Here is a 57,671-nt window from a genome sequence, read left to right as displayed (position 1 = left end):
CGTAGGGGGCGGCCCGGTCCGGTTCGAACCGTTCGGCGGAAAGGAGCGGGGAGAAGCGGAGTGGTCCGCGCCGCGTCGACGGTGGGGCCGGGCAGGGCTCGCACTTCGCCCATTTGAAGCCGTTAGATCCCGGTTGGTCCTGCGCGGGTGCGTGCCGGAGGAGTGCCGAAGGGGGCTGACTGGACCCGTTCCGGGGGCAGGACGGAACGACGGAGTCGCAGGCCACGGCAGGGGCGGGGGGAGGCAGAAGGGGGTGTCTGCCTTGTAGCCGAACCGTTGCGGATCCGTCGGTCGGCCCCGACGGCACCGGCATAGTGTGGGGTGCCGTTCGGGGAGGGGCTCAAGGCACCCGTCCCCCGCACGAGTACGGCAGTGCAACGATGACGAAGCCCAGGGGGATTCACGACATGCGACCCACACGCCCGCTGTTCGCCGCTCGCCGCGCAGGGAGCGCGCGCGGGAGAACGACCCCCGTGGTGGCGGCTGTTGCGCTCGGCGCCGTCCTCACGCTGACCGCCACCGCGTGCGGCCCGACCGAGGACGACGCAAACAGCAAGCCGACGGCCGCCTCGCCCGCGGAGGGTGACGGCATCCAGGTTCCGGACGACATCAAGAACCGGCTCAAGGAGCACGGGATCGACCTGGACAAGTGGAAGGGCAGCGAGTGGAAGAACTGGAACAAGGACAAGTGGCTTCGTGAGGCGAAGGACTTCGTCAATCCCATCATCGACGGCCTGTGGGACTCGGACCGCATGCGGGACGCCGACAAGAACCCGGATCACGAGGTCGACGACAACGACATCTCGGGCGACCAGGGCGTGACCGACCCGACGCCGAAGCCGGTGCAGGCCGTTGCTGCCGCGACGCCGTACCACGACAGCGCTCCGTACGCGGGCAAGCTGTTCTTCGACGGGCCCGAGGGTTCCATGGTGTGCTCGGCCACGGTCGTCACCGACCCGGCGCACCCCGGTAAGTCGAACATGATCTGGACGGCCGGCCACTGCGTCCACGCGGGCAAGGACGGCGGCTGGTACCGGAACATCGCGTTCGTGCCGTCGTACAACAACGGTGGCAAGTCCGCGGACCAGTTGCAGGGTGCCGCCAAGAGCGAGGTGGCTCCGTACGGCGTGTGGTGGGGTTCCTGGGCGCAGACCTCAGACCAGTGGATCGAGCAGGGCGGTCCGACCGGCGGCCAGGGTGCTCCGTACGACTTCGCCGCGATCCACGTGACGCCGGAGAAGGGCAGCACGGGCAAGTCGCTGGAGGAGACGGTGGGTTCGGCGCTTCCGGTGAACTTCAACGCCCCGGCGGTGCCAGACATCTCGCAGCTGACGGCGAAGGGCTACCCGGCGGCGCCGCCGTACGACGGCCAGAAGCTGTACCAGTGCGCCGACAAGCCGGGCCGGCTGTCGCTGAACGACACGGACCCGACGATGTACCGCATCGGCTGCACCATGACCGGTGGTTCGTCCGGCGGTGGCTGGGTCGGCCAGGGTTCCGACGGCAAGCCGGCGCTGGTGTCCAACACCTCGATCGGCCCGGTGACTTCGGGCTGGCTCGCCGGTCCGCGCCTGGGCAAGGAGGCCAAGGGGATCTACGACGCGGTGAGCAAGAAGTACGCCGGGCAGTAGGCCGTTCCGGTTCGTGGTGGGCTCCGGGCAGCGGAGAAAGCGCTGCCGGGCCCGCCCCGGCCGGTCCGTCCGACGGTTCGTCCGGATCTCCGGCGGGAGTGCGGAAACCTTCACCACCCCGCCGCAGTTCGTCCTCGACCTCACAGGCATAGTGGGGTGCTGTGTCACAGCGGACCCACAGGGACATGCGCTCCGCCCATGACACGCTCATGACAGTTCCGCGTCGACGGCGGTGTCGCGCCGCCGGGTCCGGCGCGCGTTTTCCACTCGGGGGTACTCGCACCATGCGTTCCATACGTCCGTCCGCCACGCGCGCGCGGGGGCGTCGCGGCGCTCTCGCCGTGACCGGACTCGCCGTGGTCCTGGCGCTGACCGCCACGGCCTGCAACGACAGCAAGGACGACGCCGCGGGCGGCAAGCCCGCCGCCGGCGCGTCGCAGGGTTCCGACGGCGCCAAGCTGCCCGGGGACATCGCCGACCGGCTCAAGGAGCACGGCATCGACCCCGACAAGTGGAAGGACGGTGCCTGGAAGAACTGGAGCAAGGACGACTGGCTGCGCGAAGCCAAGGACTTCGTGAACCCGGTCATCGACGGGCTGTGGAAGCCGGAGCGGATGAAGTCCGCGAAGGATCCGAACAAGACGATCGCGGCGAAGGACTACGCGGACGACCAGGGTGTCTCCGACCCCGACCCGTCCCCGGTGCAGGCCCGTCCGGAGAAGACGCCGTACCACGAGAACGCCGCGCCGGTCGGCAAGGTCTTCTTCGACTCCCCCGAAGGCTCCATGGTCTGCTCGGGCACCGTCGTCAAGGACCCGCGCAACCCGGGCCGTTCGAACCTGGTGTGGACCGCGGGCCACTGCGTGCACGCCGGTTCGGCGGGCGGCTGGTACCGCAACATCATGTTCGTGCCGTCCTACAACGACATGGGCAAGTCCGCGGACGACCTGCGCAACGCGACGCAGCAGGAGATCGCCCCGTACGGCTCGTACTGGGCGGACTGGGCGTCGACCTCGAACGAGTGGATCAACGGCGGCGGTCCGACCGGCGGCGAGGGCGCGCCGTACGACTTCGCGGTGCTGCACGTGAAGCCCGAGCAGGGCACCAAGTCCCTGGAGGAGACGGTCGGGAACGCGCTCGACGTCGACTTCACCAAGCCGTCCGTGCAGTCGGTCGGTTCGATGGGCGCCTGGGGCTACCCGGCCGCGCCGCCGTACGACGGTCTGCTGATGCACAAGTGCCTCGACCGTCCGGGCCGGCTGTCGCTCGAGCCGACGCTGCCGACGATGTACCGCATCGGCTGCACGATGACGGGTGGCTCGTCCGGTGGTGGCTGGTTCCGCGTCCGCGGTGACAAGACGGTCCTCGTGTCGAACACATCGATCGGCCCGGCGGACAACACGTGGCTGGCCGGACCGCAGCTCGGCGACGAGGCCAAGCAGGTCTTCGACACCATGAGCGAGAAGTACGGCAGCAAGTAGCGAGCGGTGCGGCAGCGGGCCGGCGACGACCGACCGGCTGCCGTACGACGTCCGACACGGACAGGAGGGCCCGCCCCGAGCGAATCGGGGCGGGCCCTCCTGTCTGTCGTGCTGCCGTGCGGGACGGCGTCGCGTCAGCTCGCGATCGCCGCCGGAGCGTACGGCGCGAGCTCGGCCGCCAGCTCCTCGTGGACGCGCGCCTTCAGGAGCGTGCCGTCCGGGGTGTGCTCCTCGGAGATCACCTCACCGTCCGAGTGCGCCCGCGCCACCAGCTGGCCGTGGGTGTACGGCACGAGTGCCTCGACCTCGACCTCGGGGCGCGGCAGCTCGGCGTCGATGAGCGCGAGCAGCTCCGCCATGCCGGCGCCCGTACGGGCGGAGACGGCGATCGAGTGCTTCTCGACGCGCATCAGACGCTGGAGCACCAGCGGGTCCGCGGCGTCCGCCTTGTTGATCACCACGATCTCGGGGACCTCGGTGGCCCCGACGTCCCGGATGACCTCGCGCACGGCGGCGAGCTGCTCCTCCGGCGCCGGGTGCGAACCGTCGACCACGTGGAGGATCAGGTCGGAGTCGCCGACCTCCTCCATCGTGGAGCGGAACGCCTCGACGAGGTGGTGCGGCAGATGCCGGACGAAACCGACCGTGTCGGCCAGCGTGTAGAGCCGGCCGCTCGGGGTCTCGGCCCTGCGGACGGTCGGGTCCAGGGTGGCGAACAGCGCGTTCTCCACCAGGACGCCCGCGCCCGTCAGGCGGTTGAGCAGGGACGACTTGCCCGCGTTCGTGTAACCGGCGATGGCGACCGAAGGCACCTTGTTGCGCTTGCGCTCCTGGCGCTTGATGTCGCGGCCCGTCTTCATCTCCGCGATCTCACGGCGCATCTTCGCCATCTTCTCGCGGATCCGTCGGCGGTCCGTCTCGATCTTGGTCTCACCGGGACCACGGGTGGCCATGCCGCCACCGCCGCCGCCACCCATCTGCCGGGAGAGCGACTGACCCCAGCCGCGCAGGCGCGGCAGCATGTACTGCATCTGCGCCAGAGCGACCTGCGCCTTGCCCTCTCGGGACTTGGCGTGCTGGGCGAAGATGTCGAGGATCAGGGCGGTCCGGTCGACCACCTTGACCTTGACGACGTCCTCGAGGTGGATGAGCTGGCCGGGGCTGAGCTCACCGTCGCACACGACGGTGTCGGCTCCGGTCTCGAGCACGATGTCGCGCAGTTCGAGGGCCTTGCCCGAGCCGATGTACGTCGCCGCGTCGGGCTTGTCCCGGCGCTGCACGACACCGTCGAGCACGAGCGCGCCCGCGGTCTCGGCGAGGGCAGCCAGCTCCGCGAGGGAGTTCTCCGCGTCATGAACCGTTCCCGAGGTCCACACACCGACGAGCACCACCCGCTCCAGGCGGAGCTGTCGGTACTCGACCTCGGTGACGTCCTCGAGCTCGGTGGAGAGACCCACCACGCGGCGCAGGGCCGCGCGCTCGGAGCGGTCGAACTGCTCGCCGTCCCGGTCTCCGTCGATCTCGTGGCTCCAGGCGACGTCCTCTTCCATCAGGGCATCGGCCCGAAGACCTTCGGGGTAGTTCTGCGCGAGGCTCTGCGCTTCCTGGGAAGGGGAAGAAGAGGAGGTCATTGGATCCTTACGTCTGTGGTTACGTCTGTGGTGATGTCCGTGGGATTTCGGAACATCGCGACGGAGACCAGGCTCCGTCACCTGTGACAACGCTCGGCCCGGCCCCAGGATTCCCGGTGGCCCGCCGGCCGCTCCGCGCCGTCGACCTGAAGATGTTCGCACGGAACGGGGCGTCTCGTCATCAGGGTTTTTCCCCGGCGTGCCGGGCCCGAAGCCTACTTCTCCGCCGTCTTCACCGGCTCGACCTTCCAGTCCGGGTGTCCGGGCATCGGCGGCGTCTTCTTCCCGTACAGCCAGGCGTCGAAGAAGCCGGTCAGGTCCCGTCCGGCGATCTGTGAGGCGAGCGCGACGAAGTCGGCGGTCGTGGCCGTGCCGTCGCGGTGCGTGCTCACCCACTGCCGCTCCAGGCTCTCGAAGGCCTCCGTGCCGATCTCCTGGCGCAGCGCGTACAGGACGAGGGCGGCGCCGTCGTAGACGACCGGCCGGAAGATGCTGATCTTCTCCCCCGGCGCGGGGCTCTTCGGGGCGGCCGGCGGACCTCCGTCGGCGCGCATGGCGTCCGACGCCCCGTAGGCGGCGCGCATCCGCTTCTCCATGGGGCGGTCGCCCTTCTCCTGCGCGTACAGCTCCTCGTACCAGGTGGCGTGTCCCTCGTTGAGCCACACGTCGGACCAGGTGCGCGGGCTGACGCTGTCGCCGAACCACTGGTGGGCGAGTTCGTGGACCATGACCGACTCGACGTACCACTTCGGGTACTCGGAGCGGGTGAAGAGGTCGCGCTCGAAGAGGGAGAGTGTCTGCGTCTCGAGTTCGAAGCCGGTGGTGGCGTCCGCGATGACCAGCCCGTAGTTCTCGAACGGGTAGGCGCCGACCTTGCTCTCCATCCAGGCGATCTGCGCGGGGGTCTTGGCGAGCCACGGGTCGAGCGTCTTGACGTCCTTGGTGCGCACCACGTCCCGTACTTCCAGTCCGTGCGGGCCCTCCCGGCGCAGGACGGACGAGCTGCCGATGGAGACCTGGGCCAGCTCGGTGGCCATGGGGTGTTCCGTGCGGTAGGTCCAGTCGGTGGTGTCCCCCGCGCGCGTGGTGCTCACGGACCTCCCGTTGGCGACGGCGGTCAGGCCCTTCGGCGTGCGGACATGGAACGTGAAGTACGCCTTGTCCGACGGGTGGTCGTTGCACGGGAAGACGCGGTGTGCGGCGTCCGCCTGGTTGGCCATCGCGAGGCCGTCCTTGGTGCGCACCCAGCCGATCTCCTCCTTGCCGGGCACGGGGTCGCTCGTGTGCTCCACGGTGATGTGCAACGGCTGCCCCGGCACGACCGACCGCGCCGGCTCGACGACCAGGTCCTCGCCCTTCGTCGTGAAGTCCGCCCGCAGGCCGTTGACCTTCACGGAGCGCACCGTGCCGTGCGAGAAGTCGAGGTTGATCCGGTCGAGCAGGTCCGTCGCCTGCGCGTCGATCTTGGTGACGGCGTCGAGCGGCTTGCTGTTGTCGCCCCGGTAGGTGAAGGCGATGTCGTACGAGCGCACGTCGTAGCCGGGGTTGCCGAGGTGCGGGAAGAGGCGGTCGCCCACGCCGAGCGGGGTCGCGGACTGCGGCGCGGCGGCGGCGAGCACGGCGAGGGAGACACCGGCGGCGAGCAGTGCGGCGGTGCGGGGCGTTCGGGAGCTGAGCAGCATCCCCTACGGCTATCAGCGCGCGCCCCGAAGGCCGGGACGGCACGCGCCGGACCCACCCGAACGAGACCCCGGGTTCGCTCAGTGCGCCCCGGCGGCGGCGTGCCGGGCGCGGTCCACGTCGTACACGCCCGGCACGTTGCGCATCGCTCGCATCAGGTTCTGGAGGCGGTCCGCGTCCGGGAGTTGGAGGGTATACGTGTGGCGGACGCGACCCTGGTCGGGCGGGTCGACCGTCGCCGAGATGATGGCGACGCCCTCGAGCGCTATGGCTTCGGTGAGGTCCGCGAGGAGGTGCGGGCGGCTGAAGGACTCGGCGATCAGGGTGACGCGGTACTCGGCGGTCTCGGCGTCGGCCCAGCGCACGCCGATCTCCGGGCGTCCGGCCGCCTTCATGCGCGTCACGCCGGAGCACTCGACGCGGTGCACGGTGACGACGCCGCCGCGGACCGCGAAGGCGGTGATCTCGTCGGGCGGTACGGGCGTGCAGCAGCCCGCGAGGCGCACGGTGGCGCCGGGCTGGTCCACGACCGCGTTCGCCGCGGCGGGGCGGGCCGAGGGGCCGCTGTAGGCGGCGCGCGGCTCCGGTTCCGGCTCGGGGGCGCGGGGGCCCTCGGGGTGCGCGGTGAGCCAGCGGCGGATGGCGATGCGGGCGGCCGGGGTCTTGGCGTGGTCCAGCCAGTCGCGGGAGGGCTCGGAGGCCGCGTCCTGGTCCATCAGGAGCTGCACGGTGTCGCCGTCGGCGAGGACGGTGCCGAGTGCGGCCAGGCGCCCGTTGACCCGCGCGCCGATGCACGCGTGGGCGTCCTCCCCGTACTGGGCGTAGGCGGCGTCGATACAGCTGGCGCCGGCGGGCAGGCCGATGGTGCCGCCGTCGGGCCGGAACACGGTGATCTCGCGGTCCTGCGCCAGGTCCTCGCGCAGCGTCGACCAGAACGTGTCGGTGTCGGGTGCCGACTGCTGCCAGTCGAGGAGGCGGGAGAGCCAGCCGGGGCGGGTGGGGTCGGAGCGCTCGCCGACGGTGTCCAGGTGCTCCTCGCCGGAGGGCGTGTAGGGATTGCCGAGGGCGACGACGCCGGCCTCGGCGACCTTGTGCATCTGGTGCGTGCGGATGAGGACTTCGGCGACCTCGCCGTCGGCGCGGGCCACGGCGGTGTGCAGCGACTGGTACAGGTTGAACTTCGGGACGGCGATGAAGTCCTTGAACTCCGAGACGACCGGCGTGAAGCAGGTGTGCAGTTCGCCCAGGACGCCGTAGCAGTCCGCGTCCTCGGAGACGAGGACGAGCAGGCGCCCGAGGTCGGCGCCGCGCAGCTCGCCGCGCTTGCGCCGCACGCGGTGCACGGAGACGAAGTGCCGGGGCCTGATGAGGACTTCGGCGGTGATGCCCGCCTCGCGCAGCACGCCGCGCACCTCTTCGGCGATCTCGTCGAGGGGATGCTCCGCGCGGGCCGCGTTCGCCGCGATGAGCTCCCTGGTCTCCTTGTACTCCTCGGGGTGCAGGATCGCGAAGACGAGGTCTTCCAGCTCGGTCTTGAGCGCCTGGACACCGAGGCGCTCGGCGAGCGGGATCAGGACGTCCCGCGTGACCTTGGCGATCCGTTCCTGCTTCTCCTGGCGCATGACGCCGAGGGTGCGCATGTTGTGCAGGCGGTCGGCGAGCTTGATCGACATGACGCGTACGTCGTTGCCGGTGGCGACCAGCATCTTGCGGAAGGTCTCGGGCTCGGCCGCGGCCCCGTAGTCGACCTTCTCCAGTTTGGTGACGCCGTCGACCAGATAGGCGACCTCTTCGCCGAACTCGGTGCGCACCTGGTCGAGGGTCACCTCGGTGTCCTCGACCGTGTCGTGGAGCAGGGAGGCGGTCAGGGTGGTGGCCTCCGCGCCGAGCTCGGCCAGGATCAGTGTCACGGCGAGCGGGTGCGTGATGTAGGGCTCGCCGCTCTTGCGCATCTGACCGCGGTGCGAGGACTCGGCGAGCACGTAGGCGCGGCGCAGGGGCTCCAGGTCGGAGTCCGGATAGTGCGCGCGGTGGGCCTCGACCACATGGCTGATCGCGTCCGGGAGCCGGTCGCGGGTCGCGGAGCCGAGCAGCGCGGCCCGGCCGAGGCGGCGCAGGTCGATCCGTGGGCGGGCACGCCTGCGGGGTGCTTCGGGCGTGATCGGCCCGGGCGTCGCGGGGTTGGTCGCCTCCGCACTCATGAGCACCTCCGGCTTGATCGACCGGCGGCGGGCTGGCGGGGGCACCCGTCCGGACCGGTGCTTGATGCTACCGAGCCCATCACGTGGCGCAGTCCCCCTCTCGCCCAGCGTGAAACGGATCACCCATTCGAGCGAAGGCTTACGGGTTTACGGTTTCGATCGCCGCGAACCAGTCCGCGTCGATCTCACCTTCGGCCACGATGACCGCGGGCCCGGTCATCTCGATCTCCCCGTCCGCCCGCTCGGTGATGCTGAGCCGGCCGCCGGGCAGGTCGATCTCGTACGTCACCGGGGTGCCGTCAGCCACGGGGTCGTGTCCGTCGCGGCGGGCCGTGGCGACGGCCACCGCGCAGGCTCCGGTGCCGCAGGACCGCGTCTCGCCGACGCCACGCTCGTGCACGCGCATGGCGACGTGGCGCGGGCCGCGGTCCACGACGAATTCCACGTTCACCCCCTGCGGGTAGGCGCTCGCCGGGGTGAACGGGGGCGCCTCGTAGAGGGTGCCCGCCTGGGCGAGGTCCTCGACGAAGGCGACCGCGTGCGGGTTGCCCATGTTCACGTTCCGGGCGGGCCAGGAGTGGTCGTCCACGGACACGGTGACGTCGCCCTCGGGGAGCGTCGCGCGGCCCATGCCGACCGTGACGAGGCCTTCCTTGTCGATGTGGACCGCCTTCACGCCGCCGCGGGTGGCCACCGCCACATCGCCCTCGGCGACGAGACCGGCGTGCTGGAGGTAACGGGCGAAGACCCGTACGCCGTTGCCGCACATCTCGGCGACGGAGCCGTCCGCGTTGCGATAGTCCATGAACCACTCGGCCTCTTCGGCCATGTGCCGCGCGTCGGGGTGCGCGGCGGAGCGCACGACGTGCAGGAGACCGTCGCCGCCGATGCCCGCCCTGCGGTCGCAGAGCGCGGCCACGGTGGACGGCGGGAGCGCCACCGCGTTCTCCGCGTCCGGGATGATCACGAAGTCGTTCTCGGTTCCGTGACCCTTGAGGAAAGTGGTCATCTCTCGATCGTACGGGGTCGGCGCGTGAGGGGTGAGCGGGGGCCGTGTGCGGCCGGTCACCGCAGGCGCGCGACGCGCCAGACGGCCAGCACGGCGACGGACGCCACGACGACCACGTAGGCGCCCACGACGCGCCAGTCCGGTCTGCGGCCCGAGCCGCGCGGCGGGAGGCCCGGCATGGTGTAGCCGACGCGGCGGGCGGCCATCATGCCCCAGCCGGCGGCGCAGGAGCTGATCAGCAGCCCGAGCATCGCGACCACGGCGCCACCGTCGCCGAACTCGAAGAAGAGCGGGAAGGCGAACATGAGGGAGCCGAGCGTCGCCAGCATGACGATGGGCGCGAGCTGCCAGATGCGGAGCCTGCGCTGCGGACGGAGCTCGACCTCGACCTCCGCCGCCTCGTCCTGCGCGGCGATCTCCTCGACGGTCGGCCCGTCGGCGATCACGCCGTCCGGGGTCGCCTCAGGACCGTCAGGGCTCAACTGATCCCCGCCTGGTGCGGTGTCACGAGGGCCGGCCTCCATCGCCACGCGCCCTCCCACTCCGGACTCCACTGGTCGATCGATGGTCGATGATGGCACGCCCGGAGTGGCCGGGATGACCGCCCGGGCGTCCCGATGCCATCACGTGATCAGGCTGTAACCGGTCGTTCGATCAACGTCATTGCCCGGGCCGGGAGTTCCCCGCGGTCCGCGACGGCTCCGCTGAGCCAGTGCACGCGGGGATCGCGGCGGAACCAGGAGTCCTGGCGGCGCGCGAAGCGCTTGGTGGCGCGCACGGTCTCGGCGCGCGCCTCGTCCTCGGTGCACTCTCCGGAGAGCGCCGTCAGTACCTGCTGGTAGCCGAGCGCCCGGGAGGCGGTGACGCCCTCGCGCAGTCCCTGGTCGGCGAGGGTGCGGACCTCGTCGACGAGTCCGGCCTCCCACATGCGGTCCACGCGGGTGGCGATGCGTGCGTCGAGCTCGGGGCGGGCGACGTCCACGCCGATCTGGACGGTGTCGTACACGGAGTCGTGACCCGGCAGGTTGGCCGTGAAGGGCTTGCCGGTGATCTCGATGACCTCCAGGGCGCGCACGATGCGCCGTCCGTTGCTCGGCAGGATGGCGGCACCGGCCTCCGGGTCGGCGGCGGCGAGCCGCGCGTGCAGGGCGCCGGGGCCGCGCAGCGCGAGCTCCTCCTCCAGGCGGGCGCGCAGCTCGGGGTCCGTACCGGGGAACTCCATCTTGTCGATCGCGCCGCGTACGTAGAGGCCCGAGCCGCCCACCAGGACGGGCCAGCGCCCTTCGGCGAGGAGGCGGTCGATCTGCGCGCGGGCGAGCTTCTGGTACTCGGCGACGCTGGCCGTCACGGTGACGTCCCAGATGTCGAGAAGGTGGTGCGGGACTCCTTCGCGCTCCTCGGGCGTCAGCTTGGCGGTACCGATGTCCATCCCCCGGTACAACTGCATGGAGTCGGCGTTGACGACCTCGCCGCCGAGTTCCTTGGCGAAGAAGACACCTAGATCTGACTTTCCGGCGGCGGTCGGCCCGACGACGGCGATGACCCGCGGGGCGGGAGCTGCGCTACTCACCGTCCCAGTCTCGCAAACCTCCTTGCCACTTCTCGAACGAGCTACGTGACGACCCCGGTGCGGGGTCGTTGCCTGTTGCGAGGTTCCAGCCGCCGGTTTCGAGGACCGGCGACCCGGGCGGCGCAATGGGACGCACCGGGCAGGGCGGGATTTCGCCCACACGAGTACCGTATGGAGTTGAAATGGGCGTTTTTGCCATGTTCCGCCGGAAGGCCAAGGACACCGAGGAGGCGTCGTCGGCCGAGACCAAGGCCGCCGTCGTGACGGCCGACGCCGAGCCCGAGGCTGCGGAGACCGAGGGCGACCCGGCGCCGGCCTCCGCGGAGGCGGAGCAGGTCGCGGCGGACCCGGAGACGGACGAGCCGGCGGCTCCCACCGCGACGGACGCGGTGGAGATCCCGAAGCAGCAGTCCGCGGAGCAGGCGGCCGACAGCGAGGCCGGCGAGGGCGCCCGTCAGTAGTACCTGCCGGCGCACGCCCGTCCGGGCGTGGGACATCCGCGAGGAAAGTGAGATCCATGGGCTTCCTGGACCAACTCAAAGCCAAGCTCGGCCCCGCCAAGGACAAGGCCTCCGGCCTCGCGCAGCAGCACGGGGACAAGATCGACCAGGGCCTCGACAAGGCCGCCGACATGGTCGACAAGAGGACCAAGGGCAAGTACAGCGACAAGATCCAGCAGGGCACGGCGAAGGCCAAGGACGCCGTGGACCGGATGTCCGAGTCCCCCGACCGGGGGGCCCAGGGCAAGGGGGGCGACGACACCCCGCCGACCCCGCCTCCGGCCTCCTGACGCCACGCGCGTCACATCGTGCGGACGGCCGCGAAGCCATCGGGCTTCGCGGCCGTCGCCGTGTGCGCGCCTTCCTGGACGTGGCGCGCCCTTGTTGCACGTCGCGCGTCCTCATGGGCAGGCGCACGCCCTTGTAGACGTGCGCGCGCCCTGTAGAGGTGCCGCTACGTCCAGGAGGCCACGAAGTAGCCGACCCCGTAGGGCGCGTCCTCGTAGAGGAGGCGGGCCGAGGCGGGTTCCTTGTCCCAGGCCCCGACGAGGATCTGCCACGGGCCCCGGCCGGAGATCTTCAGGGCGCGGGCGAGATCCTCGTCCAGGTTCGCGAAGCGGCCTTCGTCGTCCAGGTCGCGCAGCGCGGCGGCGATCTCCGCGTCGACGCCCTCGGCGCGCTCGTCCAGGTAGCCGGGCGCCTTGACGGTGCGGCAGGCACTGCCGTCGCCCATCACGAGGAGGCCGACGCGGTCCGCGTACCCGGCGATGTGGACGCCGTCCTCGCCGTTGACCGGCCAGGAGCGGTCGTCCCTCACCTCGTAGCCACGCACCGGGCCGTCCCAGCCCGCGCGGGCGAGCAGCCACGCGCCGACGGCCAGGGAGGGCGGCAGCGGGGCCTGCGTCCCGGCCGCTCGCTCCTGCGAGGGAGCGGCGCCGAGCGTCACGTCGAGGTCGACGCCGAAGGGACGGAAGGATCCTCGGGCGCCGGCCGCGTGGTGCGCGTTCCGCGTCCCCTGGCCGACGACCACGATCAGCTCGGGGCGGGCCGCGATCACCGCCCCGATCGCCTCGTCGCACGCCGCGCGGGCGGCGTCCAGCTCGGGGGCGGCACCCGCGGCCACCTCGGGCACGAGCAGTGGGGGGCAGGGGCACACGGCGGCAGCGACAAGCATGATCGGCAGCCTACTGCGCGAGCGGTCGCCCGTGGCCGGGGGCCGGTCGCGCACGGGGCGGCGGAGCGGGCCCCGGCGGGCGACCGCGTCAGTCGACGGCGCAGCCTCCGGTGGCCGCCGGCAGCGGCTCGGGGACGCCGACCTTCGGCAGGCCCAGCAGGACGCCCTGCGCCTTGTCCTGCGTCTCCTGGGTGCGCTTCTCCCAGGCGTCGCCCGCGCGGGTGCGGCGCACGCTCAGGACGGCGCCCTCGGCGAGCAGGTGGTGCGGGGCGGCGTAGGTGATCTCCACGGTCACCACGTCACCGGGGCGGACCTCCTCGTCCGGCTTCGTGAAGTGCACCAGGCGGTTGTCGGGGGCGCGGCCGGACAGGCGGTGGGTGGCGCCGTCCTTGCGGCCCTCGCCCTCGGCGACCATGAGCTCCAGGGTGCGGCCGACCTGCTTCTTGTTCTCCTCCCAGGAGATCTCCTCCTGGAGGGCGACCAGACGCTCGTAACGCGCCTGCACGACCTCCTTGGGGACCTGGTTCTCCATGGTGGCGGCCGGGGTCCCGGGGCGCTTGGAGTACTGGAAGGTGAAGGCCTGGGAGAAGCGGGCCTCGCGCACGGCGTGCATCGTCTGCTCGAAGTCCTCCTCGGTCTCGCCGGGGAAGCCCACGATGATGTCGGTGGTGATGGCCGCGTGCGGGATGGCGGCGCGGACCTTGTCGATGATGCCGAGGAAGCGCTCCTGGCGGTACGAGCGGCGCATCGCCTTGAGGACCGTGTCCGAGCCCGACTGCATGGGCATGTGGAGCTGCGGCATCACGTTGGGCGTCTCGGCCATGGCGGCGATGACGTCGTCGGTGAAGTCCCGCGGGTGCGGGGACGTGAAGCGGACCCGCTCCAGGCCCTCGATCTGACCACAGGCGCGCAGCAGCTTGCTGAAGGCCTCGCGGTCGCCGATGTCGCTCCCGTAGGCGTTCACGTTCTGGCCGAGCAGCGTGATCTCGGAGACGCCCTCGCCGACGAGGGCCTCGATCTCGGCGAGGATGTCGCCGGTCCTGCGGTCCTTCTCCTTGCCGCGCAGCGCCGGGACGATGCAGAAGGTGCAGGTGTTGTTGCAGCCGACGGAGATCGACACCCAGGCCGCGTACGCGCTCTCGCGGCGGGTCGGCAGCGTCGACGGGAAGGCCTCGAGCGACTCGGCGATCTCGACCTGCGCCTCTTCCTGGACGCGGGCGCGCTCCAGGAGGACGGGCAGCTTGCCGATGTTGTGCGTGCCGAAGACGACGTCCACCCAGGGCGCCTTCTTGACGATGGTGTCGCGGTCCTTCTGAGCGAGGCAGCCGCCCACGGCGATCTGCATCCCGGGGCGCGAGGCCTTGCGGGGGGCGAGCCGGCCGAGGTTGCCGTAGAGCCGGTTGTCCGCGTTCTCCCGCACCGCGCAGGTGTTGAACACCACGACGTCGGCGTCGCCGTCGGAGCCTTCGGGGGCGCGGACGTATCCGGCGCCCTCCAGGAGGCCCGAGAGGCGCTCGGAGTCGTGGACGTTCATCTGGCACCCGTAGGTGCGTACTTCGTACGTCTTGGGGGGATTGGGAGAACGATCGTCCACGGCGGACGGACGCGGGTCGCTGCTGCTCATACGGACAAGGGTATGGGGTTCGCGGGGGCGCCCCGTGCCGCCTCCTCCCGTCACGCCCGGCACCCGGCGGCGGCCGGGCCGTGACGTGCGCCGTCAACCCTGGTCAGCCGCCGCCCCCACCTGGCAGGATCGCGCCCATGCCGCTCACCGCCCTCCGTCGCCTGCGCCCGGCCCGCCGCCACGTCCTGCGGGGGTCCGTGGCCGGGCTCGTGGTGGTCGGGCTGCTGCTGTGGTGGCTGCTGCCGCTGGAGGACGAGGCGCCGAGCGGACAGGTGACGTTCAGCACCGGCGCCCCGACGGGCGTCTACGAGAAGTACGGGAACCTGCTGAAGGCCGCCATGGCGCGTGATCTGCCCGGCGTCGACGTGCGGCTCGACGGCAGCGAGGGCTCGTGGGACAACGTGCGGCGGGTGGCGACCGGCAAGGCCGACTTCACGATCGCCGCCGCCGACGCGGTCGCCAAGTACCAGCTCGAGGGCCGGCCCGGCGCCGAGCGGCTGCGCGCCTGCGCCCGCCTCTACGACGACTACATGCAGCTCGTCGTGCCCCGCTCGTCCAAGATCAGGTCGGTGGCCGATCTGCGCGGCAAGCGGGTGGCCGTGGGCGGGAGCGCGTCCGGCGTGCGGCTGATCGCGAACCGGATCCTGCTGGCGGCGGACCTGGATCCGGAAAAGGACATCGTCCCTGTCGGCCTCGGGATAGACACCATGCCGACCGCTCTGCAGGCCGGTCAGATCGACGCCTTCTTCTGGTCGGGCGGCCTGACGACGGAGCATGTGCGCAAGCTGTCGGAGCGGTTCCCGATCCGACTCGTCGAGCTCGGCAGCCTGATCGACGAGCTGCACGCCCAGGGCGGCTCCTCGCGCTACTACAGGGCGGCGACGATGCCGGCCGACGCCTATCCGCACGCCCAGCACGGCAAGGCGGTCAATACGCTGGCCGTGGCGAACCTGCTGGTCACGACAGAGCGGATCGATCCGGCGATGGCTGAGGAGGTGACCCGCACGGTCATCGACAGCCGGGACCACATCGGCGCGCGGGTGCACGCGGCGCAGCTCGTCGACCTGCGCACCGCGATCTACACGGATCCGCTCACCCTGGACGAGGGCGCGCGTCGGTACTACCGCTCGGTGAAGCCCTGAGCCCTGCGCCGCCCCGACGTCCTGTGCCGTGACGTGCCGCGGCTACCGCTCGGCCAGGTCCTGCCCGGCGTCCGCCCCGGCGCCCTGGCGCGGCAGCGGAGCGGTCCTCGGGACCCGGAGCGTCACGCGCAGCCCGTGCGGTTCGTGATGGGCGTACGCGATCGAGCCGCCGCCCGCGGTGAGCAGGGCGCGGGAGATCGACAGGCCGAGGCCGGAGCCCTTCACGTTCTGGTGCCGGCCGCTGCGCCAGAAGCGGTCGCCGATGCGGGCGAGCTCCTCGTCGCGCAGGCCGGGGCCGCCGTCGGTGACCTCGACGGCGGTGCTCTCGCCGCCCGCGAGGACCGTGACCGTGACCTGCTCGCCCTCGGGCGTGAACTTGAGCGCGTTGTCGACCACGGCGTCCAGGGCGCTGGACAGGGCGATCGGGTCGGCCCAGCCGGTGACGGCGGGGCAGTGCGCGACCAGTCGTACGCCCTTGTCGTCGGCCGTGAGCCGCCAGGCCTCGACGCGCTCGGCGGCGAGTTCCCCGATGTCGGTCAGCTGGAGGTCGGCGCCGGCGTGCTCGGCCAGGGCGAGGTCGAGCAGGTCGTCGAGGACGCGAGCCAGGCGCTTGCCCTCGGTCTGAACGGATGCGATCTCCTCGTTACCCTCCGGTAGTTCGTAGGACAGGACCTCGATGCGCAGCAGCAGGGCGGCGAGCGGGTTGCGCAGTTGGTGCGAGGCGTCGGCGACGAAGGCGCGCTGCTGCTCCAGCACGTCCTCGACGTTGTCGGCCATCTCGTTGAACGACCGGGCCAGGCGCCTGAGTTCCGGCGGACCGCCGGCCGCCGCGACCCGTGATTTCAGCCGGCCCGTGGCGATGTCGTGGGTGGTGGCGTCCAGGACGCGTACGGGCCGCAGCACCCAGCCGGTCAGGCGCAGCGCGGCGCCCACCGCCAGCAGCATCGCGGCGACCTCGCCCGCCGCGATGATCAGCCAGCCGCGCAGCGTCTTGGCGCGCATCGCACCGGTGGGCGAGTCGGTGACGACGACGGCGACCACGTCACCGTCCCGGATGACCGGGGAGGCCACCACGAGCCGTCCGTGGCGCCAGGGCCAGACCTGGGACGGGTCGTGGCTGCGGCGCGAGTACAGGGCCTCGTCGAACGCCTCGCGCAGGGCGCCTCTGGCGGGCACCCCGAAGGCGCGCGGCGAGCGGGCCATCGGCACCTGGTCGCGGAAGAAGACGCCCGCCCTGATCCCGTAGACGGCGTAGTAGCGGTCGAGTTCCTTCTGGAGGGTCTGCCGGCGCTCGTCGGGGGCCTGTGCGCCGTTCTCGCCGGGCCGTGTGGTGACGAACTGGGCGAGGGAGGCGAAGCGGGCGGTGTCGTCGATGCGGTCGACGACGACCTTCTGCTGCTCGGCGGAGGCCACGCTCACGGCGAGCGGGAAGCCGAGAGCGAGCAGGACGCCCGCCATGAGGACGATGAGCAGCGGAAGCAGACGGGCGCGCACCCGAGGGACTCTACGGCTTCCGCTAGGCGGCCGGGGCCACGAGCCGGTAGCCGACGCCGCGCACGGTCTCGATCAGGGCGGGCATGCGCAGCTTGGCGCGCAGGGAGGCGACGTGCACCTCCAGGGTGCGCCCCGTGCCTTCCCAACTGGTGCGCCACACCTCGCTGATGATCTGCTCCCGGCGGAAGACGACCCCGGGCCGCTGCGCGAGCAGGGCCAGCAGGTCGAACTCCTTGCGCGTGAGCGGCACGGCGGCGCCCTCCACGGTGACCTGCCGCGTGGGCAGGTCGATGACCACGTCGCCGAGCAGCACCTCGTGGTCGGAAGCGGGGGCGGCCTCCTCCTGGACGCTGCGCCGGCTGACCGCGTGGATACGGGCGAGCAACTCCCCCGTGTCGTACGGCTTCACCACGTAGTCGTCGGCGCCGAGATTCAGCCCGTGGATGCGGGAGCGGACGTCCGCGCGCGCGGTGACCATGATGACGGGCGTCGTGGTGCGCTTGCGGATCTTGCCGCAGACCTCGTAGCCGTCCTGGTCGGGCAGGCCCAGGTCGAGCAGGACGACGCCGAAGCCGGCCGGGTCCGGGACGAGGGCCTGGAGGGCCTCCTCCCCGTTGCGCGCGTGCCGCACCTCGAAGCCGTGCCGGGAGAGCACGGCGGACAGGGCCGCGGCGACGTGATCGTCGTCCTCGACGAGCAGCAGTCTCATTCCGGCCCCCTCACCTGTGTCGGTCCCATGCGTTCACCAAGGCATCCACGCCGATCCATGAGGAAGTCGTCAAGAGGCTGCGGGCCCCGTCCGCGTTCCGTTATGCAGCCGGTACGCACGGGCCGCACCCCTTCACGCATCGTGTCCGGTTGCGACCGGATCGTTATGCTCAATTTCCCCTCAGATGTAATGACGCTGGTCGTACCGGGTTACTACTGTCCTCCCAACCGAGGAGGATGGAGCAAGACCCCGATGACCGAAGTTTCGGTGACCAAGGACGCCACTCCCCCCGCGGGCGACACACTGGTCGCGCTGAGCGCAGTCAACAAGCACTTCGGCGCTCTGCACGTGCTCCAGGACATCGACCTGACCATCGCGCGAGGCGAGGTCGTGGTCGTCATCGGCCCGTCGGGCTCCGGCAAGTCGACGCTGTGCCGCACGATCAACCGCCTGGAGACCGTGGACTCCGGGTCGATCACGATCGACGGCAAGCCGCTGCCCCAGGAGGGCAAGGAGCTGGCCAGGCTGCGTGCCGACGTGGGCATGGTCTTCCAGTCCTTCAACCTCTTCGCGCACAAGACGGTGCTCGAGAACGTGACGCTGGGCCAGGTCAAGGTCCGCAAGGCGGACAAGAAGAAGGCCGAGGAGAAGGCGCGCGCGCTTCTGGACCGGGTGGGCGTCGGCGCCCAGGCGGACAAGTACCCCGCGCAGCTGTCCGGCGGACAGCAGCAACGTGTCGCCATCGCACGGGCGTTGGCGATGGACCCGAAGGTGATGCTCTTCGACGAGCCCACGTCGGCGCTCGACCCGGAGATGATCAACGAGGTCCTCGAGGTGATGCAGCAGCTCGCCCGGGACGGCATGACGATGGTCGTGGTCACGCACGAGATGGGCTTCGCCCGCTCCGCCGCCAACCGTGTCGTCTTCATGGCGGACGGCCGCATCGTCGAAGAGGCCACCCCCGACCAGTTCTTCAGCAATCCGCGCAGCGACCGGGCCAAGGACTTCCTGTCGAAGATCCTGCACCACTAGACGCGCGCCGTACGTGCGCCCTCGGACCGAGCTCGGACCGAGGCTCCGCGCGCGTCGATTTTTCAGACTGCCGAATCTGCCGACACGAAGGATGCTCACCATGAATCTCCGCAAGTCCGCCGCTGTCGCGGCCACCGTCGCCGCTCTCGCCCTGACCGCCACCGCGTGTGGCGGCGAGTCCGGCAACGCCGGTGACAAGCCCGCCGGTGGTTCGGGTGGCAAGAACCAGCCGAAGCTGCCGACGTACACGGTCGCCAAGGACGTCAAGGTCGACTCCCCGACCCTGAAGAAGGCCCAGAAGGCCGGCAAGATCGTCTTCGGCGCCAAGGACGACCAGCCGTTCCTGGGATTCCAGGACACCGACGGCAAGCGCTCCGGTTTCGACATCGAGATCGCCAAGATGGTCGCCGCCGACCTCGGCTTCAAGCCCGACCAGATCGAGTTCAAGACGGTCGACTCGAACGTCCGTGAGACGACCATCTCCAAGGGCGAGGTCGACCTCTACGTAGGCACGTACACGATCAACGACGAGCGCAAGAAGCAGGTCGGCTTCGCCGGCCCGTACTTCCTCGCCGGTGCCGACCTCCTGGTGCGCGCCGACGAGAAGGGCATCACCGGCCCCGACTCGCTCAAGGGCAAGACGGTCTGCTCCATCAAGGGCTCGACCCCGCTGCAGGAGATCAAGAAGCCCAAGTACGGCGCGAAGACGGTCGAGCTGTCCAAGTACTCCGAGTGCGTTCAGCAGCTGCTGAACAACGAGGTGGACGCGGTCACCACGGACGACGCGATCCTCAAGGGCTACGCCGCCCAGCGCCCGACGAAGCTCAAGGTGGTCGGCAAGCCGTTCACCAAGGAGCCGTACGGCATCGGCATGAACAAGGACGACAAGGCGCTGCGCGACGCGGTGAACAACGCCATCGAGGCGCACGAGAAGAACGGCGACTACAAGAAGGCGTACGACGCGACGCTGGGTCTGTCGAAGTCGGCCTACACCGAGCCGCCGGCCCTCGAGCGCTACTGATCGAGCGCCCTTGACCGGCGCGCTCCGCGCCTGAGGAGTACGCCCCGCTCCGGGCGCACCGTTCGCGGTGCGCCCGTGGGCGCGGCCTTTCCTGCCCGCCCGCCGCCCACGAGGACATCCCCGTGAACGTATTGCTCGACTATCTCCCGGAGTTCCGCGAGGGGTTCATAGGCACCGTCCTGCTGACCCTGGCCAGCGGGCTGCTGGCGATGGTCCTCGGCGTGATCATCGCCGGGTTCCGTGTCTCCCCCGTCCCGCCCCTGCGCCTGTTCGGCACCGCATGGGTGACGCTCTTTCGCAACACGCCCCTGACGCTGCTCTTCCTCGTCGTCTGGTTCGTCCTTCCGGTGATCTTCTTCCCGGGTCTGAACCCGTGGATGAAGGCCCTGCTGACGCTGGGCTGCTACACCTCGGCGTTCGTCTGCGAGGCCGTCCGCTCCGGCATCAACACGGTGCCGCTGGGCCAGGCCGAGGCCGCGCGGTCGATCGGCATGACCTTCGGGCAGACGCTGCGGCTGATCATCCTGCCGCAGGCCACCCGTACGGTGCTGCCGCCGCTCAGCTCGATCTTCATCGCGCTGACCAAGAACTCCGCCATCGCCGGCGCGTTCAGTGTCGCCGAGCTCTTCAGCGTCCAGAAGCTGCTGAGCGACAAGGGCTTCGCGATCGGCTGGATCTTCCTGTGGGTGGCCCTGGGCTACCTCGTCATCACTTTCTCCATCAGCGGTCTCTTCCGGCTGCTCGAGCGGCGCATGGGGGTCGCACGATGAGTTCGAGCGTCCTGTACGACGCGCCGGGCCCCAAGGCCCGCGTGCGCAACCGGCTCTACACGATCGTCGGTTCCGTCGCCGTCCTGGGCCTGGTCGCCTTCGCGATCTACCGGATGAGCGAGAAGGGCCAGCTGGAGCCCGAGGTCTGGAACATCTTCAACAACGCGGGTGTGCGCACCAACATCCGCGACGGCGTGGTCACCACCCTGCAGGTGTTCGCGGTCGCCGGTGCGCTCTCCCTGGTGCTCGGCCTGCTCCTCGCGGTCGCACGGCTGTCCGACCACAAGGCCGTCAGCTGGTTCGCCACCGGCTTCATCGAGCTGTTCCGCGCCGTCCCGCTGCTGATCACGATCTACGCCTTGTGGGTGCTTTTCCTCACCTACAAGGAGAACCTCGGAATCATCGGCGAGAGCTCGGGCTTCTGGGCGCTCGTCATCGGCCTGACCGTCTACAACGGCTGCGTCCAGGCCGAGGTGCTGCGGGCCGGCGTCAACTCCGTGCCGCGCGGCCAGGTCGAGGCCGCGTACGCGCTGGGCCTGCGCAAGTCGCAGGTCATGATCATGCTCCAACTGCCGCAGGCCGTACGGGCGATGCTGCCGACGATGATCAGCCAGCTCGTGGTGACCCTGAAGGACACCTCGCTCGGCTACGTCATCACCTACACGGAGCTGCTGTTCGCGGCCCGCCAGATGGCGAACAACATCATCGTCAACGGCGAGAACCCGATCACCGCGGTCGTCATCGTGGTCGGCGTCATCTACATCGCGATGTGTCTGGCCCTGTCCTGGCTGGCGAGCTGGATCGAGCGGCGCGGCCGCCGGGCCAAGAAGGGCATCGCCGTCGCGGCGGCCGCCGAGCCCGTCGTGGAGCTGGCCGAGGTCGACAAGACGCTGTCCACGCCCAGGGACGGCAGCGCCTGACGGGGCATCACCCGGGCCGCCCCGATCGGCCGTCGTGACGGAGGCAGTGGCATGATCGCCACTGCCTCCGTCACTTGACGCAAGCACCGGCAATGGGTTGCATACGCTCTGTGAACGCGCACCCCGCTCCAACTGCCTCTCCCTGTACGTCCAGTACGCCGCCCGCGCCCTCGGTCGCGGCGCCTTCCGGGGCAGGAGGAGCCGCGCCGTGGATCCGGTGATCGTCGTCGGCGCCGGGCCCGTCGGCCTCGCGCTGTCCCTCGCGCTCGCCCGCCAGGACGTGCCGTCCGTGGTGCTCGACGAGGGCTCCGGCAAGGACGAGCAGCGGCCGGCCCGCACCGTGGTGCTCCGCGAGGACACCGCCGCGTTCGTCGAGCGGCTGGCGGGGCGGTCCTTCGACCGGGTCGGCGCGCGCTGGACCGGATGGCGTTCCCTGCGCCGCAAGCAGGAGATGCGCGCGCTCACCTTCGGTGAGGACCTGCCCGCTCCGCTGCACCTCGCACAGCATGAACTGACCGGTGCGCTGCGGGCGGCCGTCGCCGAGGAACGCCTGGTCAAGATGGCTGTCGACAGCCGCCTCGACTCGATCGAGAACGACGCGTCGGGCGTGACGGCCCGCACCCGCGGCCCGGAGGGCACCTGGTGGCGCGGCAGCCATCTGGTGGGCTGCGACGGTCCCCGCTCGACCGTCCGCAAACTCCTCGACATCCGCTTCCCGGGGCGGACCGCCGTCGAACGGCACGCGGTCGCCGCGCTGCGGACGGAACTTCCGTGGCCCGGTGAGGCGTTGCTCCATCGGAACCCTCCGTGGCGGACCTCGGGTCCCTCGGGTTCGGAGATCGTCGGACGCCCCCTCGCCGACGGTGTCTGGCGCCTGGACTGGCTGCTGCCGCCCCGCAGCGACCTGGTGACCCCGGACGTGCTGGTCGCCCGCGTCCGGGAGACCCTCGCGGGCTGGTGCGGAGGCTCCACGCCGCCGTACGAACTGCTCGACACGGGCGTGCACACCGTCCACCACCGGCTGGCCCGCCGCTGGCGGGTGGGGCGTGCCTTCCTCGCCGGGGACGCCGCGCACCTGTTGGGCGCGCTCGGCACGCAGGGCCTCGACGAGGGGCTGCGCGACGCCGACAATCTGGCCTGGAAGCTGGCCCTGGCCTGGCACGACGGTCCGCGAGGCGGGTCGTCGGCGCTGCTCGACAGCTATCAGGCGGAGCGCCGCGCCGTCGTCGCCGGCCGGCTGCGGGCCGCGGACCAGTCGCTGCCGATACTGCGCGGGGGCGGCGGCCTGCGCTCGTACGTGCCCGGCGCCGCGCGAGGGCACGACGCGCTGCTCACGGACGGTCACCTCGGACTCGGCCCGCTCGGTGCCCCTGGCCGCTATCCGGACTCCCCGCTCGCCGCTCCGGTCACGGCGGCAGCGGCCACGATCGGTACGGAGCCCGGTGCCGCGGTGTCCGACGTCCGTGTGACCGCGCCGGACGGCTCGACCGTGCGGCTGCGGGACCGGCTCGGTCTCGGGCGGCTCCTGGTGGTCCTGGTCGCACCCGGGACCGGTGTGTGGGACCGCAAGCACTGGATGTCGGCGGGGCTGATGCCCCGGCTCGCGGATGCCGTCGCGGCCCTGCCGCACGAGACGGAGCTGCTCGTGGCGGAGTCGTATCCGCAGGCGGCGGCGCACACGGTGCTGCTGGTCCGCCCCGACGGGCATCTGGTGACGGCGCTGAACGGTGTGCGCCCCGCCGAACTGCTGACGGCCGCGCGGATCGCTCTCGGCACGCCGTCCGAGGAGGAGCCGGCCGAGGACGAGCCCGTACGCAGCGGTGCGCGCGGGAGCGGCGGCAAGGGTGGCGGCCGTGATCGTGCGTCGGGAGGCCCTGACCGAGCGTGAGTTGACCGGCCTCCGCCACCGTGGTGTACTCCGGAGCGTGACGATCGACACCAATGTGCGCCTGTGGCGGAGGGTCCATATGGACCTGGTCCGCTACGCGGGCTGCACGTGTCGCCCGTCCTGCTGAATTCGCATCCCTCCCCTTCCGCGTGCCCGCGGTCCCTCGCCGCTGCTCGGCATCGGTACCCGCGTCGTCCCGACGCCCGCGGCACGCGCCCTTCGCGAACTCCAGGACGGTAGTTGTGTCACTGCCCACGCCCTCCCGCACGCCTTCGGTCCCGGCCGCGCCCGACGCGGCACCCACCCAGGCCGACCTGCTCGACTTCGTCCGCCGCGCCGCCGCGGACCGCGACCTCGTGGCGTCGCTGCCGCTCGATCCGGAGGGCCGTACCTGGGTGCGGCTGGACGGGCCGGGCGGCAGCGAGGCCTGGCTCATCGGCTGGCCGCCGGGCACCGGCACCGGCTGGCACGACCACGCGGACTCGGTGGGCGCGTTCCTCACCGCGTCCGGCGAACTCACCGAGAACTCCCTGGCCACGCGCCTGCCCACGGACGGCTGGAAGACCCTGGAGCTGTCCGAAGACGTCGACAGGGAGCGCGCGTTGGGCCCCGGCTCGGGGCGTGCCTTCGGCGTCCACCACGTCCACGAGGTCCTCAACCCGTCCCCCACCGAGCACGCCGTCTCGGTCCACGCCTACTATCCGCCGCTGCCGCGGATCCGCCGGTACAGCCGTACGGGCCAGGTTCTGCGCCTCGAGGCGGTCGAGCGCCCGGAGGACTGGCAGTGACCACGCCCCCGCAGCCCGACCCGACGCCCGGCCTGCATCCCGATCCGACGCCCGGCCTGCATCCCGCCCCGGACTCCGTACCGTCCCCGGTCGGCATCGACGACCTGCTCGACCGCGTACGGTCCGGACTCGACCGGGTCGAAGCGCGCGAGGCCTTCGCGCTCGCGGCCGGCGGCGAAGCCCTGCTGGTCGACATCCGCTACGCGGCGCTGCGCGAGCGCGACGGCCTGATCCCCGGCGCCCTCGTCGTGGAGCGCAACGAGCTGGAGTGGCGGCTCGACCCCTGGGGCAGCCACCGCTCCCCCGAGGCGACCGGCCACGACCTCCGCGTCGTGGTCGTCTGCAACGAGGGCTACGCCTCCAGCCTCGCGGCCGCGTCCCTGCGACAACTGGGCCTGCACCGGGCCACCGACCTCGTGGGCGGCTTCCAGGCGTGGCGCTCGGAGGGTCTGCCGGTGACGGGGCCGGACGCCTGACAGCGCTGCACGGCGGGCAGGGGCATGGCGGCAGGCCACGGGGGTCAGGGCACAGGAGGGCGGGCACAGGAGGAGACGGCTCGGGCTCAGTCCGGGAAGCCCAGGTTCTCCGTGTCCTCCCCCTCCTCCTCCAAGGCCTGTCTGACCACGCGGAGGGCCATGCCCTCCGGGTAGCCCTTGCGCGCGAGCATGCCAGCGAGACGGCGCAGTCGCTTGTCCCGGTCGAGGCCTCGGGTGGAGCGGAGCTTGCGGGCGACGAGCTCGCGGGCGGTGTCCTCCTCCTGCTCCGAGTCCAGCTGCCCCACGGCCTCGTCGATCACGGCGGAGTCCACGCCCTTGGTGCGCAGTTCCCTCGCGAGGGCTCGGCGCGCCAGGCCCCGGCCATGATGTCTGGACTCCACCCAGGCGTCCGCGAAGGCGCTGTCGTTGATCAGTCCGACCTCCTCGAACCGGGACAGCACCTCCTGTGCCACCTCGTCCGGGATCTCCCGCTTGTGCAGCGCGTCCGCGAGCTGCTTGCGCGTGCGCGGGGTCCCGGTGAGCAGGCGCAGACAGATGTTCCGCGCCCGCTCTGCCGGGTCCCCTGACGGCTCCCCTCGCCCGGCCCTCGACGAGTCAGGGGGGCCGTCGTCCTGTGCGGCACCGGGCGGATCCCCGAATCCACCCCGGCGCCGCCGCCCGCGCGACCCGCTTGCGGCGCGCGAACGTCCACCACGGCGCGGTCCGTCCACCGCGCCGTCCCCCGGTGCGACGTCGTACCCGGCGTCCCCGGGCACGGCGTCGTCGTACTGCCCGGCACCGCCGTGCCCCCGGTCCTCGGGGACGGCGGGGCCGGCGTCGTACTCGGCCCAGTCGGTGCGTCGTGTCACGGACTAGCTCTTGGCCGCCGCGGCCTTGGGCTTGCCGGCCTTGGGCGCGGGGACCGACTTGGCCGCGTCGTCGGCGGGTGCGGCGGCTGCCGCGTCCGTGCCCGGCTCGCTGCCCGGCTCCTGCGGACGGACTCCGACGCCGAGCTTCTCCTTGATCTTCTTCTCGATCTCATTGGCCAGGTCGGGGTTGTCCTTCAGGAAGTTGCGCGCGTTCTCCTTGCCCTGGCCGAGCTGGTCGCCCTCGTACGTGTACCAGGCGCCGGCCTTGCGGACGAAGCCGTGCTCCACGCCCATGTCGATCAGGCCGCCCTCGCGGGAGATGCCCTGGCCGTAGAGGATGTCGAACTCGGCCTGCTTGAAGGGGGGCGCGACCTTGTTCTTGACGACCTTGACGCGGGTGCGGTTGCCGACCGCGTCCGTGCCGTCCTTGAGGGTCTCGATACGGCGGATGTCGAGGCGCACCGAGGCGTAGAACTTCAGGGCGCGGCCACCGGTCGTGGTCTCCGGCGAGCCGAACATCACGCCGATCTTCTCGCGCAGCTGGTTGATGAAGATCGCGGTGGTCTTGGACTGGTTGAGCGCGCTGGTGATCTTTCGCAGGGCCTGGGACATCAGGCGAGCCTGCAGACCCACGTGCGAGTCGCCCATCTCGCCCTCGATCTCCGCACGCGGCACGAGCGCGGCGACGGAGTCGATGACGATGAGGTCCAGGGCGCCGGAGCGGACCAGCATGTCGACGATCTCGAGAGCCTGCTCGCCGTTGTCCGGCTGCGACAGGATCAGGTTGTCGATGTCGACGCCGAGCTTCTTCGCGTACTCGGGGTCGAGCGCGTGCTCGGCGTCCACGAAGGCCACCGCGCCGCCGGCCCGCTGGGCGTTGGCGACGGCGTGCAGGGTCAGGGTCGTCTTACCGGAGGACTCCGGGCCGTAGACCTCCACCACACGGCCGCGCGGCAGGCCGCCGACGCCGAGGGCCACGTCGAGCGCGGTCGACCCGGTGGGGATGACCTCGATGGGCTCGTTCGGCCGCTCGCCCATGCGCATCACTGCGCCCTTGCCGAATTGCCGTTCAATCTGTGCGAGCGCGGCGTCGAGCGCCTTCTCGCGGTCGGTTCCTGCCATGGGTTCCACCCGGTTTGCTTGTGTCGATCGCTTCACGTCAAAGACGCTAACGCCTGCCACTGACAATCGGCCTCGACGCCCGTCCGCCTGTGGATAACTCGAGGCTTCTCGCCGGGCCACCGCCCGCCGGACCCCTTGGGAATCCTGGGCAGCGAGCCCTTGGTCACCCAATAAGAATGGATGTTCGATTTTAGTGTCAAGCGCACCACGCGGGGCACGGGTGACCGATCCGGTGCGGATACTGGCGCCATGGAACTCGTCTTCTTCATGACCCTGCCCGGGCTCGTGATCCTCCTGACGGTGATCGCCTTCACCGACCAGCTGCTGCTGCGCGCGGGCCGGGCCGGCATGCTGCCGTGGCGGAACAGCGCGCGGCAGGGACAGATATCGGCGACGGGGTTCGAGCAACTGCACGCGAGCCTGTCGCCGGGCAAGCAGAACGAGCTGAAGGAGCGGCAGTCCGCTCTGGTGCTGCCCGACGGCGAGGACGACGGAGCGCCGCCGAACCGGACGACGGTGGATCTGGCCGGGGGCACCGCGGTCGTCCGCGTGCCGCGCCCGGACCGGTCGGCACCGGCCCGTATCCGGGACTAGCCGACCCGTACCCGGGATGGCCCAGCCCGTGCCCGGGATGGGCCCGGCCTGCTACTGGCTCTGCCCGCGCCCCTGCACCGCTCGCCGGATCCGCGCCGCGGGCGACTCCCCGGTCCGTCTGCGGTGGCCGTGCACCCGGGGGTCGTCGGTGACGTCGTACCGCTTCACGTACGCGCCGAGGAACGCCTGCAGGGTGGCGACCGCCGGGATCGCGATCAGCGCGCCGACGGCGCCGAGCAGCGCCGTGCCCGCGATGACCGAGCCGAAGGCGACGGCGGGGTGGATGTCGACCGTCTTCGCGGTCAGCTTCGGCTGCAGCACATAGTTCTCGAACTGCTGATAGACCACGACGAAGCCCAGCACCCACAGCGCGTACCAGGGGTCCACGGTGAAGGCGATCAGCATCGGCAGCGCACCCGCCAGGTACGTGCCGATCGTCGGGATGAACTGCGAGACCAGCCCGACCCACATGCCGAGCACCGGCGCGTACGGCACGTCGAGCAGCGCGAGCAGGATGTAGTGCGCGATCCCGGAGATCAGCGCCATCAGGCCGCGCGAGTACAGGTAGCCGCCCGTCTTGTCGACGGCGATCTCCCAGGCGCGCAGCACCTCGGCCTGCTTGGCCGGCGGCAGCACCGAGCACAGCGCACGCCGCAGCCGCGGCCCGTCGGCGGCGAAGTAGAACGAGAACAGCAGGATCGTCAGCAGCTGGAACAGCCCGCCGAGCACCTGTGTGGAGACGTCCAGGACGCCGGTCGCGCTGTTCTGGACGTACTTCTGCAGCCAGTCCGAGTGGAGCAGGCTGTCCTGGACCTCGACCCGGTTGAGGTCCGTGTGGAACGTCTGGTTGATCCAGTTGATGACCTGGTCGAGGTACTTCGGGAAGTCCTCGAACATGTCCACGATCTGGCCCGCGAGCATCGAGCCGAGCAGCACGATGAAGCCGGCTCCCGCGATCATCACGCCGAGGAAGACGATGCCCGTGGCGAGGCCGCGACGCATGCCCCGCCCCGCCATCCAGCTCACGGCGGGCTCCACGGCGAGTGCCAGGAAGAACGCGATCAGTACGTTGATCAACAGCCCGGTGACCTGGTGGAAGGCCCAACTGCCCAGTTGGAAACAGGCGACGAGGGTGAGGGCGAGCACCATGGCACGCGGCAGCCAGCGCGGCATGCCCGCGCGCGGCGCAGCCGGCCCGGGAGGCGCCGCGGGGGGCGTCGTGCCGGGCGGTGCGGCGTCGGCCGTCTGGAGAGTCTCGTCTGTCGCTGCCACCGTGCCAGTCTCGCCCACGTCACCGACAGCCCGTGACCGCCCCCCGATCCGTCACCCCGGTCAGCGCTTCTCCGCCGGCACGTTCATCGTGGAGCACACCACGCGCCAGACGTCCTTCGCCTCCCAGCCGGCGTCGAGCGCCTGGTGGACCGTGCGCCCGCCGAGCCCCGCCATCACGTGGTCGCGCGCGAACGTGTCGGCGTACCCGGATCCGAAGTGATCCGCCATTAGCTGCCAGAAGACCGTCAACCGCATGACCCCAGTATCCCGCCCTTGAGAGTGCAGCCGGGCCCGGGGCACTTGTCGTACGGGCTGTGCGCCCTACGGTCGGAACATGGCCGGAACCGGAGCATCCCCACGCCCCTCATCGCCCTCCTCACCTTCCTCGTCCCCGGCGTCGCGGCTCGCGCGGGCCGAGGCGTTCATCTGGTCGACCGCGCGCGTCCTGGAGCAGCGCCGCTTCGCCTACCACTTCCTCACGGGCGAGTCCGACGCCGCCGCCGATGCCGTCGAGACCGCCCTGAACGCCTACGGCACCGAGGACGACGGCTACGGACACGCGCTCGAACCCGATCTGCGCGGTCCGGTCAGCCAGCCCCTGCACACCGGGCACGCGCTCCGCGTCCTGGACACGATCGGGCGCTGTTCGGGCCGGCGGGCGGACCATGTGTGCCGCTATCTCACCGCCGTCTCCACGCCGGAAGGAGCCCTTCCGGCGGTGCTTCCCAGCCAGCGCGGCTACCCCCACGCCCCGTTCGTGCCCGTGGTCGACGACCCGCCGAGCGAGCTGCTCGCCACCGGGCCCGTCGTCGGTCTGCTGCACCGCAACGAGGTGTGGCACGCCTGGCTGTTCCGGGCCACGGAGTTCTGCTGGGCCGCCGTCGACTCGCTGAAGACCTCGCATCCGTACGAGATCGAGGCGGCGGTCGCCTTCCTCGACGGGGTGCCGGACCGCTCACGCGCGCGTGCCGCCGCCGACCGGCTCGGCCGCCTGGTGCGCGAGCAGCGCCTCGCGGTGCTGGACCCCGCGCAGCGGGACACCTACGAGGTGTCGCCCGGCTACGCCCCGGGTGAGTACCACTTCCCGCACGACTACGCGAAGACGCCGGAGTCGCTGGCGTGCGCGTGGTTCACCGACGAGGAGATGGCGCGTTCGCTGGACCACCTGGAGAGCGAGCAGCAGGAGGACGGCGGCTGGCCGATCAACTGGCGTCAGTGGTCCCCGGCGGTCGTCCTGGAGGCGCGCCCCCTGGTGACCGTCGAAGCACTGCGCACCCTGCGCGCTTACGGGCGCTCCTTGTAGGAGGCGTCCGAACCGAGCGGCTGGGGCGGTCATCCCGTCAGCGCGCGCACCCCCGCCGTGACCACGACGGCGGCGCCCACCACCACGAGGAACGGGGCCCGCAGCACCAGCGCGACGGCTGCCGCCGCGACCCCGGCGGCCTTGGCGTCGAGCACTAGGACGCGGCCGTCCGCGAAGGTCTGCTGGGCCGTGAGGGCCGCCAGCAGGGCGACCGGCAGCAGCGCCGAGAGGCGCTGCACCACGGGGCGCTCCAGCGCACCGGCGGGTACGAGCAGGCCGATGAGCTTGACCGCGTAGCAGCCGACCGCGGTGACTCCGATGGCCATCCAGAAGTTCACCGGTGCTCTCCTCCTTGCGACGCGCGCCCTTCTTGTGCCGCGTCTCCTACTTGTGACGTGCCTTCTTCTTGTGACGTGCTCTCTTCCTCCGGCAGCCTGCGTGCTTCCTGGGACACGCGACGGTCACCGCGCGTGCGGCCCTCGGCCCAGAGCACGGCCGGCGCGGCCAGTGCGGCGACGAGTACGGGCACGCCCGCGGGCAGCACGGGCAGCAGGCCCAGCCCCAGGACGACGGCGATGCCCGCGACGGCACGCTCCGTGGTGGTCTTCAGCATGGGCGCCAGCAGGGCGAGGAACACCGCCGGTCCCGCGGCGTCGATCCCCCAGGCGTCGGTGTCGCCGAGAGCCTCCGCGCCGAGGGCGCCCAGCAGGGTGGTCAGGTTCCACAGCACATACAGGGTCAGGCCGGTCACGGTGAAGCCGATGCGGGCGCTGCGCCGGGTCTGCTGCGCGAGGGAGACGGCGGCCGTCTCGTCGATCACCCAGTGCGCGGCGAACGGGCGCACCGCGCGGGGCAGAGCGAGCAGTTGGGAGAGCCGCAGCCCGTAGAACGCGTTGCGCACCCCCAGGAAGAAGGCGCCGGCCGCCGCCGTGAACGGGTTGCCGCCTCCCGCCAGCGCCCCGACGAGCGCGAACTGCGAGGCCCCGGTGAAGACCAGGAGGCTGAGCGCGCACGTCTGGAGCACGGTGAGGCCGCTGCCCGCCGAGGTCACCCCGAAGGCGAAGCCGGAGAGTCCGACGGCCACGCCTACGCCGAGCGCGTCCCGGACGACGGCGGCATCGGGTTTGCGGGCCCCGCCGCCTGTCTCCTCGGCCCGTATGTCTGTCGATGTCGGCTGTCGTCCGGTCGACCGCTCTTCGGCCGACTGCTGTTCAGCCAGGTCCTGTTCTGCCACGTCGTGGACGCTACGAGAGGAGGGGCTCAGCGGTCTTGTACGTTCTTGCGCCCCCTCGTGCGCTCTTTCTGGTAGGCGCCCGGCGGCACCCCGACGATGCGGGTGAAGTGCCGGTTCAGATGGGGCTGGTCGGTGAAGCCCACGGTCGCGGCGACGTCGGCCGGCGGTGTGCCCGCCTCCAGGAGGCCGCGTGCGCGGCGCACGCGCGCGTCGGTGAGCCAGGCGTGCGGCGGCATCCCGTAGGCGTCGCGGAACGCCCGGAGGAGGGCGAAGGGGCTGGTGCCCAGTTCGGCCGCGAGGGCGTCGAGGGAGGGCGGGTCCGTCATCCGGTCCTCCAGGAGCTCCCGCGCGCGGGCCGCGGCGACGGTCCCGGCGGAGCGGCGCGGCCGGGCCGCGAGCGCGGTGCCGTGGTCGCGGAGCATCCGGGCGAGCACGATCCGGAGCAGGCCGTCGGCGGCCAGCGCGTTCCCCAGCTCCGCCGCGCGGTGCACCTCACGGATCAGCCGTGCCGCGTACGGATCGGTGACGATGGGCTCCGCGAAAGCGGCGCTGCCGCGGACCATGGTGGTCTCGGCGGCGATCTCCGCCACGAGCTCGGCCGACGGGTACAGGGTGAAGTACGCCCATCCGTCGGGCCCGCCCGCCTTCGCGGTGTGCGCCACCTCGGGGTTGATCATGACGACGCTGCCGGGGCCCGCGTGGAGCGTGTCGCCGGGTATGCCGACCGCCTCGACGCCGTGCGTGACCGCGCCGAAGACGAAGCCGTCGTGGCTGTGGCGCGGGAAGGTGTGCCGGACGTAGCGGGCGCGCAGCAGATCGAGGCCGGGCAGTCGTTCGTACTGCCAGTGCCGTGCCCATTCGCCCTGTCCCGCCATGGCCTCCATTCTGCGGCATGTCACGCGCCGTGAGGTCACCGTTTCCGCAGGTCACGGCTGATGTCAGTGGCGGGGTGCAGGATGGGGGCATGGTCAGGTCCAGCGACGGAGCCCGGGACACGGGCGACGCTCACAGCGCCCTCGACGCCCGTGGGACCCACGCGGCGCTCGACGGCTTCTCCCCCGCGACCCGCGGCTGGTTCACGGGGGCCTTTTCCGCGCCCACGTCCGCGCAGGCCGGGGCGTGGCGGGCGATCGGCGCGGGTTCGGACGTGCTGGTCGTCGCGCCGACCGGTTCCGGCAAGACGCTGGCGGCGTTCCTCGCGGCGCTGGACCAGCTGGCGTCCACGCCCGCGCCGGCGGACCCGAAGAAGCGCTGCCGGGTCCTGTACGTGTCCCCGCTGAAGGCGCTCGCGGTCGACGTCGAGCGCAATCTGCGCAGTCCGCTGACGGGCATCCGGCAGGAGGCCGTGCGTCTGGGCCTGCCCGAGCCGGAGGTGAAGGTCGGCATCCGCTCGGGCGACACCCCGCAGGCGGAGCGCAGGGCGCTGGCCACGCGCCCGCCGGACATCCTGATCACGACGCCCGAGTCGCTGTTCCTGATGCTGACGTCGGCGACGCGGGACGCGCTGACGGGCATCGAGACGGTGATCCTGGACGAGGTGCACGCGGTGGCGGGCACCAAGCGAGGCGCGCATCTGGCGCTCTCCCTGGAGCGGCTCGACGAGCTGCTGCCGCGCCCGGCCCGCCGCATCGGTCTGTCGGCGACGGTCCGCCCGGTCGACGAAGTGGCCCGCTATCTGTCGCCGCAGCGCAAGGTGGAGATCGTCCAGCCACCGTCCGGCAAGGAGTTCGACCTGTCGGTGGTCGTCCCCGTCGAGGACCTCGCCGAGCTGGGCGGTTCGCCGGTGGCGGACTCGGACCAGGGTGCCGAGCGCCCCTCGATCTGGCCGCATGTGGAGGAGCGCATCGCGGATCTCATCGAGGCCCACCGCTCGACGATCGTCTTCGCCAACTCGCGCCGCCTGGCGGAGCGCTTGTGCAACAGGCTGAACGAGATCGCGTACGAGCGCACCACAGGAGAGGCGCTTCCCGAGGACCACTCCCCGGCGGAGCTCATGGGCGGCTCGGGCGCCGCGGCGGGCGCCCCCACCGTCATCGCCCGCGCGCACCACGGCTCGGTCTCCAAGGAGCAGCGCGCGCTCGTCGAGGAGGACCTGAAGGCAGGGCGGCTGCCCGCGGTCGTCGCCACGTCGAGCCTGGAGCTGGGCATCGACATGGGCGCGGTGGACCTGGTCGTGCAGGTGGAGTCGCCGCCCTCGGTGGCGTCCGGGCTGCAGCGGGTGGGTCGCGCGGGTCACCAGGTGGGCGCGGTCTCCACCGGTGTCGTGTTCCCGAAGTACCGGGGTGACCTGGTGCAGTCGGCGGTGGTGACCGAGCGCATGCGCACGGGCGCCATCGAGTCCCTGCGCGTCCCGGCGAACCCGCTGGACGTGCTGGCCCAGCAGCTGGTGGCGATCACCGCCCTGGACACCTGGCAGGTCGACGATCTGCTCGCCCTGGTGCGCCGCGCCGCCCCGTTCGCCTCGCTCCCGGAGTCGGCGTTCACGGGTGTGCTCGACATGCTGGCGGGGCGCTATCCCTCCGACGCGTTCGCCGAGCTGCGCCCGCGCGTGGTGTGGGACCGCGTGGCCGGTACGGTCACGGGCCGCCCCGGCGCCCAGCGGCTCGCCGTCACCTCGGGCGGCACGATCCCGGACCGCGGCCTGTTCGGCGTGTTCCTCGCGGGGGCCGACCCGAAGAAGGGCGGTGGCCGCGTCGGCGAGCTCGACGAGGAGATGGTCTACGAGTCCCGGGTCGGGGACGTGTTCACGCTGGGCACCAGCTCCTGGCGCATCGAGGACATCACGCGCGACCGCGTGCTGGTCTCCCCCGCCCCCGGTGTCCCCGGCCGTCTGCCGTTCTGGAAAGGCGACCAGCTGGGCCGCCCGCTCGAACTGGGGCGCGCGGTGGGCGCGTTCCTGCGTGAGGTCGGCTCGCTGGCGCCCGAGGACGCGCGCGGCCGGCTCACCGCGGCCGGCCTGGACGCCTGGGCCGCGGACAACGTGCTCTCCTACCTGGCGGAGCAGCGCGAGGCGTGCGGGCACGTCCCGGACGACCGCACCATCGTGGTGGAGCGCTTCCGTGACGAGCTGGGTGACTGGCGGGTCGTCGTGCACTCGCCCTTCGGCGCCCAGGTGCACGCCCCCTGGGCGCTCGCCCTCGGAGCCCGGCTCGGCGAGAAGTACGGCATGGACGCGCAGGTCATGCACGCCGACGACGGCATCGTCCTGCGGCTGCCCGACGCCGATCTGATGGGCCTGGACCTGCTCGACCAGGAGCCCTCCAAGCCGGGCCTGGAGTACGACGCCGACCAGGCCCCCATCGGGGCGGCGGACGTCGCCTTCGACAAGGGGGACGTGGACCAGATCGTCACCGATCAGGTCGGCGGCTCCGCCCTGTTCGCCTCCCGCTTCCGCGAGTGCGCAGCCCGCGCGCTGCTGCTCCCGAAGCGCAATCCCGGCAAGCGCACCCCGTTGTGGCAGCAGCGCCAGCGCGCGGCGCAACTGCTGGAGGTGGCGAGCGAGTTCGGCTCCTTCCCGATCGTCCTGGAAGCCGTACGGGAGTGTCTCCAGGACGTCTTCGACGTACCGGGCCTCGCGGAGCTGATGGGCGACATCGAGTCGCGCAAGGTCCGGCTCGTGGAGGTCACCACTCCGGAGCCGTCCCCCTTCGCCCGCTCCCTGCTGTTCGGCTATGTGGCGCAGTTCCTCTACGAAGGCGACTCACCGCTCGCCGAGCGCCGCGCGGCCGCCCTGTCCCTGGACTCCCGGCTGCTGGCCGAGCTGCTCGGGCAGGCGGAGCTGCGCGAGCTGCTCGACGCGGACGTCCTCGCGGAGCTGGAACAGGAGCTCCAGTGGCGCACCGAGGACCGCCGGATCAAGGACGCCGAGGGTGTCGCCGACCGGCTGCGCATGCTCGGCCCCCTCACGGACGCCGAGCTGGCGGAGCGTGGCGCGGAGCCCGGCTGGGCCGAGGAGCTCGCGGGCGCCCGCCGCGCGATCCGCGTCCGCGTCGCGGGCACCGGTCACTGGGCGGCGATCGAGGACGCGGGTCGCCTGCGGGACGCGCTGGGCACCGCGCTCCCGGTCGGCGTCCCGGAGGCCTTCACCGAGCCCGTCAAGGACCCGCTGGGCGACCTTCTGGCGCGCTACGCCCGTACGCACGGCCCGTTCACCTCGACGCAGGCCGCGGCGCGCTTCGGACTGGGCGCCGCGGTCACCGAGGGCGCGCTGCAGCGGCTGGCCGCGGCCGGCCGGGTCGTACAGGGCGAGTTCCATCCGGCGGGGATCGGCCAGGAGTGGTGCGACGCGGCGGTCCTGCGCCGGCTGCGCCGCCGGTCGCTGGCCGCGCTGCGGCACGAGTTGGAGCCGGTGCCGCCCGCCGCGCTGGCCCAGTTCCTGCCTCAGTGGCAGCACGTCGGCGGGCACGGCCTGCGTGGTATCGACGGCCTGGTGCGGGCGATCGAGCAGCTGCAAGGCGCCTCCGTGCCGGCCTCCGCCCTGGAGAAGCTCGTCCTGCCGTCCCGCGTGAGCGGCTACGCCCCGGCGATGCTGGACGAGCTGACCGCGACCGGTGAGGTGGTGTGGGCCGGGGCCGGTTCCCTGCCCGGCAAGGACGGCTGGGTGAGTCTCTACCTGGCCGACACCGCGCCCCTGCTCCTGCCGCCCCCGCACCCCCTGGAGCAGTCCCCGCTCCACCGCGCGGTCCTGGACGCACTGTCCGGCGGCTACGGCCTGTTCTTCCGCCAGATCGCCGACCAGGTCCGCGCCACGACCCACCCCGAGGCGACCGATCCCCAACTGGCGGACGCCATCTGGGAGCTGGCCTGGTCCGGACGGCTGACGAACGACACGCTGGCGCCGATGCGCGCCCTGCTCGGCTCCGGCCGCACCGCCGGTTCGACCGCGCACCGCGCGCGCCGCGCCGTCCCGCGCGGCCGCTACGGAAGCCTCACCGGCGCGGCCCGCCCCGCCTCGCGCACCGGCCCGCCCACGGTCGCCGGCCGCTGGTCGGTGCTGCCGGACCAGGAGCCCGACCCGACCGTGCGCGCGCACGCCCTGGCCCGGGCCCTGCTCGACCGGCACGGCGTGGTCACCCGTGGCGCGGTCGCCGCCGAGGGGGTCGAGGGCGGCTTCTCGGCGACGTACCGCATCCTGTCCGTCTTCGAGGAGAGCGGGCAGGCGCGGCGCGGCTACGTGGTGGAGGGACTCGGCGCCGCCCAGTTCGCGATGGACGGCGCGGTGGACCGCCTGCGCGCGGCGGCGAACGCGCGCGACCGCGGTGCGGCCCCGCCCGACCCGTACGCGCCCGTCGACGCCCCGGCTCCGAAGAGCGCGGCGCCTCGCGCCCTCGTCCTGGCCGCGTCGGATCCGGCGAACGCGTACGGGGCGGCTCTGCCCTGGCCCGAGCCTCCGAGCGGCGCGGGCCACAAGCCGGGCCGCAAGGCGGGTTCCCTGGTCGTGCTCGTCGACGGCGAGCTGACGGTCTACATGGAGCGCGGCGGCAAGACCCTGCTGGCCTGGCCGGCCGCCGACGGGCCGGACGATCCGAGCCCGGCCGGGCTCGCCGCGGACCCGAGACTGCCGGCCGCCGCCCAGGCCCTGGCCGACGCGGCCCGCTCCGGCGCGCTCGGCACGATCACGGTCGAGCGGATCAACGGGACGGCGGCGCTGACCTCCCCGTACGCCCCTCTCCTGGAAGGAGCCGGTTTCCATGCGACGCCCCGCGGACTGCGCCTGCGCGCGTAGACGCAGCCCGTCTCAGCCATCACCGCTCGGGACCTAGGCTGACCCCATGCCCGAAGGAGACACGGTCCTACAGGCCGCGCGGCGCCTGCACAGCGCGCTGGCGGGCCAGGTGCTGACCCGCTCCGACCTGCGCGTCCCCCGGTTCGCCACGGCGGATCTCACCGGGCGCACGGTGCTGGACGTCACTGCGCGCGGCAAGCATCTGCTGACCCGGATCGAGGGCGGTCTGACGCTCCACTCGCATCTGCGGATGGACGGCTCCTGGAAGGTGTACGCCCCGGGTGAGCGCTGGCGCGGCGGCCCGGCCCACCAGATCCGCGCGATCCTGGGGACGGCGGAGCGCACGGCCGTCGGCTACCGCCTGCCCGTGCTCGAACTCCTGCGCACCTCCGAGGAGTCCAAGGCGGTCGGCCATCTCGGCCCCGATCTGCTCGGCCCGGACTGGGATCCGGACTCGGCCCTGACCCGGCTGCTCGCCGACCCGTCCCGCCCGCTCGGCGAGGCACTCCTGGACCAGCGCAACCTCGCGGGCATCGGCAACATCTACAAGTCCGAGCTCTGCTTCGTGCTCCGGGTCACGCCCTGGCTCCCCATCGGCGACCTGCCGCCCGGCACCGCCGAGCACATCGCGCCGCTCGCGAAGAAGCTCCTCGAGGCCAATCGGGACCGCCCGATCCGCGTGACCACAGGTCGCGGCCGCCCCGACGAGCGCCTCTTCGTCTACGGACGCGCCCCGCGCCCGTGCCTGCGCTGCCGCACCCCGATCCGGGTCGCGGACCAGGGCGATGGCACCCGCGCCCGCCCCACCTACTGGTGCCCGGCCTGCCAGAAGGGCCCCGCGCCCTCCCCCTGAACGGGCAATCCACCGACCGGTCAATCCCCGCACGCTAATTGACGACCCGTCAGGAACACTCGTACGGTCCCCTCATGTCGGTCAAGGCGTACGACCTCACCGGACGCACCGCATTCGTCACCGGCGCGGCCGGGGGCATCGGGCGCGCCACCGCGGCGCTCCTGGCCGAAGCCGGGGCCACCGTGCACGGCGCGGACCGCGACTCCCAGGGACTGCACGAGACGGCGGCCCTCATCAAGGAAAGGGGCGGCACCGCGCACGTCCACACGGTGGACGTGACCGACCGAGCCCAGGTCGCCGAGGCGGTGGCCGCGGCCGTCATCACCTCCGGCGGCCTCGACATCATGGCGGCGATCGCCGGCATCATGCACCGCAGCACGGTGCTGGAGACCCTGGACGAGGACCTGGACCGCGTCCTCTCGGTCAACTTCAAGGGCGTCCTGTACGCCTGCCAGGAGGCGGCCCGGGCGATGATCGCCGCGGGCACCCGGGGCAGCATCGTCACGATGGCCTCCGGCGCCGTCGACACCGGCGGGCCCGAACTCCTCTGCTACGGCGCGGCGAAAGCGGCGGTCGTCCAGCTCACGAAGACCCTCGCCACCGAGATCGGGCCGCACGGCATCCGCGTCAACGCCGTGGCCCCCGGTTGGATCCGCACCCCCATGACGCACCGGCAGGACGAGACCGAGCAGGCCCGCACCGAGTCCGTGATGGCGCGCATGTCGCCGCTGGGCCGGGTCGGTGAAGCCGAGGACATCGCCCACGCGGTGCTGCATCTCGCGTCGGACGCCGCCTCGTTCACGACGGGCCAGATCCTCCGCCCGAACGGAGGCGTCGCCATGCCCTGGTGACGCCCGCCCACAGTCCCCCGCCGAGCTCCCGGCCGACACCGAGCGCCCGGGTCCGCACGCGCCGCGCGCCGTGCCGCCCCGGCGCCCCGACGACGCCGACCGCCCGCGACTTCGGCAGGGCGTGCACCGGCAACAGGCTCAATCCCCATCCCCCGGCGGCGACCGCTCCCTCGAACGCCCCCGCGTCCGGCGCGAACGCGAGCCGCAGCACCCCCCACCACCACAGCACGCCGAGCGCCAGGGCGGGTATCAGGCGCAGCAGCCGGCGCCGGCTCACCGCCACCGACCGCACCACCACCTCGTCCACCACCTCATCCACCAGCTCGTCCATCAGCCGTCCGGCGGCTTCAGCCGCCGTTCTCGGCTTGGAACATCCAGTGGTGCTTCTCGAGGTCGGCGGTGATCCCGATGAAGATGTCCTGGCTGACGGGGTCCGCGTCCCCGGTCGCCACGACCCGGTCCCGCATCTGGGTGATCACGGCGGCCAGCGCGTCCACGAGAATGGCCACCGCGTCCACGTCCTTGATCCAGCCCTCGGGCACCGCGTCGATCCCGCTCGTCCCGGCCACGGTCGCGGCCCGCCCGTCCGGCGGGACGCCCAGCGTCGAGGCCCGTTCGGCGACCGTGTCGGAGTGCAGCCGCGCGGTGTCGACGACCTCGTCGAGCTGCAGGTGCACGGAGCGGAAGCGCGGGCCGACCACGTTCCAGTGGACCTGCTTCGCCACCAGCGAGAGGTCCACGAGGTCCACCAGAGCGCCCTGCAGCGCCTCGGACACGGTCTTGAGTTCGGCGTCGGACAGCGGGCTCTTCACGACGTACACGGACGATCCACCTCCACAGCGGGACGATCTGAACGATCAACTCCATCCCACGATGGCACATTCAGACCAATCCGGACACAGCGGAGCGGGCCCCCGACGCGGCAGCGGGCAACACAAAACCCCGGCGGGATTCACCCGGCCGGGGCTTCGCGCACATCTGATGCCGGTCGCAGGCGCTATGCCGCGACGACGTCCACTGCCTCCGCAGGCGCCTTGATCGTCACCCGTTCCGGCGGGACGCCGGCCACGGAGACGGAATTGAGCATCGGACGAACCGGTGCGGGCACCGGCTCCGACGGGACCGCTGCTGCCGACTCGGCCAGCTCGGCGAGGGCGAGCTCGTCGCTCACCTCACGCATCAGCTCGGACATCCGTACGTCAAGCGCGTCGCAGATAGCGGAGAGCAGCTCGGAGGATGCCTCCTTCTGCCCCCGCTCAACCTCGGAGAGATAGCCGAGCGAGACTCGGGCGGACGAGGAGACTTCGCGCAGAGTACGGCCCTGGCGCTGGCGCTGCCGACGCAGCACGTCACCCAGCAGGCGACGGAGCAGAATCATCGGTGGCTCCCTCCTCGGACCGCGTAGCCGCATCCTTCACGCCCCACCGTACCGCCTCGTGCCGCGGCCGTGCGGGGAGCGATGTCGTGTTCACTCAGGGCTGCAAACATCAAAACCCCCCGTTCTGTTCCGTATCCTGTGCCCGCGCATTCCCACTGGCGTCGCCGGAATGTGCTCCGACCAGCTCTTCCACGAGCAGCCTCAGCACGCTCCGTACACTCTCCCTACGGATTTCCGTACGGTCGCCGTTCAACCGCAGCTCGAGCACTTTGCGGCTACCAGCGAAATTCTGTTCACCCTCGGAAGCACTCCGTCCGGGACCGACAGCGGCCACGAAGACGGTTCCCACGGGCTGCCCGTCCTGCGGCTCGGGGCCCGCGACACCGGTCGTGGCGACGCCCCAGTCGGCGCCGAGCGCGGTCCGTACGCCGGCCGCCATCTGCAGCGCGACCTCGGGGTGGACCGGACCGTGCGCCGCGAGGAGCTCGGCGTCGACGCCGAGCAGCTGATGCTTGAGTTCGGTCGCGTACGCCGTGACGGAACCGCGCAGCGCCTTCGAGGCGCCGGGCACCGCCACCACCTCCGCGGCGACGAGGCCGCCGGTCAGCGACTCGGCCACGGCGAGGGTCTCCCCCCGCTCCCGCAGCAGTCGCAGCGCCTCGGCAGCCTCGTGCGTCACTTCTCGGCCGCCCCCGAGGCGGTCTCCGAGGCCGTCTCCGACATCGTCTCCGAAGCAAGCTCCGAGGTCGCCCCAGCGGCGGGTTCCGCGGCGGACGCCTCCGAGGCGGCCTGCGACGCGGCCGAGGCCTCCGCGGCCTCCGCCAGTCCGGCCCGGCGCAGCACGACCGCCTGACGCACGTAGTCGAGCCCGGTCACGACGGTGAGGACGACGGCCACCGCCATCACCCAGAACCGGAACGTGGCCAGCGGCCCGGTCAGCGCCAGCACGTACATGCCCACGGCCGTGCCCTGGGCGAGGGTCTTCATCTTGCCGCCGCGGCTGGCCGGGATGACCCCGTACCGGATCACGACGAAGCGCAGCAGCGTGATCCCGAGCTCACGGCCGAGGATGACGCCGGTCACCCACCAGGGCAGATCCCCGAGGTAGGACAGGCAGATCAGCGCCGCGCCCATGATCGCCTTGTCGGCGATGGGGTCGGCGATCTTCCCGAAGTCGGTGACCAGGTTGTACGTGCGTGCCAGATGCCCGTCGAAGACATCGGTGATCATGGCGACGGCGAACGCCGCCCACGCCCAGGCCCGCCAGACGGGGTCGTACCCGCCGTCGGCCAGCAGCAGCGCCACGAAGCCGGGCACGAGCAGCAGCCGGATCATGGTGAGGATGTTCGCGATGTTCCACAGGCTGGCCTGATTGACGGCCGCGGCCCCCAGCTTGCCGCCGGGCGCCGGCCTGCCGGTCCCGCCCGCGGCGGATGCCGGGACTCCCGTCATCTGCCCGCCTCCTCAGTACAGTCGAGCGGCTCGGCGACGAGGTCCACTCCCTCGGTGCCGACCACCTTTGCCTCGACGATACGGCCGACGGTCAGACCCGCGCCGCCCGTGAGCCGCACCTGCCCGTCCGTCTCGGGCGCCTGGTGGGCACCGCGGCCGAGGACACCGTCCTCGTCGTCCACGGACTCGACCAGGACGTGCACGGTCTCGCCGACGCGCTCCTCGGCGCGCTGCGACACCAGCTGCTCGGCGAGGCGCGACACGCGCGCGAGGCGCTCCGCGACGACGTCCTCGTCCAGCTTGTTGTCGTACGTGGCGGCCTCGGTGCCGTCCTCGTCGGAGTACCCGAAGACGCCGATGGCGTCCAGCCGCGCGCCGTTCAGGAAGCGCTCCAGCTCGGCGAGGTCGGCCTCGGTCTCGCCGGGGAAGCCCACGATGAAGTTCGAGCGGGCACCGGCCTGCGGGGCCTTGCTCCGGATGGTGTCCAGGAGCTCCAGGAAGCGGTCCGTGTCGCCGAAGCGGCGCATCGCGCGCAGCACGCCGGGCGCGGAGTGCTGGAAGGAGAGGTCGAAGTACGGGACTACCTTGTCGGTGCCCGTGAGCACGTCGATGAGCCCGGGCCGCATCTCGGCGGGCTGCAGGTAGCTGACCCGGACGCGCTCGATGCCGTCGACGTCGGCGAGCTCGGGCAGCAGCGACTCCAGGAGCCGGATGTCACCGAGGTCCTTGCCGTACGAGGTGTTGTTCTCGGAGACCAGCATGATCTCCTTCACGCCCTGCTCGGCGAGCCAGCGCGTCTCGTTGAGCACGTCGCTGGGGCGGCGCGAGATGAAGGAGCCGCGGAAGGAGGGGATGGCGCAGAAGGAGCAGCGGCGGTCGCAGCCGGAGGCCAGCTTCACCGAGGCGACGGGGGCTCCGTCCAGGCGGCGGCGCAGGGGCGCGCGCGGCCCGGAGGCGGGCGCCAGGCCGTCGGGCAGGTCCACGGGCGCGTGTCCGGGCAGCGCGACGCCGGAGCCGGCCTCCTGGCGCTCGGCGGGGCTGATCGGCAGCAGCTTGCGGCGGTCGCGCGGGGCGTGGGCCTCGACGCTGCCGCCCGCCAGGATGGTCTGCAGGCGACCCGAGATGTCCTCGTAGTCGTCGAAGCCGAGCACGCCGTCGGCCTCGGGCAGCGCGTCGGCGAGCTCCTTGCCGTACCGCTCGGCCATGCAGCCGACGGCAACGACGGCCTGCGTTCTGCCGTGACCCTTGAGGTCATTGGCTTCCAGCAGGGCGTCGACGGAGTCCTTCTTTGCGGCGTCGACGAAGCCACAGGTGTTGACGACGGCGACATCGGCCGACTCGGCGTCCTCGACGAGCTCCCAGCCGTCCGCCTCCAAGCGGCCTGCGAGCTCCTCCGAGTCCACCTCGTTACGGGCGCAGCCAAGGGTGACAAGTGCGACGGTACGGCGTTCGGGCATGGGCTCAAGACTACTTCGTTCCACCGACAGCCCTCGCCGGGAGGGTTGCCGGAAGATCATCGAGGCTTCGGTCAGCCCTGTTCGGGGTCGCCCTTGGTGTACGTGAGCCGCTCGACCTGGCCGGGCTGGAACTCGTCCTCGATCTGCTTGCCGTTCACGAAGAGCTGGATGGCTCCGGCGTCGCCGAGGACCAGGTCGACCTTCTGGTTGTCCTGGAAGGTCTTGGACTGGCCCTGCTCGAGGAGGCCGTCGAACATGATCCGGCCGTTGTGGTCCTTGGCCGAGATCCAGCTGCGGCCGTCGGCCGCGCTGATCTTGACGGTGACCTTGTCCGCCGGGGCGGCCGCGATCGCGCTGTCGGAGGGGTCGGGCTTGGGGTCGACGGGCTTCTTCGCCGTCGGGCTCGGCTTCGGGGCCTTGCTGGTCGCGGGCGTGGAGCCCTCGGCCGCCTGCTGGCTGTCACCACTGTCGTCCCCACCGTTGACCACCGTGTAGCCGACGAAGGCGATCACCGCGACGATCGCGGCGACCATGGCGGCCGTCCAGTTCGGCCGGCGCGGCTCGGAGCGGATGCGCTCGGTCTCGAAGAGGGGTGTGGCCGGGGTGGGCGCGACGTGCCCGCCGTGCTCGGCCCCGTACTGGGCGAGCAGGGGCTCGGGATCGACGCCGACGGCGCGGGCGAGCGTGCGGATGTGTCCGCGCGCGTACACGTCGCCGCCGCAGCGGGAGAAGTCGTCCTGCTCGATGGCGTGGACGATCGGGATGCGCACCCGGGTCGACTGGCTGACCTCGTCGACGGTCAGGCCGGCGTCGACGCGCGCCTGCTGGAGGACGCGTCCGATCGAGGGACGGGCATCGTCCACGGGCGGGGTGCGGTCTTCCGAAGGACGGTCGTCTTCAGGGGAGTTGCCGATGGACACGGGGGCGCCTTTCGAGCGTGTAGCCACCTGCTGGAGGTTCAGTCTAGGGGGGGTACGAAAGGGTGGGGCAACCGGGCGGTCGTACTTTGTACGCCATCGGTATGGCCCGGTGACCCGACGGCGGGACGGCGGGCCGCCCTCTCGCTCAACTTGACGCACCCGAAAGGGAAACGGTTGTCCCCGCCGCCCTTACGGGTGATATCGAAATCGCAACATCGTCAGGACTGAGCCTCCCCACGGATCACGGCGAGCACTCCGTCCAGCTCATCAGGCTTCACAAGAACGTCACGAGCCTTCGAACCCTCGCTCGGCCCGACGATGTTCCGCGACTCCATGAGGTCCATCAGACGGCCGGCCTTCGCGAAGCCCACGCGGAGCTTGCGCTGGAGCATGGAGGTCGAGCCGAACTGGGTCGAGACGACCAGCTCGGCCGCCGCGCACAGCAGCTCCAGGTCGTCGCCGATGTCCTCGTCGATCTCCTTCTTCTGCTTGGTGCCGACGGTGACGTCGTCCCGGAAGACGGGCGCCATCTGGTCCTTGCAGTGCTGCACGACGGCGTGGATCTCGTCCTCGGTGACGAAGGCGCCCTGCATACGGGTCGGCTTGTTCGCCCCCATGGGCAGGAAGAGGCCGTCGCCCTTGCCGATGAGCTTCTCGGCGCCCGGCTGGTCGAGGATGACGCGGCTGTCGGCGAGCGAGGACGTGGCGAAGGCGAGCCGGGACGGCACGTTCGCCTTGATCAGACCGGTGACGACGTCCACGGAGGGCCGCTGGGTGGCGAGCACCAGGTGGATGCCGGCCGCGCGCGCGAGCTGCGTGATGCGCACGATCGAGTCCTCGACGTCGCGCGGGGCGACCATCATGAGGTCGGCGAGCTCGTCGACGATCACCAGCAGGTACGGGTACGGCTTGAGCTCCCGCTCGCTGCCCTCGGGCGTCTTGAGCTTGCCGGTGCGGACGGCCTCGTTGAAGTCGTCGATGTGCCGGTAGCCGAACGCCGCCAGGTCGTCGTAGCGCAGGTCCATCTCGCGCACGACCCACTGGAGCGCCTCGGCGGCCCGCTTGGGGTTGGTGATGATCGGCGTGATCAGGTGCGGGATGCCCTCGTACGCGGTCAGCTCGACGCGCTTGGGGTCGACGAGGACCATCCGGACGTCCTCGGGGGTCGCCCGCATCATGATCGAGGTGATCAGACAGTTGATGCAGGACGACTTTCCGGAGCCGGTGGCACCGGCGACGAGGATGTGCGGCATCTTCGCCATGTTCGCCATCACGTAGCCGCCCTCGACGTCCTTGCCGAGCGCGACCAGCATCGGATGGTCGTCCTCGGCGGCGTCGGCGAGGCGCAGCACGTCCCCCACGTTGACCATCTCGCGGTCCGTGTTCGGGATCTCGATGCCGACCGCGGACTTGCCGGGGATGGGGCTGATGATCCGCACGTCCGGGGAGGCGACCGCGTACGCGATGTTCTTGGCCAGCGCGGTGATCTTCTCGACCTTCACGGCGGGGCCGAGCTCGACCTCGTAGCGCGTGACCGTCGGGCCGCGGGTGAAGCCGGTGACGGCGGCGTCGACCTTGAACTCGGTGAAGACGTTCGAGAGCGAGTCCACGACCAGGTCGTTGGCGGCGCTGCGCGACTTGCCGGGCCCGCCGCGCGTGAGCAGGTCGAGGGACGGCAGCCCGTACGTGATGTCGCCGGCGAGCTGGAGCTGCTCGGCGCGCGGCGGCAGGTCGCGGGGCGCGTCGGGCGCCGACTTGGTGAGGTCCGGCACGGCGAGCCGCGACGGCGTGTCCTCGGCCTTGGCGGGGGCCTGCTTGGCGCGCGCGCCCGGCACGGGGGCCGAGCGCTCGGTCGCGGACGTGTCCTCCTCGGCGCGCTCGGCTCCGACGCCCTGGGTGAGGTCGGCGACGAGCGGCGACGGCGGCATCCCGTGCAGGACGGCCCCGTCGAGCGCGGCGGCCGCGGCGGCGGCCACGTCCACGGCGTCCATGGGGCGGTCCATGGCGGGCTGCACGGAGCCGCGGCGGGGGCGGCGCCGCTTGGAGAGGGCGTCCTCCTCTATGCGGTCCGGGTCGAACGCGTCGGGGGTCAGTGCGACGGCGCGGCGGCGCGGGCGCGCGGGCGTGGCCTCGCGCCACTCGTCGTCGTACTCCTCGTCGTCCTGCTCGTCGAAGGGCGTGTCGTCGTGCACGATGCCGAGCTTCACGCCGAGCAGGCGCAGGCGCTGCGGGATCGCGTTGACCGGGGTCGCGGTGACGACGAGGAGGCCGAAGACGGTGAGGAGGACGAGCAGCGGGACGGCGAGCACCTCGGTGACGGTGAAGCTCAGCGGCGTCGCGACGGCCCAGCCGATCAGCCCGCCCGCGTCCCTTATGGCCTGCATGCCGTCGCTGCGCGCGGGTGCGCCGCAGGCGATGTGGACCTGGCCGAGGACGCCGATGACGAGCGCGGACAGGCCGATGACGATGCGCCCGTTGGCCTCGGGCTTCTCGGGGTGCCGGATCAGGCGGACGGCGATGATGCCGAGCAGGATCGGCACGAGCAGGTCGAGCCGGCCGAAGGCGCCGGTCACCAGCATCTCGACGAGGTCGCCGACGGGGCCCCGCAGATTGGACCAGGTACCGGCGGCGCAGATCAGCGCGACGCCGAGCAGCAGCAGCGCGAGACCGTCCTTGCGGTGCGCCGGGTCGAGCCCCTTGGCGCCACGCCCTATGCCGCGGAACATCGCCCCCACGCTGTGCGCGACGCCGAGCCACAGGGCCCGTACGACCTTGTAGAGACCGCCCGTCGGATTGGGCGCCGGCTTGGGCGCGGTCTTCTTCGCCGCGGCCTTCTTGGCGGGTGCCTTCTTGGCCGGCGCCTTCTTGGCGGGGGCTCTTTTCGCAGGGGCCTTCTTCGCCGGAGCCTTGGTCGGCGCGGCCGCCTTCTTCGCGGGCGTCTTCTTGGCTGCGGGACGTGAGGCCATAGGTGTGAGGTTACCGGGGAGGGCGACCCGGGACACGTGTGCCCACCGCTTCACCCGTTCGTGTCGCGGTCTGAGGCGCGGTGTGCTGACGCGGCCTCAAGGGCCGGTCAGCGCCTCGGTTCTGCACCGCGGATCCGCCCGGGCCCCTTGAGCCTTCCGCTCAGTTCGGCGACGGGAGCGTGGGCGCGCCGGTGCCGGTGCCGGGCTCCAGCGCGTCGAGCGCTCTGCGCAGTCCGGTCAGCTTGCGCTCCAGATGCGCGGCGGTGGCCACCGCCGCCGCGTCCGCCGAGTCGTCGTCGAGCTGCTTGGAGAGCGCCTCGGCCTGCTCCTCGACGGCGGCGAGCCGCGCCGACAGCTCGGCGAGCAGGCCCGCGGGCTCCTTGGTGTCGCCGACGGCCTTGCCGCCGCCCTCCAGCTGGAGGCGCAGCAGGGCGGCCTGCTCCCGCAGTTGGCAGTTCTTCATGTACAGCTCGACGAAGACCGAGACCTTGGCGCGCAGCACCCACGGGTCGAACGGCTTCGAGATGTAGTCCACCGCGCCGGCCGCGTAGCCCCGGAAGGTGTGGTGCGGGCCGTGGTTGATCGCGGTGAGGAAGATGATCGGGATGTCGCGTGTCCGCTCGCGGCGCTTGATGTGCGCGGCGGTTTCGAATCCGTCCATTCCCGGCATCTGGACGTCCAGCAGAATGACCGCGAAGTCGTCCGTGAGCAGCGCTTTGAGCGCTTCCTCCCCGGACGATGCCCGCACCAGCGTCTGATCGAGCGCGGAGAGAATGGCCTCCAGCGCCAACAGATTCTCCGGCCGGTCATCGACCAGGAGGATCTTGGCCTTCTGCACCATGGCCCGCCCTCCTCGCCCCGGCATGGGGCCGCCCCTGTCCGCAGGACTCGGGGTGGCTCCTGCCGCCGCCCCGGGGAACGACTCCCTTGCGCCGCCCGTCCTTGTGCCGGTCATGGTAGCCGCACCCCGCCTGTCGCCACACCCTGTCACCGCGATGTCACTGTGCACGTAGCAGAAACGTAGCGGGAGACCTGAAGGTTCCCCGATTCCCGCAGTTCTACACGAGTTCGACCACACTCAGTCAGCAAGTACACGTGAAGGTTCCGGATTCCGGTCACTCACCGCGCATCCACTGCTCCATCACCGCGAGCAGATGATCAGGATCGACCGGCTTCGTCACATAGTCGGAAGCCCCGGACTCGATCGCCTTCTCCCGGTCGCCCTTCATCGCCTTCGCGGTGAGGGCGATGATCGGCAGCCCCGCGAACTGCGGCATCCGCCGGATCGCCGTCGTCGTCGCGTACCCGTCCATCTCCGGCATCATGATGTCCATCAGCACGACCGTCACGTCGTCGTGCTGCTCCAGGACCTCGATGCCCTCACGGCCGTTCTCCGCGTACAGGACCGACAGGCCGTGCTGCTCCAGGACGCTGGTCAGGGCGAACACGTTGCGGATGTCGTCGTCGACGATGAGGACCTTCTCGCCGCCGAACTGGAAGGCGCGCCGCGGCTTCGGCGCGTTCTCCTCCGCCCCGGCGTCCCAGCGCTCGCGGCCCTGCGACCCGGCGTCGTTCGCCCGCGCCCCGAGGTCCGTGCCCTGCTCGGGCGCCGGCGCGTGCCGGCGCCGCCGCCTGAAGAGCGCGGCCGCACCGCTCTGCGTCTCCTGGTACGACTTCACCTCCGCCGGGGTCTCCGCCTCGGTGGACTCGGGCGCGGGCTCGAGGGCCAGCGGGCGCCCCGGCTCCACGGACGGCGCCAGCTGCGCGTACCCCTGGGGCGGCAGCTCGGCGGGGTGCAGCGGCAGGTACAGCGTGAACGTGGAGCCGCGTCCGGGCTCGCTCGCCGCGTGGATCTCGCCGCCCAGCAGCCGTGCGATCTCCCGGCTGATGGACAGGCCGAGCCCGGTGCCGCCGTACTTGCGGCTCGTCGTGCCGTCGGCCTGTTTGAACGCCTCGAAGATGACGCGCATCTTGCTGCCGGCGATGCCGATGCCGGTGTCGGTCACCGAGAAGGCGATCAGATCGGCGTCCGCGTCCTGCAACGAGCCCGCTTCCAGGAGCTGTTCACGGATCGCGTGGGGCACGTCGCTGCCGGCGGGCCGGATGACCAGCTCCACCGCTCCGGAGTCGGTGAACTTCACCGCGTTGGAGAGGAGGTTGCGCAGCACCTGGAGGAGGCGCTGTTCGTCGGTGTGCAAGGTGGTGGGCAGTTCCGGCGAGACCCTTACGGAGAAGTCGAGTTGCTTCTCCGCGGTCAGCGGGCGGAACGTCGCCTCCACGTAGTCGACGAGCTGCACCAGGGCGATGCGCGTCGGCGACACGTCCATCTTGCCCGCCTCGACCTTCGACAGGTCCAGGATGTCGTTGATCAGCTGCAGCAGGTCCGAGCCCGCCCCGTGGATCGTCTCGGCGAACTCGACCTGCTTGGGCGTCAGGTTCGCGTCCGCGTTGTCCGCGAGCAGCTTCGCCAGGATGAGCAGCGAGTTGAGCGGCGTCCGCAGTTCGTGCGACATGTTGGCGAGGAACTCGCTCTTGTAGCGCATCGACACGGCGAGCTGCTCGGCACGCTCCTCCAGGACCTGGCGCGCCTCCTCGATCTCGGTGTTCTTCACCTCGATGTCGCGGTTCTGCCGGGCGAGCAGCTCGGCCTTCTCCTCCAGCTCGGCGTTGGACGCCTGGAGGGCCTTCTGCCGGTTCTCCAGCTCGGCCGAGCGCTCGCGCAGCTGCTCGGTCAGCTCCTGGGACTGCTTCAGCAGGACCTCGGTCTTGGAGTTCACCGAGATCGTGTTGACGCTCGTCGCGATCATCTCGGCGATCTGGTTCAGGAAGTCCTTCTGGATCTGCGTGAACGGCGTGAACGACGCCAGCTCGATCACGCCGAGCACCGTGCCTTCGAAGAGCACGGGGATCACGACGACCTGGGCCGGCGGCGCCTCCCCGAGCCCGGAGGCGATCTTCAGGTAGCCACTGGGCGCGTTGTCCACGAGGATCGTGCGCCGCTCCTGGGCGGCCGTCCCGATGAGCGTCTCGCCGGGCCGGAACGAGGTCGGCATGGACCCCATCGAGTAGCCGTAGCTGCCCAGCATGCGCAGCTCGTACGCGTCCTCGTCGGTGGTCGCCGGGTCGGCGGCCTCGTCGAGGGGCAGCGCCATGAAGAACGCGCCGTGCTGCGCGGACACCACGGGCGTCAGCTCGCTCATGATCAGCGAGGCCACGTCGTCGAGGTCGCGGCGGCCCTGGAGCAGACCCGAGATGCGCGCCAGGTTGCCCTTGAGCCAGTCCTGCTCCTCGTTGGCGATCGTGGTGTCGCGCAGGTTCGAGATCATCTTGTTGATGTTGTCCTGGAGGACCTGGATCTCGCCCGCCGCGTCGACGTCGATCTTGAGGTTGAGGTCGCCGCGGGTCACCGCGGTGGCGACGGCCGCGATGGCGCGCACCTGACGGGTCAGGTTCCCGGCCATCTCGTTCACGGACTCGGTGAGGTCGCGCCAGGTGCCGTCCACGTCACGCACGCGTGCCTGGCCGCCCAGCTGCCCCTCGGTGCCCACCTCGCGGGCCACGCGCGTGACCTCCTCGGCGAACGACGACAGCTGGTCGACCATCGTGTTGATCGTCGTCTTCAGCTCGAGGATCTCGCCGCGCGCGTCGATGTCGATCTTCTTGGTCAGGTCGCCCTTGGCGATGGCCGTCGTGACCATCGCGATGTTGCGCACCTGGCCGGTGAGGTTCGACGCCATGCCGTTCACGGACTCGGTGAGGTCCTTCCACGTACCGGACACGCCGGGTACGCGGGCCTGGCCGCCGAGGATGCCGTCCGTGCCCACCTCGCGGGCCACCTTGGTGACCTGGTCGGCGAACGAACTCAGCGTCTTCACCATGGTGTTGAACGTGTCGGCGAGCTGCGCGACCTCGCCGCGCGCCTCGATGGTCACCGTCCGGGTCAGGTCGCCGTTGGCGACGGCCGCGGCCACCTGGGAGATGTTGCGCACCTGCATGGTCAGGTTGTTGGCCATCAGGTTGACGTTGTCGCTCAGGTCCTTCCAGATGCCCGTGACGCCGGGGACGCGCGCCTGGCCGCCCAGCTGGCCCTCGGTGCCCACCTCACGGGCCACGCGGGTCACCTGCTCGGCGAACGACGACAGCTGGTCGACCATCGTGTTGACCGTGGTGACGAGTTCGAGGATCTCGCCCTTGGCGTCGACGGTGATCTTCTTGGAGAGGTCACCGCGCGCTACAGCTGTAGTGACCTCGGCGATGTTGCGCACCTGAAGGGTCAGGTTGTTGGCCATGCCGTTCACGGACTGCGTCAGGTCCTTCCACGTACCCGACACACCCTGCACCTCGGCCTGCCCGCCGAGGATGCCGTCCGTACCCACCTCACGGGACACCCGCGTCACCTGCTCGGCGAACGCGGAGAGCTGGTCCACCATCGTGTTGAGGGTGTTCTTCAGCTCCAGGATCTCGCCGCGCGCGTCCACGTCGATCTTCTGCGACAGGTCACCACGGGCGACCGCGGTGGCGACCTGCGCGATGTTGCGCACCTGGGCCGTGAGGTTGCCCGCCATGCCGTTCACGGAGTCGGTCAGATCGCGCCACACACCGGCCACACCGGGCACCTGCGCCTGTCCGCCCAGCCGGCCTTCCGTACCCACCTCACGGGCCACGCGGGTCACCTGGTCCGCGAAGGCGGACAGCTGGTCGACCATCGTGTTGATGGTGTTCTTCAGCTCCAGGATCTCGCCGCGCGCGTCCACGTCGATCTTCTGGGAGAGGTCACCGCGCGCTACAGCCGTAGTGACCTGAGCGATCTGCCGCACCTGTGAAGTCAGGTTCCCGGCCATGAAGTTGACGGAGTCGGTGAGCTCCTTCCAGGTGCCGCTCACGCCGTCCACACGGGCCTGGCCGCCGAGGCGGCCCTCCGTACCCACGTCGCGCGCCATACGGGTCACCTGGTCGGCGAAGCTCGACAGCTGGTCCACCATCGTGTTCACGGTGTTCTTCAGCTGGAGCATCTCGCCGGACACGTCGACGGTGACCTTCTGGGAGAGGTCGCCGTTCGCCACCGCCGTCGTCACCTGGGCGATGTTCCGCACCTGTCCGGTGAGGTTGCGGAAAGCCGTGTTCACAGAGTCGGTGAGGTCTTTCCAGGTACCGGCGGCGCCCACGACGAGCGCCTGGCCGCCGAGCTCACCCTCGACACCGATCTCCCGTGCCACGCGCGTGACTTCGGCACCGAAGGCCGACAGCTGGTCCACCATCGTGTTGACGGTGTTCTTCAGCTCGAGCATCTCGCCCGCGACGTCGACGGTCACCTTCTGGGAGAGGTCACCGTTCGCCACCGCTGTCGTGACAGTGGCGATGTCACGCACCTGGGTCGTCAGGTTCCTGAAAACCGTGTTGACCGAGTCGGTGAGGTCCTTCCACGTACCGGCCGCGCCCGGCACGTTGGCCTGGCCGCCGAGCTGGCCCTCGGCACCCACCTCGTTGGCGACGCGCGTGACCTCGTCCGCGAAGGTGCGCAGCGTCTCGGTCATCTGGTTGATCGTCTCGGCGAGCTGGGCCACCTCGCCCCGCGCCGACACCGTGACCTTCCGGGACAGGTCACCGTTGGCGACCGCCGTGGTGACCTCGGCGATACCGCGCACCTGGGCCGTCAGGTTGCCGGCCATCAGGTTCACCGAATCGGTGAGGTCCTTCCACACGCCGGCCACACCGGGCACCTGCGCCTGCCCGCCGAGCTCGCCCTCGGTGCCCACCTCGCGGGCGACGCGGGTCACCTCGGAGGAGAACGAGGACAGCTGGTCCACCATCGTGTTGACGGTGTTCTTCAGCTCGAGCATCTCGCCCGCGACGTCGACGGTGACCTTCCGGGACAGATCACCCTTGGCCACGGCCGTCGTCACGAGAGCAATGTCACGCACCTGAGCGGTGAGCCGGTACGCCATGTTGTTGACGGAATCCGTGAGATCCTTCCACGAACCGGACATTCCGCGCACCCGGGCCTGACCGCCGAGCTTGCCCTCGGTTCCCACCTCGCTGGCCACGCGCGTGACCTCGTCGGTGAAGGTGGAGAGCTGGTCGACCAGGTTGTTGACCGTCCGGCCGACCTTGAGGAACTCGCCGCGCAGCGGATGCCCGGTGCCGTCCCCCGGCCCCTGGGCCCGCAGCTCCATCCTCGGCGACAGGTCACCCTCCGCGACCGCGGAGAGCACCCTGCTGACCTCGGAGACGGGCCGTACGAGGTCGTCGACCAGGGCGTTCGACGCGCTGACCGCGGCGGCCCAGGAGCCCTCACAGGCACCTTCCTCCAGCCGCTCGGTGAGCTTGCCCTCACGCCCGACCATGCGCCGCACGCGTGACAGCTCGCCCGTCAGGTGCAGGTTCCGGTCGGCCACCTCGTTGAAAACGGCCGCGATCTCCGACATCACGCCGTCGCCGCTGACCGTCAGCCGCTTGCGGAAGTTGCCGTCCCGCATCGCGACCAGACCGGCCAGAAGCCGGTTCAGCGAGGCCGTGTCGACCGTCGTCGTGCCACTGCCGCCGCGCGATTTGCGCTGTTTCGTCAGGGACTGTCCGCCTTCCGCGCGCGCTTTCTTGCCCCGCGTCGCTGCGCCAGACTCCACTGTGTCCCTCCCGCAGGGGTCGACCTGTACTGCTCGGGTTGCTCGGTTTCGCTTCTACCGCCGCACCCGCGTTTCGATGCGTACCGACAGGAAGCTTGCCCAGTGTTTCACCATGGCTGAACCAGGCCATAACAGTTCGGCAGCTTCGCACACCCTCCGCACACCCGCCCGGCGGAAACACTGGCGACCGGCATCCGCACGGACGGCGAAGGTAAGTAACCTGGGCAGCGGCTGTCCACCCACCCCGGTCCGCCCGGCCTGGTCGGTGGCGGAAAACGAGCGGGCATCGGAGGGGCGGCCGAGACATGGGTACGGGAGACCTGGGCCTCGACATTCGTACAGCGAGTACTACTCGTACAGGGAGTTCTGTGATCACCGCGCGCGCGGCCGCCACCTTCGAACCCGTCGGGCGCTCCGTCGCGACCGCCCGCTCCTTCGTGCGCGACACCCTCCAGGGGTGGGGCTACAGCGACATCATCGACGACGCCGTGGTCCTGACCAGCGAGCTCGTGACCAATGCCGTCGTCCACGCGGGCACATCCGCGGAGGTCCTGTGTCTGCGCAGTGAGGACCACGTCCGCATCCAGGTCTCCGACCGCTATCCGGAGCGGGAGATCCCGCTCCAGTCCGCGGCCATCAACATGGGCAGCCCCGACCGCGAGGGCGGTCGCGGCCTCCAGCTCTGCGCCGCGCTCGCCGGCCGCTGGGGCGTCGACTACTCGGCCACCCACAAGGTGGTCTGGTTCCAACTCGACCTGCCCGAGCGGTCGGTGGGCACCCGCACCGCAGGCCCCGCACTCCCCTCGGCGCTGCTCCCTCTCGCCGACGAGCGCGTCCGCGTCGCCGTGGTCCAGATCGACAAGACGGGCGCCATCACCGCCTGGAACGAGGACGCCGAGCACCTGTTCGGCTACGCGGCCGAGCAGGTCGTCGGCAAGCCGCTCACCGACCTCGCGGCCTGGCCGCACACCCCCGGCACGAGTACCGGCATCGCCGACGCGCTCCAACTGTCGCGCTGGGAAGGCAGCTACGGCATCCGCGGCGCCGACGGCCGCGTCGCTCCCGTGTACGCGTCACACCTGCGCGTGCGCGACACCGACGGCGATCCCTCCACGGTCTGCCTCCTGGTGCGCGACCACGAGCGGGCCGTCCTGCAGACCCCGTTGCGCGTGCCCGCCCCCGACTCCTCCTCGCACGGCGACGGCCAGGGCTCGGACCCCTTCGAGGTCTTCATCGGCTCACCGGCCCCCGACGACCTCGACGGCCTCCTCCAGCGCACCGTGGAGCGCGCCCGCGACATGCTCGACGGCGACTCCGCCTTCCTGCTCCTCGCGACGGACGACGAGACCGAGTTGGAGGTCCGCGCCTCCACCGGACTGCCCTCGGCCCGTCAGCGCTTCGCGCGCGTGCCCGTCGAGGTCGGCCCCGGCCGCTACGGGTCGGCCCGCATGCCCGCCGTCCACGAGGACCTCACCCAGGTCCCGGGCGCGGTCCCGCTCCTGAACGGCACGGGGATGCGTTCGGTCGTCACGGTCCCCCTCAAGGTCGAGGGCCGCCTCACCGGCTCCCTGGGCGTCGCGGCGGAGGCCCCGGACCGCTACTCCAACGAAGAGGCGCTGCGGCTCCAGTTCGCCGCGGACCGCATCGCGCTGGCCGTCGAGTCCGCCCGCCTGGGCGAGCTCGAGAAGCTGCGCCGCGGCTCGCTGAGCTTCCTCGTGGAGGCGTCCGACCTCCTCGCCGGCACGCTCGACCGCGACCAGACCCTCGCCCTCATGGCGCAGATGACGGTCCCGACCCTGGCCACCTGGTGCGCCGTCTACACGATCGCCGACCAGTCCTCGGAGCCGTACCTCTCCTATGTGCTGCACGAGGACGAGGAACGCATCGATGGCCTGAAAGCCCTGCTTTCCAAGATCGCGCCGCCTGAGCCGGTTCCGACGCCGGGCGCCCGCGTCTGGTCGGCGCCGGCCGAGGCCGCCCACCAGGCGGCACTGCGCACCTCCATGCGCAGCCTCGGTCGCGGCGAACCGGCCAGCGTCAGCTCGGGCATCGGCACGACCCTGCAGACGGCCTCGGCCGTCGGCGGCGAGACCGTGGTCCTCCCCCTCGTCGCGCGCAACCGCGTCATCGGCATGCTCACGCTCGGCAAGCCGACGGACGAGCACTTCCGCCAGGAGATCCTGGAGCTCGCCGAGGACCTGAGCCGCCGCGCCGCCCTGGCCCTCGACAACGCCCGCCTCTATTCGGAGCGCATGGCGATCAGCCAGTCCCTGCAGCGCAGCCTCCTCCCGCCGGAGCTCCCGGAGGTCCCAGGCGTCGAGGTCGAGGTCATCTACCGCGCGGCCGGCGAGGGCAACGAGGTCGGCGGTGACTTCTACGACCTCTTCCCGATCCGCGACGGCGCGTACGGCTTCGCCATCGGCGACGTCTGCGGCACGGGCCCGGAGGCCGCCGCGGTCACCGGCCTGGCCCGTCACGCCCTGCGCCTCCTGGCCCGCGAGGGCTTCGGCGGCCCCGCCGTCCTGGAGCGCCTGAACGCGGCGATCCTCGACGAGGGCGCCCGCAGCCGCTTCCTCACGCTCCTCTACGGGGAGTTGTGGCCGCAGGAGGACGGCTCGGCCGTCCTGAAGATGGTCTGCGCCGGACACCCCCTGCCGCTGCGCCTGCGCCAGGACGGCACGGTCGTCCCGTTCGCCGAGCCCCAGCCGCTTCTGGGCGTCATGGACGACCTGGAGCTGTACGAGCAGACGATGACCCTGGACCCGGGCGACGTCCTCCTGTGTGTCACGGACGGCATCACAGAGCGCCGTGAGGGCACGCGCATGCTGGGCGACGACGGTCTGGCCGAAGTCCTGTCCACCTGCACGGGCCTGACGGCGGGTGCGGTGGCAGCACGCATCATGCGCGCGGTGGAGCGGTTCGCCGCGGACGCCCCGTCGGACGACATGGCCATCCTGACGATGCGCGTCGCCGGCCTGCACCACGACTGAGGCCCCGGTCGCACCCGCTCCGGCGGGTGCGACCTTCCGGCCCTGGCCCAACGAAAAAGGCCCCCGCCCGATCAGGGCGGAGGCCTCAATTACCGAGCCCCCAAGCGGAATCGAACCGCTGACCTTCTCCTTACCATGGAGACGCTCTACCGACTGAGCTATAGGGGCCTGTCGCTTTCGCGGTTTCCCGCGCGCCAACAAGAAAAAGCATACCTGAAGTTCAGGGCTCTTCGAACCACCCTCCGGCGGCCGTTCTCCCGCTTTCAGAACGCCGGCTGGAGCAACCCGCCGAGCGCATTGCAGTTCGCGACCAGCCGCTGCAACTGGCGCCGGGACATACGCCCGTCGACCGGCAGCGCCAGTGTCTCGTCAGCGGCCCGCTCCGTCTCCGGCAGCGCGACATCACGTCGGAAGGCCGGCATGCGGTGCACCGGCGTCTTCACGGGCACACTGCACTCGATCCCCTTGCCCCGCAGCACCCGCGCGAAGGCGTCCCGGTCCGGCCGCCCGTTCCCGGGTACGCGCACGACGTACTGCTGATAGGTGTGCCCGTCGTGCCCCTGAGGCGTCCGTACGCCGCTGAGCCGCCCGCTCAAGTACGCGGCGTGGGCCCGACGTTGCACGACCTGGTCGTACGGCTTCTCGGCCTCACCGTGCTCGAGAACCAGCAGTCCGTGCTTCGCTCCGAGGTCCCTGAGCCGGGCGACATCGGCCCGGCGCCCGAACCGGTGCACGGGGACGACGGCGGCCGTCCGCTCGTTCACGCAGGCGGCGACGTGTGCGGGGTCGATGCAGTACGTGTCCGGATCGATGTCGGCGAAGACGGGGGCGGCCCCGGTCCGCGCGACGGCCTCGGCGATCTCAGAGTTGCCGTAGGCGGGGACGATGACCTCGTCGCCGGTACCGATGCCGGCGGCCTGCAGCATTGCGACTGTGCCCATGACCCGGATGGTCGTCGTCCAACGTGAACGAACGGTGACACACAACAAAAAAGCCTCTGGCCCCGAGCAGAATGCTCAGGGCCAGAGGCTTTATCAAAAGGAGTTCGGCGGCGTCCTACTCTCCCACAGGGTCCCCCCTGCAGTACCATCGGCGCTGTGAGGCTTAGCTTCCGGGTTCGGAATGTAACCGGGCGTTTCCCTCACGCTATGACCACCGAAACACTATGAAACTGTCAACCGGAGTCGTGGCCTATGACTACGACGGTTGTTCGTGGTTTCAGAACCAACACAGTGGACGCGAGCAACTGAGGACAAGCCCTCGGCCTATTAGTACCAGTCACCTCCACACCTTGCGGTGCTTCCAGATCTGGCCTATCAAC

Annotated in this window: 47 protein-coding genes, 1 tRNA gene and 1 rRNA gene; 19 read left to right on the top strand and 30 right to left on the bottom strand. The window is 71.2% G+C overall.

The features are described from left to right. Positions 1-407: 407 nt before the first annotated feature. On the top strand, positions 408-1,631 hold the full coding sequence (locus ACZ4E1_RS07415) for a trypsin-like serine peptidase (protein WP_467536777.1): 1,224 nt from the start codon (positions 408-410) through the stop codon (positions 1,629-1,631). A 284-nt stretch (positions 1,632-1,915) separates the two neighbouring features. Continuing rightward, on the top strand, positions 1,916-3,112 hold the full coding sequence (locus ACZ4E1_RS07410) for a trypsin-like serine peptidase (RefSeq protein ID WP_467536775.1): 1,197 nt from the start codon (positions 1,916-1,918) through the stop codon (positions 3,110-3,112). A gap of 134 nt (positions 3,113-3,246) precedes the next feature. Here the strand turns inward: ACZ4E1_RS07410 and hflX are convergent, their stop codons facing one another. The 6 genes from hflX to miaA all read right to left on the bottom strand — a co-directional run bounded on the left by hflX (position 3,247) and on the right by miaA (position 11,203). Continuing rightward, entirely contained in the window at positions 3,247-4,743 is a 1,497-nt protein-coding gene (gene hflX / locus ACZ4E1_RS07405) for a GTPase HflX (protein WP_467536773.1), read from the bottom strand. A 215-nt stretch (positions 4,744-4,958) separates the two neighbouring features. Continuing rightward, complete coding sequence (locus ACZ4E1_RS07400) at positions 4,959-6,425, bottom strand: M1 family metallopeptidase (RefSeq protein WP_467536771.1); 1,467 nt, start codon at positions 6,423-6,425, stop codon at positions 4,959-4,961. A 78-nt stretch (positions 6,426-6,503) separates the two neighbouring features. Beyond that, complete coding sequence (locus ACZ4E1_RS07395) at positions 6,504-8,624, bottom strand: RelA/SpoT family protein (protein ID WP_467536770.1); 2,121 nt, start codon at positions 8,622-8,624, stop codon at positions 6,504-6,506. Between the two features lie 139 nt (positions 8,625-8,763). Continuing rightward, a complete protein-coding gene (gene dapF / locus ACZ4E1_RS07390) occupies positions 8,764-9,633 on the bottom strand; it encodes a diaminopimelate epimerase (protein WP_467536768.1) in 870 nt (289 codons plus the stop codon). Between the two features lie 56 nt (positions 9,634-9,689). After that, on the bottom strand, positions 9,690-10,157 hold the full coding sequence (locus ACZ4E1_RS07385) for a hypothetical protein (RefSeq protein WP_467537580.1): 468 nt from the start codon (positions 10,155-10,157) through the stop codon (positions 9,690-9,692). Between the two features lie 107 nt (positions 10,158-10,264). Continuing rightward, positions 10,265-11,203 (bottom strand): tRNA (adenosine(37)-N6)-dimethylallyltransferase MiaA, encoded by a 939-nt coding sequence (gene miaA, locus ACZ4E1_RS07380; protein ID WP_467536766.1) that lies wholly within the window; start codon positions 11,201-11,203, stop codon positions 10,265-10,267. Positions 11,204-11,385: 182 nt separating this feature from the next. Between miaA and ACZ4E1_RS07375 the strand changes: the two genes are divergently transcribed. Both ACZ4E1_RS07375 and ACZ4E1_RS07370 read left to right on the top strand, forming a co-directional pair. Then, entirely contained in the window at positions 11,386-11,664 is a 279-nt protein-coding gene (locus ACZ4E1_RS07375) for a hypothetical protein (protein WP_467536764.1), read from the top strand. 56 nt (positions 11,665-11,720) lie between these two features. Further along, positions 11,721-11,993: an antitoxin gene (locus ACZ4E1_RS07370; RefSeq protein WP_467536762.1), complete on the top strand. Its 273-nt coding sequence runs from the start codon at positions 11,721-11,723 to the stop codon at positions 11,991-11,993. A 164-nt stretch (positions 11,994-12,157) separates the two neighbouring features. On the opposite strand, the gene ACZ4E1_RS07365 is transcribed toward ACZ4E1_RS07370, so the two are convergent. Together ACZ4E1_RS07365 and miaB are read right to left on the bottom strand one after the other, a co-directional pair. Beyond that, positions 12,158-12,877 (bottom strand): class III extradiol dioxygenase subunit B-like domain-containing protein, encoded by a 720-nt coding sequence (locus ACZ4E1_RS07365; RefSeq protein ID WP_467536760.1) that lies wholly within the window; start codon positions 12,875-12,877, stop codon positions 12,158-12,160. 88 nt (positions 12,878-12,965) lie between these two features. Then, the gene (gene miaB / locus ACZ4E1_RS07360) at positions 12,966-14,501 is read right to left on the bottom strand and encodes a tRNA (N6-isopentenyl adenosine(37)-C2)-methylthiotransferase MiaB (protein ID WP_467536759.1); all 1,536 of its coding nucleotides are present in this window, start codon (positions 14,499-14,501) and stop codon (positions 12,966-12,968) included. Between the two features lie 137 nt (positions 14,502-14,638). On the opposite strand from miaB, the gene ACZ4E1_RS07355 reads away from it, so the two are divergent. Beyond that, entirely contained in the window at positions 14,639-15,643 is a 1,005-nt protein-coding gene (locus ACZ4E1_RS07355) for a TAXI family TRAP transporter solute-binding subunit (RefSeq protein WP_467536757.1), read from the top strand. A 42-nt stretch (positions 15,644-15,685) separates the two neighbouring features. On the opposite strand, the gene ACZ4E1_RS07350 is transcribed toward ACZ4E1_RS07355, so the two are convergent. Further along, positions 15,686-17,137: a sensor histidine kinase gene (locus ACZ4E1_RS07350; RefSeq protein WP_467536755.1), complete on the bottom strand. Its 1,452-nt coding sequence runs from the start codon at positions 17,135-17,137 to the stop codon at positions 15,686-15,688. Between the two features lie 22 nt (positions 17,138-17,159). Next, a complete protein-coding gene (locus ACZ4E1_RS07345; RefSeq protein ID WP_467536753.1) occupies positions 17,160-17,846 on the bottom strand; it encodes a response regulator transcription factor in 687 nt (228 codons plus the stop codon). A 252-nt stretch (positions 17,847-18,098) separates the two neighbouring features. Here ACZ4E1_RS07345 and ACZ4E1_RS07340 point away from each other — a divergent pair, with 252 nt between their 5' ends. The 8 genes from ACZ4E1_RS07340 (at position 18,099) to ACZ4E1_RS07305 (ending at position 24,741) form a co-directional block, all read left to right on the top strand. After that, entirely contained in the window at positions 18,099-18,878 is a 780-nt protein-coding gene (locus tag ACZ4E1_RS07340) for an amino acid ABC transporter ATP-binding protein (protein ID WP_188336472.1), read from the top strand. 100 nt (positions 18,879-18,978) lie between these two features. After that, positions 18,979-19,899 carry a glutamate ABC transporter substrate-binding protein gene (locus tag ACZ4E1_RS07335; RefSeq protein ID WP_467536750.1) on the top strand — a complete coding sequence of 307 codons (921 nt, stop codon included), beginning with the start codon at positions 18,979-18,981 and terminating at the stop codon, positions 19,897-19,899. Positions 19,900-20,021: 122 nt separating this feature from the next. Continuing rightward, the gene (locus ACZ4E1_RS07330) at positions 20,022-20,669 is read left to right on the top strand and encodes an amino acid ABC transporter permease (RefSeq protein WP_399129655.1); all 648 of its coding nucleotides are present in this window, start codon (positions 20,022-20,024) and stop codon (positions 20,667-20,669) included. Further along, positions 20,666-21,589, top strand: coding sequence for an amino acid ABC transporter permease (locus ACZ4E1_RS07325; RefSeq protein ID WP_467536747.1), 924 nt, complete (start codon positions 20,666-20,668; stop codon positions 21,587-21,589). Before ACZ4E1_RS07330 ends, ACZ4E1_RS07325 begins: the two co-directional genes overlap by 4 nt. 208 nt (positions 21,590-21,797) lie before the next feature. Further along, on the top strand, positions 21,798-23,477 hold the full coding sequence (locus ACZ4E1_RS07320) for an FAD-dependent monooxygenase (protein ID WP_467536745.1): 1,680 nt from the start codon (positions 21,798-21,800) through the stop codon (positions 23,475-23,477). Next, positions 23,410-23,604: a putative leader peptide gene (locus tag ACZ4E1_RS07315; protein ID WP_467536743.1), complete on the top strand. Its 195-nt coding sequence runs from the start codon at positions 23,410-23,412 to the stop codon at positions 23,602-23,604. The genes ACZ4E1_RS07320 and ACZ4E1_RS07315 overlap by 68 nt, the downstream gene beginning before the upstream one ends. A gap of 115 nt (positions 23,605-23,719) precedes the next feature. Beyond that, complete coding sequence (locus ACZ4E1_RS07310) at positions 23,720-24,265, top strand: cupin domain-containing protein (protein WP_467536741.1); 546 nt, start codon at positions 23,720-23,722, stop codon at positions 24,263-24,265. Between the two features lie 56 nt (positions 24,266-24,321). Then, on the top strand, positions 24,322-24,741 hold the full coding sequence (locus ACZ4E1_RS07305) for a rhodanese-like domain-containing protein (RefSeq protein ID WP_467537578.1): 420 nt from the start codon (positions 24,322-24,324) through the stop codon (positions 24,739-24,741). A gap of 86 nt (positions 24,742-24,827) precedes the next feature. Here the strand turns inward: ACZ4E1_RS07305 and recX are convergent, their stop codons facing one another. Both recX and recA read right to left on the bottom strand, forming a co-directional pair. Next, positions 24,828-25,610, bottom strand: coding sequence for a recombination regulator RecX (gene recX / locus ACZ4E1_RS07300; RefSeq protein ID WP_467536739.1), 783 nt, complete (start codon positions 25,608-25,610; stop codon positions 24,828-24,830). A 3-nt stretch (positions 25,611-25,613) separates the two neighbouring features. After that, entirely contained in the window at positions 25,614-26,732 is a 1,119-nt protein-coding gene (gene recA / locus ACZ4E1_RS07295; protein WP_399129647.1) for a recombinase RecA, read from the bottom strand. A 249-nt stretch (positions 26,733-26,981) separates the two neighbouring features. Here recA and ACZ4E1_RS07290 point away from each other — a divergent pair, with 249 nt between their 5' ends. After that, complete coding sequence (locus tag ACZ4E1_RS07290) at positions 26,982-27,326, top strand: DUF6191 domain-containing protein (protein ID WP_467536735.1); 345 nt, start codon at positions 26,982-26,984, stop codon at positions 27,324-27,326. 51 nt (positions 27,327-27,377) lie between these two features. On the opposite strand, the gene ACZ4E1_RS07285 is transcribed toward ACZ4E1_RS07290, so the two are convergent. Both ACZ4E1_RS07285 and ACZ4E1_RS07280 read right to left on the bottom strand, forming a co-directional pair. Beyond that, on the bottom strand, positions 27,378-28,598 hold the full coding sequence (locus ACZ4E1_RS07285; RefSeq protein ID WP_467536733.1) for an AI-2E family transporter: 1,221 nt from the start codon (positions 28,596-28,598) through the stop codon (positions 27,378-27,380). Positions 28,599-28,658: 60 nt separating this feature from the next. Beyond that, positions 28,659-28,853: a DUF3046 domain-containing protein gene (locus ACZ4E1_RS07280; protein WP_467536730.1), complete on the bottom strand. Its 195-nt coding sequence runs from the start codon at positions 28,851-28,853 to the stop codon at positions 28,659-28,661. A gap of 79 nt (positions 28,854-28,932) precedes the next feature. Between ACZ4E1_RS07280 and ACZ4E1_RS07275 the strand changes: the two genes are divergently transcribed. Continuing rightward, entirely contained in the window at positions 28,933-29,901 is a 969-nt protein-coding gene (locus ACZ4E1_RS07275; protein ID WP_467536729.1) for a hypothetical protein, read from the top strand. A 29-nt stretch (positions 29,902-29,930) separates the two neighbouring features. On the opposite strand, the gene ACZ4E1_RS07270 is transcribed toward ACZ4E1_RS07275, so the two are convergent. The 3 genes from ACZ4E1_RS07270 to ACZ4E1_RS07260 form a co-directional block, all read right to left on the bottom strand. Beyond that, positions 29,931-30,239: an AzlD domain-containing protein gene (locus tag ACZ4E1_RS07270; protein ID WP_399129641.1), complete on the bottom strand. Its 309-nt coding sequence runs from the start codon at positions 30,237-30,239 to the stop codon at positions 29,931-29,933. Then, positions 30,236-31,060 (bottom strand): AzlC family ABC transporter permease, encoded by an 825-nt coding sequence (locus ACZ4E1_RS07265; protein ID WP_467537576.1) that lies wholly within the window; start codon positions 31,058-31,060, stop codon positions 30,236-30,238. The genes ACZ4E1_RS07270 and ACZ4E1_RS07265 overlap by 4 nt, the downstream gene beginning before the upstream one ends. Positions 31,061-31,161: 101 nt before the next feature. After that, positions 31,162-32,019 carry an AraC family transcriptional regulator gene (locus ACZ4E1_RS07260; protein ID WP_467537574.1) on the bottom strand — a complete coding sequence of 286 codons (858 nt, stop codon included), beginning with the start codon at positions 32,017-32,019 and terminating at the stop codon, positions 31,162-31,164. A gap of 80 nt (positions 32,020-32,099) precedes the next feature. Here ACZ4E1_RS07260 and ACZ4E1_RS07255 point away from each other — a divergent pair, with 80 nt between their 5' ends. From ACZ4E1_RS07255 to ACZ4E1_RS07245, 3 genes are all read left to right on the top strand, one after another. After that, positions 32,100-36,860 carry an ATP-dependent helicase gene (locus ACZ4E1_RS07255; protein ID WP_467536726.1) on the top strand — a complete coding sequence of 1,587 codons (4,761 nt, stop codon included), beginning with the start codon at positions 32,100-32,102 and terminating at the stop codon, positions 36,858-36,860. 46 nt (positions 36,861-36,906) lie between these two features. Then, positions 36,907-37,713, top strand: coding sequence for an Fpg/Nei family DNA glycosylase (locus ACZ4E1_RS07250; protein ID WP_467536724.1), 807 nt, complete (start codon positions 36,907-36,909; stop codon positions 37,711-37,713). Between the two features lie 74 nt (positions 37,714-37,787). Then, the gene (locus tag ACZ4E1_RS07245; protein ID WP_467536721.1) at positions 37,788-38,564 is read left to right on the top strand and encodes an SDR family NAD(P)-dependent oxidoreductase; all 777 of its coding nucleotides are present in this window, start codon (positions 37,788-37,790) and stop codon (positions 38,562-38,564) included. On the opposite strand, the gene ACZ4E1_RS07240 is transcribed toward ACZ4E1_RS07245, so the two are convergent. From ACZ4E1_RS07240 to ACZ4E1_RS07195, 10 genes are all read right to left on the bottom strand, one after another. Then, entirely contained in the window at positions 38,512-38,895 is a 384-nt protein-coding gene (locus ACZ4E1_RS07240) for a hypothetical protein (RefSeq protein WP_467536718.1), read from the bottom strand. The two genes, ACZ4E1_RS07245 and ACZ4E1_RS07240, sit on opposite strands and share 53 nt — an antisense overlap. A gap of 16 nt (positions 38,896-38,911) precedes the next feature. Continuing rightward, positions 38,912-39,385: a Dps family protein gene (locus ACZ4E1_RS07235; protein WP_467536714.1), complete on the bottom strand. Its 474-nt coding sequence runs from the start codon at positions 39,383-39,385 to the stop codon at positions 38,912-38,914. A 176-nt stretch (positions 39,386-39,561) separates the two neighbouring features. Next, positions 39,562-39,942 carry a helix-turn-helix domain-containing protein gene (locus ACZ4E1_RS07230; RefSeq protein WP_188336490.1) on the bottom strand — a complete coding sequence of 127 codons (381 nt, stop codon included), beginning with the start codon at positions 39,940-39,942 and terminating at the stop codon, positions 39,562-39,564. A gap of 109 nt (positions 39,943-40,051) precedes the next feature. Next, on the bottom strand, positions 40,052-40,621 hold the full coding sequence (locus tag ACZ4E1_RS07225) for a CinA family protein (RefSeq protein ID WP_467536708.1): 570 nt from the start codon (positions 40,619-40,621) through the stop codon (positions 40,052-40,054). Continuing rightward, positions 40,618-41,394 (bottom strand): CDP-diacylglycerol--glycerol-3-phosphate 3-phosphatidyltransferase, encoded by a 777-nt coding sequence (gene pgsA, locus ACZ4E1_RS07220; protein WP_467536706.1) that lies wholly within the window; start codon positions 41,392-41,394, stop codon positions 40,618-40,620. The genes ACZ4E1_RS07225 and pgsA overlap by 4 nt, the downstream gene beginning before the upstream one ends. Beyond that, positions 41,391-42,851 (bottom strand): 30S ribosomal protein S12 methylthiotransferase RimO, encoded by a 1,461-nt coding sequence (rimO, locus tag ACZ4E1_RS07215; RefSeq protein ID WP_467536703.1) that lies wholly within the window; start codon positions 42,849-42,851, stop codon positions 41,391-41,393. The genes pgsA and rimO overlap by 4 nt, the downstream gene beginning before the upstream one ends. 71 nt (positions 42,852-42,922) lie before the next feature. Continuing rightward, entirely contained in the window at positions 42,923-43,771 is an 849-nt protein-coding gene (locus ACZ4E1_RS07210) for a helix-turn-helix domain-containing protein (RefSeq protein WP_467536700.1), read from the bottom strand. Positions 43,772-43,989: 218 nt separating this feature from the next. Beyond that, the gene (locus tag ACZ4E1_RS07205) at positions 43,990-46,737 is read right to left on the bottom strand and encodes a DNA translocase FtsK (protein WP_467536697.1); all 2,748 of its coding nucleotides are present in this window, start codon (positions 46,735-46,737) and stop codon (positions 43,990-43,992) included. Positions 46,738-46,897: 160 nt separating this feature from the next. Further along, the gene (locus ACZ4E1_RS07200; RefSeq protein WP_467536695.1) at positions 46,898-47,578 is read right to left on the bottom strand and encodes a response regulator; all 681 of its coding nucleotides are present in this window, start codon (positions 47,576-47,578) and stop codon (positions 46,898-46,900) included. Positions 47,579-47,852: 274 nt separating this feature from the next. Next, complete coding sequence (locus ACZ4E1_RS07195) at positions 47,853-53,360, bottom strand: HAMP domain-containing protein (protein ID WP_467536692.1); 5,508 nt, start codon at positions 53,358-53,360, stop codon at positions 47,853-47,855. Between the two features lie 368 nt (positions 53,361-53,728). Here ACZ4E1_RS07195 and ACZ4E1_RS07190 point away from each other — a divergent pair, with 368 nt between their 5' ends. After that, positions 53,729-56,350 carry a SpoIIE family protein phosphatase gene (locus ACZ4E1_RS07190; protein WP_467536690.1) on the top strand — a complete coding sequence of 874 codons (2,622 nt, stop codon included), beginning with the start codon at positions 53,729-53,731 and terminating at the stop codon, positions 56,348-56,350. Positions 56,351-56,445: 95 nt separating this feature from the next. Here ACZ4E1_RS07190 and ACZ4E1_RS07185 read toward each other — a convergent pair. From ACZ4E1_RS07185 to rrf, 3 genes are all read right to left on the bottom strand, one after another. Beyond that, positions 56,446-56,518: transfer RNA gene (locus ACZ4E1_RS07185), tRNA-Thr, on the bottom strand. 95 nt (positions 56,519-56,613) lie between these two features. Then, on the bottom strand, positions 56,614-57,276 hold the full coding sequence (locus tag ACZ4E1_RS07180; protein WP_467537572.1) for a DegT/DnrJ/EryC1/StrS family aminotransferase: 663 nt from the start codon (positions 57,274-57,276) through the stop codon (positions 56,614-56,616). Between the two features lie 117 nt (positions 57,277-57,393). Then, positions 57,394-57,510 (bottom strand): 5S ribosomal RNA (rrf, locus tag ACZ4E1_RS07175). Between the last annotated feature and the right edge of the window lie 161 nt (positions 57,511-57,671).

The organism is Streptomyces sp. NPDC025806, assembly GCF_055558275.1.
Note: the sequence above shows the minus strand (reverse complement) of the source record. Positions and strands in the feature narration are given on the sequence as shown.

Bases quoted from the DNA above. Each gene is read 5' to 3' on its own strand.
- ACZ4E1_RS07415 (WP_467536777.1), top strand. From the start codon at position 408: ATGCGACCCACACGCCCGCTGTTCGCCGCTCGCCGCGCAGGGAGCGCG.
- ACZ4E1_RS07410 (WP_467536775.1), top strand. From the start codon at position 1,916: ATGCGTTCCATACGTCCGTCCGCCACGCGCGCGCGGGGGCGTCGCGGC.
- hflX (WP_467536773.1), bottom strand. From the start codon at position 4,743: ATGACCTCCTCTTCTTCCCCTTCCCAGGAAGCGCAGAGCCTCGCGCAG.
- ACZ4E1_RS07400 (WP_467536771.1), bottom strand. From the start codon at position 6,425: ATGCTGCTCAGCTCCCGAACGCCCCGCACCGCCGCACTGCTCGCCGCC.
- ACZ4E1_RS07395 (WP_467536770.1), bottom strand. From the start codon at position 8,624: ATGAGTGCGGAGGCGACCAACCCCGCGACGCCCGGGCCGATCACGCCC.
- dapF (WP_467536768.1), bottom strand. From the start codon at position 9,633: ATGACCACTTTCCTCAAGGGTCACGGAACCGAGAACGACTTCGTGATC.
- ACZ4E1_RS07385 (WP_467537580.1), bottom strand. From the start codon at position 10,157: ATGGAGGCCGGCCCTCGTGACACCGCACCAGGCGGGGATCAGTTGAGC.
- ACZ4E1_RS07375 (WP_467536764.1), top strand. From the start codon at position 11,386: ATGGGCGTTTTTGCCATGTTCCGCCGGAAGGCCAAGGACACCGAGGAG.
- ACZ4E1_RS07370 (WP_467536762.1), top strand. From the start codon at position 11,721: ATGGGCTTCCTGGACCAACTCAAAGCCAAGCTCGGCCCCGCCAAGGAC.
- ACZ4E1_RS07365 (WP_467536760.1), bottom strand. From the start codon at position 12,877: ATGCTTGTCGCTGCCGCCGTGTGCCCCTGCCCCCCACTGCTCGTGCCC.
- miaB (WP_467536759.1), bottom strand. From the start codon at position 14,501: ATGAGCAGCAGCGACCCGCGTCCGTCCGCCGTGGACGATCGTTCTCCC.
- ACZ4E1_RS07355 (WP_467536757.1), top strand. From the start codon at position 14,639: ATGCCGCTCACCGCCCTCCGTCGCCTGCGCCCGGCCCGCCGCCACGTC.
- ACZ4E1_RS07345 (WP_467536753.1), bottom strand. From the start codon at position 17,846: ATGAGACTGCTGCTCGTCGAGGACGACGATCACGTCGCCGCGGCCCTG.
- ACZ4E1_RS07340 (WP_188336472.1), top strand. From the start codon at position 18,099: ATGACCGAAGTTTCGGTGACCAAGGACGCCACTCCCCCCGCGGGCGAC.
- ACZ4E1_RS07335 (WP_467536750.1), top strand. From the start codon at position 18,979: ATGAATCTCCGCAAGTCCGCCGCTGTCGCGGCCACCGTCGCCGCTCTC.
- ACZ4E1_RS07325 (WP_467536747.1), top strand. From the start codon at position 20,666: ATGAGTTCGAGCGTCCTGTACGACGCGCCGGGCCCCAAGGCCCGCGTG.
- recA (WP_399129647.1), bottom strand. From the start codon at position 26,732: ATGGCAGGAACCGACCGCGAGAAGGCGCTCGACGCCGCGCTCGCACAG.
- ACZ4E1_RS07290 (WP_467536735.1), top strand. From the start codon at position 26,982: ATGGAACTCGTCTTCTTCATGACCCTGCCCGGGCTCGTGATCCTCCTG.
- ACZ4E1_RS07280 (WP_467536730.1), bottom strand. From the start codon at position 28,853: ATGCGGTTGACGGTCTTCTGGCAGCTAATGGCGGATCACTTCGGATCC.
- ACZ4E1_RS07275 (WP_467536729.1), top strand. From the start codon at position 28,933: ATGGCCGGAACCGGAGCATCCCCACGCCCCTCATCGCCCTCCTCACCT.
- ACZ4E1_RS07260 (WP_467537574.1), bottom strand. From the start codon at position 32,019: ATGGAGGCCATGGCGGGACAGGGCGAATGGGCACGGCACTGGCAGTAC.
- ACZ4E1_RS07255 (WP_467536726.1), top strand. From the start codon at position 32,100: ATGGTCAGGTCCAGCGACGGAGCCCGGGACACGGGCGACGCTCACAGC.
- ACZ4E1_RS07250 (WP_467536724.1), top strand. From the start codon at position 36,907: ATGCCCGAAGGAGACACGGTCCTACAGGCCGCGCGGCGCCTGCACAGC.
- ACZ4E1_RS07245 (WP_467536721.1), top strand. From the start codon at position 37,788: ATGTCGGTCAAGGCGTACGACCTCACCGGACGCACCGCATTCGTCACC.
- ACZ4E1_RS07240 (WP_467536718.1), bottom strand. From the start codon at position 38,895: ATGGACGAGCTGGTGGATGAGGTGGTGGACGAGGTGGTGGTGCGGTCG.
- ACZ4E1_RS07230 (WP_188336490.1), bottom strand. From the start codon at position 39,942: ATGATTCTGCTCCGTCGCCTGCTGGGTGACGTGCTGCGTCGGCAGCGC.
- pgsA (WP_467536706.1), bottom strand. From the start codon at position 41,394: ATGACGGGAGTCCCGGCATCCGCCGCGGGCGGGACCGGCAGGCCGGCG.
- rimO (WP_467536703.1), bottom strand. From the start codon at position 42,851: ATGCCCGAACGCCGTACCGTCGCACTTGTCACCCTTGGCTGCGCCCGT.
- ACZ4E1_RS07205 (WP_467536697.1), bottom strand. From the start codon at position 46,737: ATGGCCTCACGTCCCGCAGCCAAGAAGACGCCCGCGAAGAAGGCGGCC.
- ACZ4E1_RS07200 (WP_467536695.1), bottom strand. From the start codon at position 47,578: ATGGTGCAGAAGGCCAAGATCCTCCTGGTCGATGACCGGCCGGAGAAT.
- ACZ4E1_RS07180 (WP_467537572.1), bottom strand. From the start codon at position 57,276: ATGCTGCAGGCCGCCGGCATCGGTACCGGCGACGAGGTCATCGTCCCC.